A 57,671-nucleotide genomic window follows, 5' to 3' on the forward strand; every position below is an offset into this window, starting at 1 on the left:
CCGCCTGTGGCGCTCGCAATTGAGTTAGAGATGCTGCCTGCATCGACAATCGCATCTTCGTCTGCTGCAACAACGAGGTCTACACTACCTTGGGTTTGGCCTGCCGCAATGGTGATGGTTTGTTCGTTCGCCAATGTAATGGTCACATCGGTATCGGCTGCATTGGTTAAGGTTGCGGTATAGGTAATGGTGCCGCCGGTTTCTTCTAAGCTATCGGTTGCTGACAAACTTAATTCGGTTGTGTCCACTGTATCCGTAATACGCGTCACGGCTGGCGCATCATTAAATCCAAGGCTAACAAACCCACCACCAGTTGCATCCGTTATGTTTGCTGAGATTGTGCTTTCATCTATGTAAACATCATCGCTATTGGCAAATTCGACATTCACACTAGCTGAGGTTTCGCCTGCCAATATGGTAATGGTTTCACCATTGGATAAAGTAATGGTGACGTCACTTTCTGGAACCGCTGATAACTCAGCCGTATAAACTATTGCGCCGCCCGCCTCAGTAAGAGAATCCGTTGCAGCAAGCAAGGTTACGGCTTGTGCTATTTCAGTCACCGCTGGCGTTTCGTCTATGATTAAGTTCTCGTAATTACCACCAGAAACATCATTAATGCGTGCGCTAATTTCACTCACGCCATCTAAATCTGCAGCGTTAACGTCAACGGTGCCCGTTAAACTACCCGCAGCAATCACGATACTTTGGCCGTTACTTAAATTGACCGTCAGTGGCGCATCTGATAATTGGTTTACACTGGCTGTGTAAGTAATCGTGCCGCCTTCAATCGCTAGCGCACTGGTTGCATCTAGAGTGAGGTTAGTATCTGTTTGTGTATCGGTAATCGCGGTTGTAACCGTAGTTTGATCAACCACTAGATTCTCAAAGTTACCGCCTGTGGCGCTCGCAATTGAGTTAGTAATTGAAGTTGCATCTACAATCGCATCTTCATCTGCTGCAACAACCAGGTCTACACTGCCTTGGGTTTGACCCGCGGCAATGGTGATGGTTTGTTCGTTCGCAAGCGTGATGGTCACATCGGTATCGGCTGCATTAGTCAGCGTCGCCGTGTAGGTAATCGTGCCGCCTGCTTCCGTTAAGCTATCAATTGCTGACAAGCTTAAACCTGTTGCATCGACCGTATCGGTAATCGCGGTTGTAACCGTAGTTTGATCAACCACTAGATTCTCAAAGTTACCGCCTGTGGCGCTCGCAATTGAGTTGGTAATTGACGTTGCATCTACAATCGCATCTTCATCTGCTGCAACGTTAAATTCAACACTACCTTGGGTTTGACCCGCGGCAATGGTGATGGTTTGCTCGTTCGCCAATGTGATGGTCACATCGGTATCGGCTGCATTGGTTAAGGTTGCGGTATAGGTAATCGTGCCGCCGGCTTCTTCTAAGCTATCAGTTGCTGACAAGCTTAATTCGGTTGTATCTAGCGTGTCGGTTATTTGAGTAATAACAGGGGTTGAATCAACTACAACATTGACACTAGAGTCAGTTGTCGCTTGTGTAATACTAGTTGATAACTCTTGTGCATCTAAAATGGAATCTTCATTTGCATCAACAACAAAATCAACACTCGCAGTTAACTCTCCAGCATTAATCGTAATATTTTGTCCATTACTTAACTCAATTAATAAGTCCTGATCAATTGCTGTATTTAAAGTGGCGGTATAAGTAATATTGCCACCCGCTTCGGTCACCACATCATTTGATGAGATACCGACAACCGCAACATTTTCGCCTCTAACAACAAGACTAGAATCTGAAGCCTGTGCAGTTAATAAACCGTCAGATACTTCAACGTCAATCCCTAAATCAGAAATATTTAGATCTGTATCTTGAAGTGCATCTACTCCAAGTTGAGTTAAAACTACTTGGCCACCGACAATCTCAAAAAATCCATTATCATTGTTCAATAAACTAAAAGTGAGTTCATCGCCGTCAACATCAGAGGCAACGATATTAGCAATCGGGTCACCAACTTCAACATCGTCAGCATTAATATCCAACGCATTAACCTGAATAATCGGAGCTTCATTAATCGCAATCTCAATTGTTGAGTCCACTACATTTGAGTTGCCTGCTTGGTCAATAAATTGAACGGATATATCATGGACCTGCTCTGATAACGTATTTAAAATATTATCAGGAAGGATCCAAGTGCCATCTTCATTGTTAATAGCTTGCAGCGTTTGACCATTAATCGAAACAACGACTATTGCATCATTATCATCTACGGTTCCGGTTACAGCTGGGGTTTGATCTTCAGTGACTAAATTATCAATTGTTCCTTGCGGTGCAATTGAATCAACAACAACATTACTGTTAATCGTAACTTGCTCACCATTAGGGTAAATCACGATAATTTGAATTACATTATTACCTTCGACTAAGGTGTAGCCTGGGCTAATGGAGAAAGTGCCATCGCCATTGTTTATGACATCAAATTCATTACCGTTAATGATAGCGACAGCTGTAGCATTAGGGTCATCAATTACACCACCTAGATCTGGGGTCTGGGTGTTAGTAACTAAATCTTGAATTTCTGCGGTATTATCTTGCGAATCAACGATGGAATTAATGACAAGCTCTGAAACTGGCACCGGGATAGAAAAATTAGTAAAAAACTCAGCTTCAAAACGGGTTGTATTAGTGTCAAATCCTGCAGAAGCTCTAGTTTCACTATTATCAGCTTCCACTGTGACGATTTCGTCAGAACCTCCAGAACTTTCATTACCTGCAGCGGTTGAAGCAATCTCTTCCGTGTTGCCTTCTAAAACAGCTTCTTGGATTGCGGCGATCTCATCATCTGAAGGCAAATCACCAGTAACGGTAGAAGCATCCGCATCTGTCATTTCAACTTCTTCGCCGTCTAGTTTTCTTAAAACTAGCTTTGATCCACTTTCAATAGTAATTATTTGACCTGCAGCTAAAAACGCACCTATATTTAACGCAACAGGTTCACCGTTTTGTATTAACTGAACGACACCCAAGACATCTATAATTTGTCCTGAATCTTTTAAAGTAATTTGACTCGCCATGTAACAACCCCAGATAGCAATACAACAAGCAAAATGAATTTCGCCCAGTATAAAAATTAAAAGATTAACCAGTTAAGTCTAGTCGAATAAAAAGCGATTGAATAGGGTTCAGGGCCATAGAAAAACTAGATTTAAGCAGGTTTTGCACAAAAATGTTAACTATAGCCACTCAAACAGTTCCAAATCCAGCTCAATACAAAGTATCCAAGCTAATTAGACTTTGCTATAATGTCGCACTTTTTAATTATCTTACGGGTTCAAATAGCTAAATTTGGTTTAAAAACCGACCAAACCAGCTAAAAAAATACCTTTGCCGGTTATTCTGTTCTTGTATTTTATTAAATAATGAATATGCTGCTATGCAGCAAAATTGGGCGCGTTCCCAATAATTATTTCGAATTTTCTAAAGATTTAGGTTGAAGAGGGAGTCACAAACTCTATGTGTTCAATTTTTGGTATTCTTGATCTAAAAACAGATCGAGCAGAGCTAAGAGAAACAGCTAAAGAGCTGTCTAAACTACTACGCCACCGTGGTCCTGACTGGTCAGGTATTTACGCGAGTGATAACGCAATTCTAGCGCATGAGCGTTTAGCGATTGTTGACGTGAATTCTGGTGACCAACCTCTTTTCAATCCTAATCGTACTCACGCATTAGCAGTTAATGGCGAAATCTATAATCATAAAGAATTAGAAAAAGACCTAAGCATAGATTTTACGTTCCAAACTAAATCTGATTGCGAAGTTATCTTAGCTAAATACCAAGAAAAAGGTATTGAGTTCATTGATGAATTAAAAGGTATGTTTGCTTTTATTCTATATGATGAAACTAAAGATGAATATTTAATCGCACGTGACCATATGGGTATTATCCCACTTTATATGGGTTGGGACGAGCACGGTAACTTCTTTGTTGCTTCAGAAATGAAGGCATTAGTACCTGTTTGTACTAAAGTTCAAGAGTTCCCACCAGGGCACTACCTGCATAGCGCTGATGGCGAATTACGTCAGTACTATCAACGTGACTGGATGGAATACGACGCAGTTAAAGATAACTCAGCAAATCCAGAAGACATCAATAAAGCATTAGAGAAATCAGTTAAATCTCATTTAATGTCAGATGTACCTTACGGTGTATTGCTTTCAGGTGGTTTAGATTCATCTGTTATTTCATCTATAACTCAAAAATTTGCTGCTAAGCGAATTGAAGAAGATGATGCATCAGAAGCTTGGTGGCCAAAACTGCACTCTTTTGCAGTTGGTTTAGAAGGTGCACCAGACTTAAAAGCAGCGAAAAAAGTTGCTGATGCAATTGGTACTGTTCACCACGAAATGACTTACACAGTTCAAGATGGTATCGACGCAATTAAAGACGTTATTTACCATTTAGAAACTTACGATGTAACCACAATTCGTGCATCAACACCTATGTACTTAATGGCGCGTAAAATTAAAGCTATGGGTATCAAAATGGTACTTTCTGGAGAAGGTGCTGATGAGATCTTTGGTGGCTATTTATATTTCCATAAAGCACCAAATGCGAAAGAGTTCCATGAAGAGCTAAACCGTAAACTAAACAAACTACACATGTTTGATTGCCTTCGTGCAAACAAAGCAATGTCAGCTTGGGGCGTAGAATCTCGTGTACCTTTCTTAGACAAAGAGTTCATGGATGTTGCTATGCGAATCAATCCTGAAGCTAAAATGTGTAAAAATGGTAAGCCTGAGAAAAGTATTTTACGTGAAGCTTTCCAAGACGGTTACTTACCTGATGAAGTTTTATGGCGTCAAAAAGAACAGTTCAGCGACGGTGTTGGCTATAGCTGGATTGACAGCTTAAAAGAGCATTGTGCGGCTAATGTAACTGATGACCAATTAGCGAATGCAGAGAATGTATTCCCACACAATACGCCAGATACTAAAGAAGCATACTATTATCGTACTATCTTCCAGGAGCACTTCCCACTACCTTCATGTGCAGAGTGTATTCCAGGTGGTAAATCAGTTGCTTGTAGCACACCTGAAGCATTGGCTTGGGATGAGTCATTCCAAAATATGGCTGACCCTTCAGGTCGTGCAGTTGCTTCTGTTCACAATGATGGTTACGAAAAACTGTAATCAAATTGCTGGATAATCAATACGAAAAAGCCCTGAAGTTTCAGGGTTTTTTTATTTCTTAACTCGCCAAATTTATCCCCTAGCAAGCAATATAAATCTAGAATATAAGAAGCGTTTAACTGGACTCGAATATAACGGTAGCAAATGCATAGCTTTGCTCATCTGACAAACTTATGAGGGATTTAACGACTTTTCCCTGAGCCAAATCCGATAATATTTTTTCAGCCTGCCCCGAAACAAGTAAGACAGGCTTGCCACGCTCGTCATTGGTGATTTCAAAATTTTGAAAAGAAACACCACAGGCAATACCAGTTCCAACTGCTTTAGCTGCAGCTTCTTTTGCAGCCCAGCGCTTAGCTAAATAAGCAATAGCCTGTTTATGCTCTCCAAAAATATTAAGCTCATTAGGTGTTAAGACACGTTTAGCTAAAGCGAGTAAGTTGGCATTATCAAAACGTTTAATTTCGACAATGTCATTACCTAAACCTAAAATCATTAACTTCTAGCATCTAACATAAGTTGAAGCATATCTCGAGTTGCCTTCTCAAGCCCGTCAATTGCGGCTCTAGCAATAATGGCATGGCCAATATTTAACTCTATCATTTGAGGGATAGCAGCGATTGGTTTAACGTTATGATAATTTAAGCCATGGCCTGCGTTGACTTTAATGCCGATAGAGTCAGCATAAGCAGCACTTTCGCTAATTCGCTTTAATTCAGCCATTTGCTCTGCTTCAGTTTCAGCATCTGCGTAGCCACCAGTATGAATTTCTATATACGGTGCTCCAGTTAATTTCGCCGCATCTATTTGTTGCTTATCTGCATCAATAAATAACGAAGTTTGAGTTCCTATAGCGGTTAATCTAGCCACAGCAGCAGTCACTTTATCAATTTGACCCGCTACATCTAAACCACCTTCAGTTGTTAGTTCTTCTCGTTTCTCAGGAACTAAACAACAGAATTCAGGTTTAATTCTTTCGGCAATTTTAAGCATCTCTTCCGTCACAGCCATTTCAAGATTAAGTCGAGTCTGGACAGTTTGAGCAAGTATATCTACATCTCTATCTTGGATATGGCGTCTATCTTCGCGTAAATGAACTGTAATACCTGCAGCACCTGCATGTTCTGCAACCGCAGCAGAATGAACAGGATCAGGATAACTCGTCCCGCGTGCTTGTCGAATAGTGGCTATATGATCTATGTTAACGCCTAATAAAATCTCTTTATTCATCGATTCATTCTCTTAAATAATTCTCTACTTTTAATTGGCTTACCAGCTAATAAATGATCAAGCCAACGTCGGGTTAATAATTTTGCCGACTTTAAAATTTCAACTTCACTAAAATCTCTTTCGCCAATTTTAGTGATGATATCGCCGGGAAAAATAGGTAAATTGAGCCAAGGAGCGACTTTACTGCTCCAACCTTGCTCTGGATAAAATTGATATTGCATGTCAGCTTGAATTGGTTCAAAGGCATCAAAGCAGGTGTCAAAATCAACACTTACCCCAAGCTCATCGATTAAATCAAGTTCGAAGTTACGCAAAACGCTTTCGAGTTCAATATCAGAAAGCTTAAGCTGATAAATCACTTGTATATACCAAGATAAGATTAACTCAGAGTGTAATGTTTGCTGCAGTAATTTAACCAAGAGTTCATTGATGTACAAACCACTGTATAATAGCTTGCCGGTTAAAATAGCCAGCTGGCTATCTAACTCATATTTATCAACAAAAAATAAATCGGCTCTACCTTGGCTAAGTTTAATTGTATATAAATTGAAAGGCTCAAATTTTGCTGAGTTTCGGCCAACTCGAACAATCGCAGTTAACCGCCCATCAAACTCTGTTAGCAACTGGCATATATAAGAGCCTTCGCGGTAAGCGCGGCTGTGAAGCACAACCGCCTTCTGCATTAGATTAGAAGTTATCGTCTCCATACCCTAAACTTCTTAATGCGCGTTCATCATCAGCCCAGCCTGACTTCACTTTAACAAATAATTCTAAGTAAACTTTACAGTCCAGCATGCGCTCAATGTCATAACGAGCATCGCTACCGATTGTTTTGATTTTTTCGCCATTTTTACCAATAACAATACGCTTTTGAGCATCTCTAGTAACCAGTATCGCTGCATATACTTTTAACAAACCATTTGGCTGATACTCAAACTTTTCAATTTCAACAGCAATATCATAAGGTAGCTCTTCACCTGTATTACGCATTAATTTTTCACGAATAATTTCACTCGTCATAAATTTAGATGAACGATCCGTAAAGTAATCTTCAGGGAAGTAAAACTCACAAGGCTCAAGACTCTCTTTAACCACTTTTTCAACTACATCAACCTGAGCGCCTTTTTCTGCACTAATAGGGATAATTTGTTGAAAATCATGCTGTGAGCCAAGAAACTGTAGATGAGGCAACAAAGACTCTTTATCTTTAACGTTATCAACTTTATTAATCAATAACACACAAGGTACGCCTGCTTGCTTAATTCGCTTTAATACCATTTCATCGTCTGGCAACCAATGCGTACCTTCAACTAAAAAGAGTACCAAGCTAACGTCTGCAATAGAGCTATGAGCAGCTCTATTCATTAAACGGTTAATCGCACGCTTTTCATCAGAATGAAGACCTGGCGTGTCAATGTAAACCGTTTGATAATTGCCTTCTGTATGTATTCCCATAACACGATGACGCGTAGTTTGTGGCTTTTTAGAAGTAATACTAACCTTTTGGCCAACAATTCTATTAATGAGTGTTGATTTGCCGACATTAGGTCGACCAACAATGGCGACTAAACCACAATGAGTATTTGGGGTCATAAGAAAACCTATAAAGAAGAAATACGATTAAGCATAGCGCGCGCAGCTTCTTGTTCTGCTTTACGTCTACTTGAACCTTTGCCTTTTGTTGTCAGCTCTGGTTCATTTAAGTGACAAGTTACGGAAAAAACTTGATTGTGATCTTTACCCTTTATTTCATCAACTTGATAATCTGGTAAGTCTAACTGCCTAGATTGCTGATATTCTTGTAGCTGTGTTTTAGCGTCTTTTTGAGCTTGGCCAGGTTTCAACTGAGCGAGTCGAGATTCATACCAAGCTAGAATAAGTGCTTTAGCTGTATCCATTCCAGCTTCTAAATATACAGCACCTATTATAGATTCAACTGCATCTTCTAAAATAGAGTTGCGTCTATGGCCGCCACTTTTTAATTCGCCAGGGCCAAGAATTAAATAATCACTTAATTTAAATTCATGTGCCAATTCAACTAAAGTTTCACCTCTAACCAAAGTGGCACGCATTCGACTCAAGTCACCTTCATTACATTTAGGAAACTGCACATAAAGTTGCTCTGCAATGACAAAGCCAAGAATCGAATCGCCTAAGAACTCCAAGCGCTCATTGTGTTTACTCTTAGCGCTTCTGTGAGTTAAAGCTTGCTGTAATAAGTTACGATCTTCAAACTGGTAACCTATTGCTTTAGTTAATATATTAAGTGTATCTATCATTACTTTTTAATTTCACTTGCGCCTGGGATTTTGCCTAAGCGGTCAAAACGAACACCCGACGGGACCCAAGATGGAAGAAAATCATCTTCACCACGTTCAAATTCAAAACTCATCCAAATAAAGACAGCTTTACCGACTAAATGGTTTTCAGGTACAAAGCCCCAGAATCGGCTATCGGTTGAGTTATCTCTATTATCACCTAAAACAAAGTAATGGCTTTCAGGTACGATCCATTCATCATTTTGGCTGGTTGAAGCTTGTTTATGAAACATAGATGACATATCTGGTGCTCTAAAATTCAATAATACGTCATGTTTAACACCTGATAAATCTTCAACAAATCGATCAAGTGGATATGGCCCCATGCTGAACTCACCGCGACTGACTAGTTCTTTCTGCATTTCCTGATATTGAGTTTGACACTCTGCACCAGCTTGGCAATTAGGTAAAATATAAACCTTTTTATTACGATAAATAACTCTATCACCCGGCAAAGCAACAACACGTTTAATATAGTCCAACGCTGGATTTTCAGGGTATTTAAAAACAGCTACATCACCACGAAGTGGCTTATCTGTCTCTAATAAGATACTGTTCGCGACTGGATTACGGATACCATAACTGTACTTTTCAACTAAGATAAAATCGCCAACCAAAAGCGTTGGCATCATAGATCCTGAAGGGATTTGAAATGGTTCATATAAAAATGAGCGCAAAACAAAAACGAAAGCGATAACAGGAAAAATAGATTCCGCAAATTCAGCGACAGGATGTTGAGGTGCGATTCTATGCTTAACTTCATCATCTAAATCTAGCTGAGTTGCTGCGCCAGCTGCTTCTAACTTTTGTTTGCGTTTTGGTTTCCATAGCAAAACATCTAACAACCAGATTAAACCAGTTGAGATAGTTAACACAAACAACATAATCGAAAAATAGTTGGCCATAATTTTTCCTAAATTATTTACCCAGTTTAAGGACAGCTAAAAACGCATCTTGAGGTACTTCAACATTACCCAATTGCTTCATACGTTTTTTACCTTCTTTTTGTTTTTGGAGTAATTTCTTCTTACGAGAAACATCACCACCATAACATTTTGCAATTACGTTTTTGCGTAACTGTTTTACAGTTGTTCTAGCGATTACATGCGCACCAATCGTTGCTTGAATTGCAATATCAAACATTTGACGTGGAATCAAATCTTTCAGTTTATCAGCCATTTCTCGGCCACGATATTGTGAATTGTCTCTGTGCGTAATCAACGCAAGCGCGTCCACTCTTTCGCCATTAATTAGAATATCAACTCGCACCATGTCTGATTCATTAAATTTAGTGAAGTTATAATCTAATGATGCATAGCCACGGCTGGTAGACTTCAATCGGTCAAAGAAATCTAATACAACTTCTGCCATTGGAATCTCATAAATCACATTGACTTGATTTCCATGGTAACTCATCGCTTTTTGTACTCCACGCTTTTCAATACAAAGCGTGATTACATTTCCTAAATACTCTTGTGGCACTAAAATATGACACTCAGCAATCGGTTCAAATATCTTTTCAATTTCACCAACCGAAGGTAAGTTAGATGGATTATCTACCATTACCTCTTCGCCGTTTTTCTTCTCTACTTTATAAATTACAGTTGGTGCTGAAGTAATCAGGTCTAAATCGTATTCTCTCTCTAAACGCTCTTGGATGATCTCCATGTGCAGCATACCTAAGAAGCCACAGCGGAAACCAAATCCTAAAGCAGTAGAGCTTTCTGGTTCATAAAATAACGAAGCATCATTTAAGCTTAATTTACCTAAAGCCTCACGAAGCGCTTCAAAGTCATCAGATGAAATAGGGAAAATACCAGCATATACTTGGGGTTTAACTTTTTGGAAACCAGGTAAAGCCACTTCAGAAGGGTTTTTAACCATAGTGATGGTATCGCCCACAGGCGCACCTAAAATATCTTTAATGCCCGCAATAACGTAACCAACTTCACCCGCTTTTAACACGCCGGTTTTAGTCTGCTTAGGGGTAAAGATACCTACATTATCAATTACGTGATCGTGTCCTGTTGACATAACACGCATTTTTTCACCAGCGCGTATTTCACCATTTTTCACACGAACAAGAGATACAACACCTTGGTAATTATCGAACCAAGAGTCGATAATTAATGCTTGTAGTGGCGCATCCGGATCGCCTTCAGGACAAGGAATTTGCTTAACTATAGTTTCAAGTACATCTTCAATGCCTAAGCCAGTTTTTGCTGAACATCTAACAGCGTCTAATGCATCAATACCAACGATATCTTCTATTTCTTCGGCAACTCTGTCTGGATCAGCTTGAGGTAAATCGATTTTATTTAGGACAGGAACAACTTCGAGATCCATTTCAATTGCCGTATAGCAGTTAGCAAGAGTTTGAGCCTCTACGCCTTGACCAGCATCAACAACCAATAACGCACCATCACAAGCCGCTAATGAACGTGATACTTCATAAGTGAAATCAACATGTCCAGGGGTATCGATAAAGTTTAACTGATAAGTTTCACCATCTTTAGCTGTGTAATTTAAGGTAACACTTTGTGCTTTGATTGTGATGCCTCGTTCGCGTTCTAACTCCATAGAGTCTAAAACTTGCGCTTCCATTTCGCGTTCAGACAAGCCGCCGCAAGTTTGGATGAGTCGATCGGATAAGGTAGACTTGCCGTGATCTATATGGGCAATAATAGAAAAATTACGTATGTGTTTGAATTTATTCAATTTATAAACGCTCTAAAACAATTCTTTGATACTAAAGAGAAGCAAGCTATTCAATAATAATTCGAGCTTTAAAATCAACTCTTTAGTTGAGATGAGGTATTATACCCAAACCGTTTAAAGAAGCTAGTTTCAGGCTATTTAAGCGAAAAAATAACCAATAAAATTATTTAATCTTTGCTGCATTCAACTTTATCAAAATTAAATGTTTCAACAACTTTGGGCATAATGGATAAAGCTTTAATTTTTTTGCTAAAGAAGTTAGCTAAATAAAGGCCTGAAATGATTCCAGATAAAGCAAACACTAATCCTATTAATTCGTGAAATGAAAAAAGGTTAGCGATAACCAAACCAACAAACATTCCGACTAAGGGCAAGAGATAAAGCAAGATAGAAGACCAAACTAAGTTTTGCTCTGGTATCGCAACTGTCACGGTATCACCAAGCTCGACTTTGTAATCACATTTCACCATGACGCGATTCGTTTTGGTTGTCATTAGCTGAGCGATAATACCGGTACCACAATCTTTCTTTTGTTGGCACTGGCCACAACTCGTCTTCACTTGAGTTGTTATCCAAATTTTTTGTGGCCCTGCAAAGCCTTCTACCACGCCTTTTTCATGCAACATAAACATAGCTTCCCAAAATAACCTAACTTTAATAATAACATTTTTAGACTGGGGTTAGCTTGTTCAAGTGCAATTCACCTTCAATTAAAAATTGAAGGTGAATAAAGGTTTAGTTCCAATAAATAGATTTTAGTAATTGATTAGCGGTTTTAGGCGGTATTTTACCGATTAAAGTAACTTCATACTCACCGATTTGATGACTGGCATAATGATTCGCACCCGAGCTAAATTCACCTATAGTGATTTTATCACCCGTATTCAATCGTCTTACATAAACAGAAAACCACACAACACCATCAGTTAGCATCATATAATCCACTATTTCTTTCTGCCCAAGCAAATAGTGTTGATCTGATTTCACTTTAGCAAATCCCTCTGGCATCCAGCCAATACTCCAATCTAATACCAGATGAGATTGACTTGGCACTAAATTGTAAGGTTCTGGCAATTCCGCTTTAGCAACTTCCGCGATTAACTCATTAGGCTCGGATTGTATTTGTAAATTAGAAACTTGTAGCTGCTCTAAAACTTCACCTTGTTGATTAATCAAAGCTGATTTAAGTAAAAGTCCCGATTCTTCGTGCAACCAAAGCCAATAATTAAAACGATTATTATCCTTAGCAATCACTCTGATAAGTCTTGCTGGCAAGCCTGCGACCCTACTTTTACCGACTAGATGAAAATCATACCACTGAGATATTTTCGAAATATCACTGCGAATAATTTCAGGAATAGGTCCAGCGGGAACATTGCCTTGAATAGTGTAAGCAAGTTGTTCAGGCTGCAAATAAGTCACATTATCGCCCCGACGGACAATTTGCTGCCCTGGACCATTTAGAGATGTCAGGACCTCTATTTCTTGGCCATTAATTTGACCATGATACCAGCGCCAAGGATCAGCTTTATTACCATGAACAACCACAAAAGACATTTCAAATTGTTGTTCACTTAGAGCAGTTTTCATCTTAGACAACCAAGTGGTTGCATCGTCATTGGCTAAAGCGCTAAAGCTAAAAAAAAGAGTCGCCAGAAACCATTTTTTTAAACAGTTTCTGGTCGTGTAGAAGTGTTTATTGATCAAGCTCAGGTTCTGCTTGTTGCAATTTAACTTGTTCTGCAGATATAGCATTAGTCTGTCTCGATTTTAATTGCTGAGCATGATCCATAATGTAAGCGTTAATTCGCTGGCTCTGCTCTGCCGCACTATACTGTCGGCTGGTCGGTATTGATTCAACCTGCTGCATACTAACAGGATCTAAACTACCGCCAATAGGAAATGTTTGTAATACAGGTTGAGGGACATGTACATCTTGTTGGGTTTCTGTCTGAAATCCGATGACCAAAGCCGCAGCAAACGAAGCTGCAATACCATACTGAGCAGCAGGCTTAAACCAACTAATAACATTTGATTTTTTATTGTCCGCTACTTCTTCATTTTGAGCGGTTACTTTGGCGTTCGGGGCAAAAGAAACCGGCTCTTTTTCAATCGCAGCAGCAATATTAGCCGCTAAATCTAAATTTAAATTGTCTGGTAATTCATTACGCATCGCATCACCAATTAAGTGATAATTGGCAAAGCTTTCAGACAAGCTTGCATCATGTTTCAGCTTATCAATCGCTTTACTATTTTCATCTTGACCATCGACTAATGCTGACACACTTTCTTTAACAGATTTTGAATTCATATACACTTCACTTTTACTGATAATTTTTTAAACTTAACCAGAGATTCAAATTAGATTTTCGGATTAACTCTTTGCCAACATAGGCTTTAAATTAGTATCTATAGCTTCGCGCGCTCTAAATATTCTCGAACGAACCGTACCAACTGGGCACTCCATAATATCGGCGATCTCTTCATAGCTCATGCCATCAATTTCACGCAACGTGATAGCGGTTTTTAAATCATTCGGTAATTGATCTATAGTTGCAAAAATTACTTTTTTTACATCTTCAGAAATCAATAAATTCTCTGGTGAGCTATTTTCACGTAGGCCATCTGCCGAATCGAAAAACTCTGCATCTGATACTTCAATATCATTAACCGCAACCTTCCGCGCTTGAGAGGTTAAATAATTCTTAGCACTGTTCACAGCAATGCGGTACAACCAAGTATAAAAAGCACTTTCGCCTCTAAATCCAGGCATAGCTCGATAAGCTTTAATGAAAGCTTCTTGTGCTACATCTGCAACATCACCTGGGTGCTTAACATAACGAGCAACTAAATTTGTTACCTTATGCTGATACTTCAATACTAATAAATTAAACGCTTGCTTTTCGCCACGCTGAACACGCTCAACCAATTGTTGGTCTGTTACATCTAAGCTCATGTAGGCTATCGCTCCTGTGTATTTATCTCGATATATTCGAAATAAGTCCAAGTCATTTTAAAGCCGATTAAAAGGCTTAAAAAACATGGTATAGTTGTACAATTAAATACATAGACTTTTAGTTACAGAAAAAGTTCTAAAAAATTAATTAAAATGTAAAATTAAACTCAACGAAGAGTTTCTGAATCATTGTATCAGTATTAGAGCAAATATGAGTAATCATCAAACCGAGCATAAATGTGATATTTTAGTTATTGGAGCTGGCGCTGCTGGATTAACCCTAGCGTTACGATTAGCTTCATCAGCCAATGTTATAGTCTTAAGCAAATCACAATTAAAAGAAGGCTCAACCTATTACGCACAAGGCGGTATTGCTGCTGTTTTTGATGAACAAGACAGTGTTGAGTCTCATGTTCAAGATACCCTCATTGCTGGCGCTGGTTTATGTGAAGAAGCTGCCGTTCGAGTTACCGCAGAAAAAGCCCGAGAGAGTTTAGAGACCCTAATTAGCTATGGTGTTCCGTTTGATACGGTCAAAACGGATAATGGCGAAGAGAAATACCACCTGACCAGAGAAGGTGGGCATAGCCATAGAAGAATACTACATGCCGCAGATGCGACTGGTAAAGCAGTACAAAAAACCTTAATAAAAGCTGTAACCTCACATCCTAACATTCATATTTTTGAACGCTACAATGCGGTTGATCTCATTACTGATGAAAAAATAAGACAAGCAGGAAATAGATGCCATGGCGCCTATGTTTGGAATCGCGATTTAGAAAGAGTAGAAGTTGTAAAAGCCAGCTCAGTTGTACTAGCAACAGGCGGAGCAAGTAAAGTTTATCAATATACCTCCAACCCTGATATAGCAAGTGGTGATGGTGTCGCTATGGCTTGGCGTGCTGGCTGTAGAGTCGCTAATATGGAATTTAACCAATTTCACCCGACTTGCCTATTTCACCCCGACGCAAACAACTTCTTATTAACTGAAGCATTGCGAGGTGAAGGTGCGTATTTAAGACGGCCTGATGGTACTCGTTTTATGCCTGACTTTGATGAAAGAGCTGAATTAGCGCCAAGAGATATAGTCGCAAGAGCAATAGACTATGAAATGAAACGCCTTGGTGCTGATTGCATGTACCTAGATATTAGCCACAAACCAAAGGCCTTTATCAAACAGCATTTCCCCAATATTTATAAACGCTGTAAAGAGCTTGGTATTAAAATTAACAAACAACCTATGCCTGTGGTACCGGCTGCGCATTATACTTGCGGCGGCGTAATGACAGACTTGTCAGGCCAAACAGATATTGAAAATCTATTTGCCATTGGTGAAGTTGCCTACACAGGTTTACATGGTGCGAATAGAATGGCAAGTAACTCGTTACTTGAATGTCTTGTATTTGCTGAAGCAGCAGCTAAAAAAATACTGTCTCAACCATACACTCAAGTAGATTCAATTAAAATTCCTGAATGGGATGAAAGCCAAGTTTCGGATTCAGATGAAGAAGTCGTCATTCACCATAACTGGCATGAACTAAGACTCCTAATGTGGGATTATGTAGGTATCGTCAGAACCGATAAACGTTTAGAACGAGCATTAAGACGAATTGAGCTACTCCAACAAGAAGTCCATGAATACTACTCAAACTTTAAAGTAAGTAATAACTTACTTGAACTAAGAAATTTATTAGATGTCGCCGAGTTAATTGTTAGATGTGCAATGCAAAGAAAAGAAAGCCGAGGGTTACACTATAATCTAGATTACCCTGATTTAGCGGATAATCCAAAACCGAGTATTTTAACTCCAAGAGCTAATCCGCATATATAAACATAACTAAAGATGAAATAAAGCTTAAATCTAGCCTTTATCTTAGATACAAAAAAGCCGATGAAATTTCATCGGCTTTTTTGTATCGAGTCTGAGATTAGAATTTAGCGTTAAATTCAATCCAAGATTTAGTTACGTTAAGTGGACGCGCAACATCTCCTGAGAAATCAGCATATTTAAGCGTTAAGCTATAGTTTTTGCTAATACTATAACCGACAACTATATCAACCTCACTACCTGCATCAGCACCACCATGATCTTCAGAATATGAATGGTAAACAGCCATAGCTTTAAACTTACCTTGCTTATAAGCAACAGAAGCAAAAGTATCTTCTAAACCATTATCTGGTGTTCCCAAGAATAAATCTGCCCAGCCATTAAATGCGTGTTTAGTTGCTAATGGTGTTGTAAATCCACCGTTACCACCATCACTGCCTAATAATTCGTAGCCTGCACCAAATGTAACGCTACCAACTTTATATTTAGCATCTAATGCTAAATAATCAGCATCAAAACTTCCTTGGCTTTGAGTTGCATATGAAGCATGTAAGGCAACACCACTAAACTTACCTGAATAGTCAATACCATAAGTATCTAAAGCATCTGCTGCACCCGCAAGCTCGTAGTTATAGAAAAAACCACTAACTGATTGAGTTTCGCTTAATTTATAAGTTGCTAAGAAATTATGTGCATCCACATCATCATTCTTATCTCTAATAGTATTAACATTAGTTATATACGAATAATCGACAGACACATCACCGAAAGTTGCTTGAGCGCGCAAACCATCAAATGTTTGCTTATTTTGACGCCAGCCAACATGACCGATAAATCTTTGATTTAGGTTAGTAATGGTTTGACGACCATAAGTAATAGCGTAACCATCAGCAGCATACTTGATATTTGCTTCATTAATCTCTGTATACTCATCATCAGCTACAATGTGATAAGTAGGATCTGATGTAGTCAATGCATAATCGTCAATAAAAGCAGTATTATTATCTAATTGAACAAAAGCAGTGAAGCCTGAAAACTCGGCTGTTTTGTATGAAAGGCTTGATTTTAAAGTACCTGCTTTAGCGTATTTAGCTTTTCCAGGGTTCTCTACACCTTCGTATCTTAAACGAAACGCAGCGCTTGCCTTACCTTCAGTAAAAGCGTCGGCAATAGTGTCCGCAGCATAAGTAGGGGCAGAAACAGCAACAGTGCTGATAACAGAAGCTAATGTGATAGCTAGTTTAGATTTTTTAAGTTCCATAGGTCACTCCAAGTAACATTTAAAATTAATAAATAGTTTGTAGAGTGATGTCGGATGTCTTGACGCGAGTTAAATTTAAACCTAATTAACCTTTAGGGTCAAGCTTTTTATTTTATTTTTATATTTATTTTTCAATTGGTTATAGTAAATACAGGAAAGCAGAGACGGCAAAAACACCTTAACTTTTATAGCTAAGGTGTTAGGTGGAAGAAGGACTAATTCTTGTCGAATGGCCAAGTACTTGATCGGCTCTGCCAGATCGTTTTAGCTTGGGTTAACGCCTCTTCAGCATCAAGTTGTTTTAGCAGAATGAGTACAATCGCCATTGTCCCTATTACTGCTTGTTCTCCGTATGGATTGTCAATTTCATTAAGCCAAAACTGTTTTAATTCAGCTAAATTCAATTCCCTAGGTTTAATTTGCCAACCTTCTAATAAAGCGGGCATTTCAACTTCAGAGTTAACGCCACTACGCGAACTATGCACTAACACTTTGCGTTCGGGGTTAAATTCTACTTCACCACCTTCGCCACGAAAGCACACAACATGCTCATCATTGCACAACTGTGCGGCAGCAACATGTCTTAAATCAAAGTTTCTGTGATGTACACCATGCAAACTATGATTTGCTTTAAAAGGATTCAACATTCGTGCCAAAGTGTTTGCTGGGGAGCGTAAACCAAATAAAGCTCGTAACTGAATTAAGTCGTCTAGCTTGGGATGAATAGTAGCTAAGTCTAAATAACTAAAACCAAACTGGTTTAACTGCTGTTCAACTTGCTCTGCACTTTTAGCTGCAGTGAAGCCAAAGAATGCTAAAGCCTCTTTAATATATAAACGATTTGAATCAGGTTCTGAAGTGCCGTGTATCGTAATTTTAATACCAGACTGACCCAAAGCCATAATAGCCAACATAAACCAAGGTAAATGACGCCTTTTACCTGCGTAACAGCCGATATCGAGATCAGCTTGTATCTGGCTAAATTCAGGCTCAACATATTCGCGACAAGCCTGAGTAAAACCCGCTAACTCTTCAGCGGTTTCTTCACGCACTCTCAGCAACATTAAAAATGCACCTAATTGCTCAGGTAATACCTTACCTTGGAGTATTTGTGACATGGCATCATAGGCTTGCTGTTGTGAAAGCGTTTTTCCTGCACGTTGGCCACGGCCAACCATATTAATATAATCTTTAAAAGGCGTTGTCATCATGGATATTCTTAAAAGAAGCTAAAATTGAAATGCAAAGTTATTAATCAGTAATCTATTAAGCAATAACTAAAAAGCTTATCGGTTTGCTTAAGTTTAATTATGCTAAAAATACGTGAGTTAGTCGATTTAAGTTTTGCTAAAACGAAAAAAAGGGCTTGCGCCCTTTTTATATAAAAGTGTATTTATCGAATCATCAAACGATATTAAGCAACCGCTGCTGGACAATGTGATTTAATCAATCCAGATAAGTCAGTTTTACATGAACCACAATTAGTACCACACTGTAATCGCTCACCTAACTTTTCAACCGTGTCATCACCATAATCAACGATAGCTTCTATGATTTGCTTTTCGCCTACTTGGAAACAGCTACAAATTTGGCGGCCTTTAGCGACTTCAGGGGTTGGGATTCCTGCAACTAACGCTTTAATTTCAGCTCTATCAAAGGTTTCTAAGTTATACATTTCAGATAACCAAGTCATGTCTTCGGTAAACGGAGTTGCTTGAATATAACAAACAAACTCTAAACCAGATTCGCTATAACAAAATACTTTAAATGAATTATCTGAGTTATTTTCAACTCGAATCCACTCACCATTAGCGTTAGCTCTTTGTTGGCACCAATCTAACCAATCTGTCACTTCACCTGTACCAGCAAAGCTTAATTGATGTCCAGCACTATTTGGTGCCTTAACCCAGTATTCTGTATCAGCAAAAACAGCATGTTTACTATATGAAATAGCATAAAAATCAGCTTGATAAGCTTCTATTTTGACCGCAGCATGTTTTAATTCTGGCTGACCTGAAATCGGATCAACTGCTGGTGCATATAACACATTAATATTTGAACGAGATGCAAATTGTTTAGTCCAGTGCATAGGTGCAAACAACTCACCTTTACGCTGACCTGAATCAATTTTAACTTTTAATAAAGTGTCACCAAACGCTGAACTAATCTTAGCAATTTGGTTTTCTTGAAGCTGATACAAGTTCGCATCATCAGGGTGCATAGCAACAAAAGGTTCGCTAATATGCGCAGTTAATTTAGCCGCTTTACCTGTGCGAGTCATAGTATGCCACTGATCTCTAATTCGACCTGAATTGCATACTAATGGATATTCTGCCGAGGTTAACTGCTTAGGAGCCTGCGCTGTCACGCTAATAAATTGGGCTTTGCCTGATGGCGTGAAAAATTTACCATCATCGAACATACGTGCTCTACCTTGCGGATAAGCTGCATTGACTGGCCATTGAATTGGACGGAATTTATCGTATTCAGCTTCTGATAAACCAACTAAACCACTGATATCAAAATCACGCGTCCCATTGTTTTCAAATGCAGATAAACGTGCATGTTCGTCGAAGATTTGATAAGGGTGTTGATAATCAAAACCTTGCTCAAAGCCCATAGCTTTAGCGACTTCGCAAATAATTTGCCAATCATGCTTAGCTTGACCTGATGGCGGTAATAAACCACGTTGACGTGAAATACGACGCTCTGAATTCGTCACTGTACCATTTTTTTCAGACCAACCGGTTGCTGGTAAGCGTACATCAGCCCAAGCCGAAGTATCGGTATTTTCATTGCAGTCTGAAACCACAACGAGTGGGCAATTTTTTAATGCATCGGCAACTGAATTACCATTCGGTAAACTAACTGCTGGGTTAGTTGCCATAATCCAAACGGCCTTAATGTCACCATTTTGGATTTTTTCAAACATATCCACTGCTTTAGCGCCCATCTCTGTAGAGATAGTTGGCGACTGCCAAAAACGTTGCACCAAATCAGTGTGTTGTGGATTTTGAATATCCATATGTGCAGCTAGCATATTTGCTAAACCACCCACTTCACGACCACCCATAGCGTTTGGCTGGCCAGTAATAGAGAAAGGTCCCGATCCAACTTTACCTATCTTACCTGTCGCTAAGTGACAGTTAATAATAGCGTTACATTTATCAGTTCCTTGGCTGGATTGATTTACGCCCATGCAATAAAAAGTAATTGCAGAAGGACTATTTACAAATAAAGCGAAATAACGCGCCAAGTCATCAACATCGACATCACATATTGCTGCAGTTTGTTCTAAACTTGCTTGCTCAACACTTGCTAAACAAGCATCAAAACCTTCAGTAAACTGCGAGATGTAATCTGTATCTAGTGCTTGGTTATTCGCAATATAATGTAATAAACCATTAAACAACGCGACGTCAGTGCCGGGTTTAATGGCTAAATGAATATCAGCCAACTCTGTGGTTGCACTCTTACGAGGATCAACCACAACAACTTGTAAATTTGGGTTTAATTTTTTAGCTCGCTCCATACGCTGGAACAACACTGGATGTGTCCAAGCTGCATTAGAGCCAACTAATACTAATAAATCTGTATCTTCTAAATCTTCGTAATTACATGGCACAGTATCTGAACCAAATGCACGCTTATAGCCTGCTACTGCAGACGACATACATAACCGAGAGTTAGTATCTATATTGGCCGCACCGATGTAACCTTTCATCAGTTTATTGGCAACATAGTAGTCTTCTGTTAATAACTGGCCTGAAACATAAAACGCCACAGCTTGTGGGCCATGTTCATCAATAACCTGTTTAAAACCAGAAGCAACATGGCTAATAGCCTCATCCCAAGAAGCAGCCGAATCCCCTATCATAGGCTGCAGTAATCGCCCTGACACATCGTTTGTCTCTAATACAGATGAACCTTTAACGCATAGTCGACCGAAATTTGCGGGATGCTCAGAAGAACCATTGACTTGAGTTAGCGTCATAGAATCCATGTTTACATCGATTCCACATCCAACACCACAATAAGGACAAGTGGTTTGTTTTAATTTTACTGCTGTATTCTTCATTCAAATTCTTACCTAAATTTGGTTGAGTCTCCGCCATTGGAGCCATCAACTAAAAATGCTCAAGATGATTTCTTCTATTGCATCCCACCATCGGACGGAATATCAAAAGCAAAAAACACACCAAAAACAATAACCAGTTGAATATAAAGATAAAAATAACATAACTAAACAATTTCATTAGATACTCGGCTAAAACCTCTATTTATTTGCACCAAATTGGCGGTACAAAAAATATTCAGGTTTAATTCAGCATCAAACCAAAACAATAAAAAATGAAGGCTTGTTATAAAATGAGTTTCGTCGGAACTAACGAAAAATCTGTTAAATTTTTAATTGTCTACGCTATCACTTTACTTTTGTAAATTAATTGAATTAGCAAGGGTTAGAAGCATAAAAGACAAAAAACTTCATAATAAATAATAGCTTAAGAAATTATTTTTTATAATTCAATTTGCCAATTTTATATTCTAGCGCTAAAGTAATGCTCATATTTATCGTGTTTTACACAGGTTGTACGTTCAAATAAAAGCGAATAAAACTATTGATACTTAATTTGGACGATGTAATGCAAAGGACAATAAAATGGCTCAATCTTCTAATGATAAAAGATGCAACGATGACTGCCCTATCAAACATACTTTATCTATGTTTCAAGGAAAATATTCCGCTTTAATTTTACGAGAATTACTTTCAGGAACCAAGCGCTTCTCTGTATTGTTAAAGAAAATTCCAGGAATCTCTTCTAAAACGTTAAATGAAAAACTTAAGCAATACACTCAATATGGTGTAATTACACGCCATGCCTATCCAGAAATTCCACCTAAAGTTGAATATTGCATTACAGAAAAAGGTAAACAACTTGAACAGGTGATCATTGAGCTTCATAAATTTGGCTTAGACCAAGTTAATCAAAAAAGTACCCAAGCAAAATCTCGACGCCGCATGAGTGACTTTGATACCGAAGCCAAAGGGGCAAAACGATTTGGTCGTCGGGCTGTCGATATTAAAGCCAGAGCGGCCAAAAAAATTGGCCGTCGTAATTCAGATATAGATATCTCAAACTTGTACTCAAACGAGTAAGCTTGATTCCTTAGTTAGATTTAACTTTATAATACAATTACCTAATGCCTTTAAAAAAGCTGTGTTGTCCGCTTCACTGCCAATCGTGACACGGATATACTCAGGCATTTGGTAACCTGTTAAATCTGCAACTAATATATTCTGATTTTTGAGCTGCTGGGTCACTTTAGTTGCCAAGCCAACCTCAACACAGATGAAGTTTGTCTCTGATTCAATGTAATTGAGATCAAGCTCAGCTAAACCTAAGCTCAATTGCTGATACCCCAAATGATTCTTAGCTACCGTCTGTTTTAAAAACTCTCTTTCTCGCATTGCTTCACTTGCTGCAATTAAGCCTAATCGATTTAAATTAAAGGGTTGGCGAACTCGATTAAGTACCTCTGCAACTTCTGGATGCGAGACTGAATAACCAACTCTAAACCCAGCCAAACCATAAGCTTTAGAAAAAGTCCTAACCAAAATCAAATTAGGGTAACTATTTAATAATCTAACGCTATCAATTAGTTGAACCGTTTCACTATATTCAAAATAAGCTTCATCGAGTACAAGTATGATGTCCTTTGGTAAAAGGTCTAAAAATTGTAGTAAGTTACTTTTCCCGACGACAGTCCCAGTTGGATTATTTGGATTGGCGACAAAAATAAGCTTAGTTTTGTCGGTTATACTTTGGTACATGGCTTTTAAATCATGCTGCCAGCCGTTAGCTTTCACCATAACGGGCTTAGCACCCGAAATTTTAGCTAATAGCGGATAAGCGGCAAAAGCATACTGGGAAAACATAATCTCATCACCTTGTTGGCAAAAAGCTCGTGTAATCAAATCAAGCACATCATTTGAGCCGTTACCTAAAGTGATCTGAGCCTTATCGACCCAAAGCATATTTGATAAAGTTTTCTTAAAGTGATCTGCTGTTGCGTCAGGATATAAGTAGGCACTTTCTATTCCATTCGCAATAGCAGCTTTAACTTTTGGGCTAATACCAAAACGGCTCTCATTGGCATCTAATTTAATCATTTGCCTAATATAGCTAGATTCAGGCGAAGCTGGATAAGCTTTAACATTGACTAACCATGGGTTTATTACTTTTTCTATCATTGTCATTGTGTTACTCCGTTAACTTAAGCTAACTCTTTGTACGTTGGGTAAATCATTTAAATCAAAATCGATATCCACTTGGCAAATTAACCCCTGACTTCGCTGCATGATATTGCTACCTCTCAATGCTGGCATTATTTGACCATTTTGAGTTTTGCCTATTGCGCACCATAAAATTTCGACTCTGTCACTATCGCCATCAACCTGCTCTGGACATATCTTGATCTCATCAAACTGATCTCCCAGCTTTTGGAAAAACTGCTCTATATTTAAGATTCCCTTAATTTCAGATGTTGCGAAAGGATCATTAAAAACAGCGTCATCTCGAAACAACTTAAGTAAATCAGTCATTTTCTCGGCATTCAGTAATGAAAAATAATATTCAGCAAATTCAGCTGCTGACATCTGCTTAATTCGGTGCCATTTTTTTAATTTAACAACTAAATTAACCAGATTAAGTAAAAGTATGATTGCGCAACTTATACCAACAAGCTTAAGGGTTTGGCTCGCTTCAGGTTTTGTCACCATCAAAAAATAAACCAGTCCAATTAAAGCGATATTTGAATAACCAATTGCAGGTACTCGCCGCATTAAGCTCCTTTTTCCTTTACGCCCTACGACTAAAAAATAAAAAATTAGCCACGAGTTAATAAAGATGACCAGTGTGATAACTTCAGCCCAAAAGAGCCAGCTGGGATTCAACCAAGGTTGTAGAAGATAAAATTGATACTGGTTAGCGAGTAAAAGGCCAGTCGTGATCGTGGTTATTAAGCCGCCCATAATAAAGACACATTTTAAAACAAAGACTGTATCTATAATGCCAAGAACTGTATGCAGATGATCGGCTCGATTCGCTCGATTTCCCCAGAAAGGTAAGGTCGCAGCAGTACCTAACCACAATGCGGAGAAAAGTACGTGTATGTATAGCAACATTGTAAGTTTCCTAATTAAACACAAGTTTAGTGGACTTAGGCTGACCTAAATTCCACCCACTAATGTCGTCGCTATATTTAATAAATACGCCAATAACACTAAAGATGCAAAACCTTTTTACAAAAAAATTTATCTCCAGATATGAAGAAAATAAATTTAATTTTTTTTCTTCTAGCAAAGTATTAGCAGAGCAATTTCTTTACTTTTTTCCACTATCGACACTATTTGAAACCATATTGTCAGCTTAAAAATGGGCTCATATACTGGATTGAGTCGTCGCTGACCAACAAACAAAATTTATACATTGAGTTCAACATTTAGTTATTTATGGCTGTGTTTTATCAAGCTTTATTCACTAGCTTATGGACTCAAGTAATACAAAGAAATCGTATTTACAGAGAAATGAAAAATGGAAATTGACCAGTTTATCGATGCTGTAGGCCTTGCTTGTCCTATGCCCATATTAAAATTTAAGCAAAACACAAAAACGCTTGCGACTGGTTCTATCGTAAAAGTAACAACAAGCGATCCAGACTCGGTGAATGATTTTAATGCTTATAGCAAACATAAAGGCTACCGGATCATAGATAGATCGGTTGGCAGTAATTTATTTGAGTTCATCATTCAAATATAGCTAAGGATCAATCATGCAATCAGGTAAAGCTTTACTCAATCAAATCAGCCAAGCGTTTTATGGTGCAGATATAAAATACCAAACAATAACTGGCAAAAGCATAAAGCGGATTTATTTGGATTCGGCTGCTAGCTGCCTAATGTTAAAACCAGCGTTTTTAGCTAGCACTCAATATTTACCTCATTATGCCAATACCCATAGCGAAATACATAACTCTGCGATTGTTTCAAATCAAATGTACGATTGGGCAAAGCAGACAGTATTAGCTTTTGTTAAAGCCGATCCGAAGCAATATAGCTGTGTGTTTATTGGCAGTGGCGCAACAGGTGGGATCAATAGATGTGCCCAAATTATGGCTAATATACGCCCGAATAAAACAACAGCACTTGTCTCTTTAATGGAGCATCATTCTAACGATCTGCCTCATAGAAAATACAACAAAAAAGTAGAACATATTGAATGTGAAGATAGTGGCATAAACCTAGGTTCGGTTTGTATTAAAGACCTAGAACAAAAACTGATTAAGCACCAAGGCCAAGTTAACTATGTTGCCATTACAGGCGCAAGTAATGTCACAGGTATTTTAAACCCGATAAAAAAAATTAGCGAAATCAGCCACCAGCACAATGCTCTAGTGATAGTGGATGGCTCTCAAATGTTAGCTCACGCCCCTATATCACTGACACGATCGCAAAATGATCCGACCAGTGCGGATATTGACGCTTTAGTTTTTTCTGGACATAAAATGTACGCTCCGGGCTCACCTGGCGTGTTAATTATCAAAACAAAATTACTTGAGCAAAGCCAACCTAACCAAATGGGAGGCGGCATAGTTTCGCAGGTATCTAAAGGTCATTTCGATCTCATAGACGATTTACAAGCCAGAGAAGAAGCAGGCACGCCAAATATTTTTGGTGCTGTCAATTTAGCAATGTCACTAAATGTGTTGAATAGAATCACTATGACTGAAATCGCTCACCACGAGAGCGAATTATTAAAATATCTGTTTACTGAGCTAAGTAAAATCGATGGCCTTAGTATTTACGCCAACCAAGATTTAGCCAAATATCCAAGAACTGCTACTTTCTCTTTTAACTTAGCCGGTATAGATCATGCGTTGCTAGCCGCCATTTTAAATGACTATTTTAATATTGCGGTCAGGAACGAATGCTTCTGCGCTCACCCTTATGTCAGAGAGCTGATTATAGATCAACTTTGGGAACTCGATCCTGATTTACCAAGCGAACAAATCGAAGCTAAAAAAGGCATGGTTCGAGCAAGTTTCGGCTTAAATAACACTATTACAGATGCAATCGAGTTAGTTAATGCGCTCACTCAGATAGTTCAAAACCCAACAAAATATACAGCAGAGTACGAATTAACCCAGTCCCAAGGTTACCAACATAAAACTAAGCAAACCGACTGGCGAAGCTTATTTTGTCCAGATCAAATGCTAAACCAATTACTAAGTCAACAAACAGACCCACAACATTCTTAAAACAAGACACTCAGCAATCAACAGAGGATCATACAATGACAAGCCTAGCTACACCCGAAAAACACATTGAAGCTGTCGATCATAATGAGCTGATCAATGATTTATACCCTATCATAGATCACCCTCTCTATGGCACAGTCACTAGTTTTAAACAAACGCCTTACTTAATGCCAGCCCAACTCGCTGACTTTACCAACGATACTGATTTTTCTGCAGAAGCAACTAACTTAGAAATATGCCCTGCTTGCTTTTTCAATACTTCAGGTACAACCAACCGAAGTAAAAAAATACCTTTTTCTGATGCGGACTTAGAAAGACAAAAAATACACGAAAAAATTGCACTCAGTAAATTAGGCATGGGTAAAGGCGACGGCGTTATGTCATTAGGCGCACCATTACCAAGCATATCAGGCTGGGCTATTGTCAATGGCAGTGAAGCAACAGGCGCAAGAGCCATTAATTCATCACAGATTGACTATGATGAAATATTTGAAAAAGGCCAAGCGGATCAAGTTACCTTTGTCATAGGCACACCTTTAGTTGTGAAAGAAATAGGCAAAGCCATTGAAAGTGAATTTGGGCCACTAACAAAGGTGTTACCAAATTTAACTACAGCCATTATTTTTGGTGATGTATTACCCGATGCTTTAAGAGCTGAATTAAAAGAATTATGGGGCTTTAAAAACATCTACAGCTTATACGGCACAGTAGAAGCAGACGTAGTCGCGACAGAGTGTCCAAATAAACTGGGTGAAATGGAGCTCATGTCTGAGCGCCTATTATTTGAATTTTTACCTGAATTTGAACTCGCCAAAGAGCGCCAAAATAATTTATATACCGCACAAGCCAAGCCAATTGAACAAGTACAAAACGGTGAATTTGGTGAAATATTAATTAGCGATTTAAGCCGCGATACCTTGCCACTCATACGTTACCGAATTGGCGACATCATCAAGGTAAACAGAGCAACTGGCATACACAATGCCGAAAAGCCGAGTATTTCCGTTTTAGGCCGCAGTAAAAACACTGTGCTATTAGACGACATTGCGCTGTATGAAATGCAACTAGATAACGCAATTAAATCTTGGCTAGGAGATGAAATAGTTGAGTGGCAATTAGAGCAAACGTCAAATGCCAAACCACAGCAATATCAACTTAGAGTTCAATTAAAAAGCAAATCAATTGAAGCCAAACATCAACAAAGCTTTTATCCACTTTTAGCGAGGCAAAGACCTGAACTAGCCATGCTGAATTTAAAGCAACATATCAAAATAGAACAAGTAAAAGCTTTTAGCCAGATTGAAGTAAAAGGCGATACCAAAGCGCAACGCATCATACTGTTAACTAAATAAGAGATAAAAATCATGAATCAATTTACTCAACATAAGTATGTCATTTTAGGTGGTGGTCCTGGGGGATTACAACTAGCTTATTACCTAGAACAAGCTAACCAAGACTATATTGTGCTAGATAGTGCTGATATTGCAGGCAATACATTTGCTCACTTTCCACGTCACAGAACCTTAATATCTATCAATAAACGATTTACTGGTAGTACAGATCCTGAATTTAATATGCGTCATGATTGGAACTCATTACTATGTGACGATGACCAATTTCGTTTTAAAAATTACGACAAGCAATTCTTTCCTCATGCTGATAGCATGGTGGAATATATGGCTGATTTTGTGTCGCGCTTCCAACTAAAAATGCGATACAACACAAGTGTAAAATTGATCGATAAACAAAGTGATGAATATTTAATAACAACAGAAACTAACGAGCAAATTCGTTGTAAAGTACTCGTCGTTGCCACAGGCGTATCTAAACCAAACATCCCAAATATTGAAGGTATAGAACACAGTGAACAATACCAAGATATGAGCTTGGATTTAACGGACTACGAAGACAAACGCGTGCTAATAATCGGCAAAAAGAACTCAGCATTTGAAACCGCAGATCACCTAACATCAGCTGCCGCTATGATACATTTAGCCAGTCCTAATTCGATAAAAATGGCGTGGAAAACCCATTATGTCGGAGACTTACGAGCAATAAATAATAATGTATTAGATACCTACCAGCTCAAAACTCAAAATGCGGTATTAGATGCAGATATTGTCAGTATTAAGAAAAAATCTGGTCAACTTGAAGTTACTTTTAAATATCATCATGCTGAAGATGAAATCGAAACCATTATTTATGACAAAGTACTATGCTGTGCTGGGTTTAAATTTGATGCTTCTATCTATTCAGAGCAAGTTAAACCAGAATTAGCCCACATGGGAAAATACCCAGCGTTAAAGCCAAATTTCGAGTCAGTGAATAATCCAAATTTATATGTGGCTGGTACTTTAACCCACTCATTAGACTACCGAAAAGCAACATCTGGTTTTATTCATGGCTTTAGATATAACTCAAAAGCACTTGCTGAAATATTACTTGAAAAGTTCTCTAGCAAACCGATCCCGAACGTGAAAGTTTTAGCTCAAGCAGAAAGTATTACCGAACATATGCTAGACAGAGTTAATCACTCAGGTGGTTTATGGCAGCAACCTGGTTTTATCGCTGATGCAGCCGTGTTGGAAGATGGCTTTTTCAACTATAGCAAAGAGTTTCCATTAGATTATTTAGTCCAGCGCCATGCAGCTAAAAACGTCAACTTATTTACTTTAACTCTAGAGTACGGTGCCCCGATTATGGGAGACCCATTTGCAGTTGAGCGTATTCATCGAGAAAACACCGAAAAATCAGAAGCGAGTCAGTTTTTACACCCAGTTGTTCGTCACTATGTAAACGGAGAACTGCAAGCCAGACACGACATCATTGAAGATTTAGAAGCGAAATGGGTTGAACCAGAACATTACCAACCTTTAATAGCCTTCTTCAACCAGTGTTTAACGGCTAGTAAAAAAACCGAAAAACAGGCTGAAATGGCTTAGTTAACCTTAACTCTAGATAAGAAATTAGCTAGGAAAACCGCAAGATGAAACTTTCGTCTTGCGGTTCTAAAAACATGAAAATTTCACCCAATAAAAATCTGACATTCCGCCAATATTTGTATCCAAGTCTAATTTTAATACTCTATACATCTTGGCTGAGTTATATGTTTATAAGCCAAAGTTGGCACTACTTTAACGATTTTTGGCCTATGTCTCTGACTATGGCACTAGGCTCTTTTGTCGCTGGCTCAACCCCAACCGGAGGCGCAGCGGTTGCCTTTCCAGTATTCACCAAGGTATTAGACATATCCGCGGCAGATGCACGTACTTTCGGATTTATGATCCAGTCAATTGGTATGACCTCAGCTGCTCTATATATTTGGCACAGAAAACTGCCCGTACTAAAACCCGTTATATTGTTTGCAAGTTTAGGCGGAATTATAGGTAACCTAATTGCACAAAACGGCATTGAAATACCCGCAGGCATAGCCAAAATAACCTTTACCAGTTTACTCTGTATGTTTGCTCTTGCTTTGCTTTACTGCACTTGCTCGACAAAGCCAAAATCACAATATTTAAAATTGCATGTGACAAAAAAGTCGGCTCGGTTAGAATTCTTTATTGCAGGGGTTTTCGGCGGCTTTATCGCAGAAATGACAGGTTCCGGCGTCGATATTATCGTATTTATTTTGCTAACCCTAAGTTATCGAGTCTCAGAAAAAATCAGTATACCGACCACAGTGATCTGTATGGCGATCAACTCAATATACGGCTTTATAACCCATGCTTTTTATATCCAAGATACAGCACCTATGTTTGGTCCTTGGTTAGTTAGCATCCCCATAGTGGCTATTGGCGCACCAATTGGCGCTTGGCTTGTCACTCAAATATCCAACAAAAGTATCATCTGCTTAATTTGCTTTTTAGTTGCCTTAGACTTAATTAGTAGCCTAGCAATATTGAACTTTAACACCAGCATGTACCAAACAATTTGCTTGAGTTGCCTAGTATGTGGCAGCACATTTTATTGCTTAATAAAAAGAACAAAATAAATTTTGTCGATGCAGGCCAGAGCATCTAACAATGCTTTACTTTAAGAAACTAACTAACCATTTTTCGCCTTCTTGTGCACTGTTTTCAGCACTTTATAATCGAATCATCCCAAATTCGATTAAAGATATTTGATAAATAATATGGAGTCAGCAATGTTTTCAATAAAGCCTATTATCGTATTGTCATGTATAGCAAGCTTTAGTTTTAATCTACATGCTCATGCGCCAAGGCCTCACCCACATCATCAAAAACCTAGCGAAGAAATACCAGAAGTCACTTATAAAGTGGAAGATTCAACCGCTGAAGTACAAGTCACACCAAGTGGCGAAACCTTTATGCCAATTAGCAATGAAAGACATGCTCAGCACCAAGCTGCAGGACATGGTTACTATCCGATAATAAGTGGCTTAGTACCAAGCCTATTCACACCACCCGCTATGGATAATGTACAAGACTACATAATTAAAAAAGACGAAATGGTCGTCATTAATCCGGCTGAAAATGAATATATTCACATAATGGAAGGTAAACGCCACGGCTTCGAAAATTTAACTGTCGCGATAACCAATACCCATACAGGCAATGGCGCACCTTTACATAGCCATGTAGGTGAAGAAGCCCACCTGCTTTTAAAAGGTAAAATGCTTTATCACCTAGATGGTGAAGAAGTTGTAGTGGAAGTGCCATATATAGTTAACATACCTTCGATGGTGCCACATGCTTTCATTAATATAGATGATGAACCCGCAGAATTAATTGGCATTTTTCCATCAAATGAATGGGAATATGACATCTTAGACGGCCCAGTCTTCACTGAAGGTGTCGACGAATTAATCGAAGAAAACGCGGCCGAGCAAGACAAATGGAAAAACTGGCATAAGCCTAGTCACGCTAAAAAGCGATTAGACTACTATAAAAAGCATCACACGCATGGCGGTGAAGCACACCACCATTAGAAGCAAAAGGTGTGACAGTTTAAAAATCAACCAAAGCCACGAATGCTTCAATCAGCGGCTTTGGTTAAATATCCCCACCTCTGCAGACTGCCTCTCTCTATAAATTAAGCTCAGATAAACTTGGAAAATCATCTGGCCTAACCGCGCCTTGCCAAGTGAACAGGCGTTCAGACGCTTCAATTTCAACATCATTGATTGAAGCATGGCGTTTCGCCATTAAACCATTTTCATCGAATTCCCAATTCTCATTACCATAAGCCCTCAACCATTGACCCTGGCTATTCTGATACTCATAAGCAAAGCGCACCGCTATTTTATTATCCGTATAGGCCCAAAGCTCTTTGACTAATTTGTAATTCAGCTCGTTTTGCCATTTTTGAGTTAAAAATTGAACAATTTCGGCTCGGCCATTTATAAAGCTAGAACGGTTACGCCACTGGCTATCTTGGCTATAAGCGAACGATACTTTTTCAGGATCTTGATTGTTCCAACCGTTTTCTGCCATGCGAACTTTAGTTTTAGCACTTTCAAGATCAAAAGGCGGTAAAGGTGGGCGTGGTGTATCCATAATAAATAACTCCAAAATAGATTTTATAATTAGAAACTCAACCGAGCAAAGTAGACACATCTGTCTACCCGTTGTGTTAGAGTAGACAAGTTTGTATACTTTGACAATCCTTTTTTCATAACGAATTTCAACTAAGCATATGGATAAAAAAAGCTTACTAATAGAAACAAGCTTAAAGCTATTCTACCAAGACGGTATTCATGCTGTTGGCATTAATCATATTCTAGCGACATCAGGAGTTGCCAAAAAAACCCTATACAACCACTTCGAAACAAAGGAAGCCTTAATCCAAGCTTGTGTCATTGAAAGAGATAAACGCTTTATGAACTGGCTAAGCCAAGCTTGCCAGCATGCTCATTCAACAAGTCAATTTATCGAGTTTTTTTTCAATGCACTAGATGATTGGATAAACAATAGAGTACAAGCCTTAGGTGAGTTTAGAGGCTGCTTTTTTGTGAATACCAGCGCTGAATACAGTGATCTTGATAACCCAATTTTTCAACAATGCTTGCAGCATAAACTCAAGGTAAAAACTTATATAGAAAACAGTCTCAGTGCATTTACTAATGACATAGGTGAATGTCAGCAATTAACTGATCAACTCATTTTGTTAAAGGAAGGCGTGATCAACAGCGCTTTTATTATGCAAGATAAACAAGCTGCACTAAAAGCGATGAAAATACTAAAGCTCTCAGTATAATCGCAAAATTAGATGAACCCTGAATAGTGCATTATCGCTATAAATGCTTATCAATGGGCCGCTTATAGCAAGATCGTATAAAAATAATCTCAAATAAAACGTCCTGTTAACTATCCTTATACTGCTTTAAAAAACGAAGTGATAAATACCACTTAGTTGTAAATCAACTTCAATTCAAAATTAGGAATAATGAAAGACTAGATAGTTCTCGATTGAAGCTAAATTTACAAACAATTAATGCTCTCGTATAGGAGAATGGATATGAAACGTTTAATTCAACATACTAAATCTTTAAAACGCTCATTTTTACTCATACTAGTCATGGCTAGCACTCATCTGGTTTCTGGATGCTCTGATAGCGATGATAACAACTCAATGAGTAAACAAGCTGTTACTATATCTGGTAGCGCAATAAAAGGGACTTTAAATAGTGCCAAAGTCGAAGCCATTAGTGCGGCAGACATGTCTGTTTTGGGGACAACTCAAACTAATAATGAAGGCGAATATACGCTAGAATTTGAAAAGAACGCGGACCAAGATTCTGGCTTAATCTTAATTAAAGTATCAGCTGATGAAGATACTGAAATGATCTGTGACGCAGATAAGTGTGGCAGCGTAAATAACGGAGATACGGTAACGGCAAGTGATTTATCTGGCTTAGAATTAATGACGACTTTAACCCTAGATAAATCAACTAATAGCACAGTTGAAGTTACAGGTTTACCCGTTAATTCTTTAACCACAGCAGCAACTGAAGTTATTACAAATAGCTTAGGCGGCAGTGTTCTTTCAACTTTAACTGGCCCTGATCTAAGCAAATTACAACAGGATGCATCTGAAGTTGTTCTATCTTCTTTAGGCGTTAGCGATCGCAGTTTAGATATATTTTCATCAAAAATTCCGGATGCAACCAAAATTGAAGCAGGCCTATCAGCCAGTTTTAGCAACCAGCAAAAAAACACAGCAACCCAGCTATCAATACTTAATGCCGCTTTCGCTGGAACAGATGATGGTTTGGTCAACGAATTATCAGACTATCTAAATGCATTAAAAGGTGCTTTATCTAGCGGTGATTTTAATAGTAATTTTTCAACGACAATTCAAGATATTCAAGCGGCCTATACTGAAGCTTACGACATTTTAAATGGTGCAGGCGGAATACCGAGCTCAGTTACAATTGCTGACTTCACCTCAATTACTTGGCCTAGCAATATTAACTTTGAAAATGGTGGCATTGTCATTGATATTAAAGACCCAAATACGGGTGGTGATGGCACAGGTAGCTGGACATTAACAATAACAGGTAAAGCAACAGTTAATGGAATTCAAATAGATATTCCTGAAGTTAAAGTTCAAAATGTTGCTGCAGTTCCTTCATCAGCCAATACTGCCGACATTGAATCAGCCTTTAAACAACAAACCGAAGTAGGTGGTATTACAGTACAAAATGTGAGTTTTAATATAACAGAAGAAACCTCAACAAAAGTTGTGATTGAATATTCTGCAACGATTACAGCCTCTGGTATAACTCAAACACAAAATTTAATTTATACCTATACACGCTAATAACTTAAAAGCACTTGTCGCAATAACAGCGGCAAGTGCTTTTATAAAGAACTAGAGAATGAATTCCTTTCATCAAAAGCGATCGCTGGATTAATTCAACTACAGCGTCAACTTCATTTAATTCCCTGCTAACCTATACCCGAGTAACCAGCCCTACTTAGTGCTATTTACACTCTGATCGCATAACTAAGCCACATATTCAAGCCGGTTTATGCCATATTTTTTAATTTTAGAGGCAAGTGTCGTAGGCTTTAAACCGAGCAGTTCTGCTGCGCCATTTTCGCCATAAATTTTGCCTAAACTTTGTTTTAGCGCATTTTCTATATTGGCCTTTTCCATTAATTTTTGCTGCTGCGCGCTGATTAGTTCGCCATCATTTTTAGGTTTTAGTTTTACTTTGTTTAGCGAAGTTTCGCTTGCTAAAAAATCAAATGAGAGCTTACCGCCTTTGGCTAAAATAACCTGCCTTTCAATAATGTTTTCAAGTTCACGTATATTCCCCGGCCAGTTGTAATTTTGTAAGTGCTGCATTTGCGCTATGCTAATTTGCGGTTGTGGCTGGTTAAAACGTGTCGCAACTTTAGCAATAAAATGCTTCACCAAAAGCGGAATGTCATCTCGACGCTCACGCAGCGGTGGCGAATTTATCGGAAATACATTCAAGCGGAAATACAAATCCTCTCTAAATTTATTTTGCTCAACTAATTTAATTAAATCTTGGTTAGTCGCAGCTATCACTCGCACATCCACTTTACGGGTTTTAGATTCGCCAACGCGCTCAAATTGCTGCTCTTGCAATACGCGTAATAATTTACTCTGCAATTGCAGCGGAATTTCGCCTACTTCATCGAGAAAAATAGTCGCGCCATCTGCCAATTCAAACCGCCCTAACCTATCACTTATTGCGCCAGAGAAAGCACCTTTTACATGGCCAAAAAATTCGCTTTCGAATAATTCAGCCGGTATCGCTGCACAATTGACTCTAATCAAGGGCCTGGCTTTGCGCCGACTCGTTTCATGTAAAGCGCGAGCAATCAACTCTTTACCTGTACCTGATTCACCTATAATCAATACATTGGCGTCAGTTTCACCCACCAACTCAATTTGATTTATCATGCGCTGCACTACCGCACTTTGGCCAATAATTTGATGATGGTTAAAATCAGCGTTAATTTCTTCCAGCAGGTATGCGTTTTCCAACTCGAGCCGACTTTTTAGTGCATCTACTTCAGCTAGTGCAGTTAACAGCTTAGCTTGCGTTTTTTTACGTTCTGTCACATCTCTAAATATAACCACGGCACCAATCAGCATGCCGTTATCCGTCACAGGTGTACTGGTATACTCTACCGATATGGCTTTACCTTGCTTAGACCAAAACACCTCATTGTCGACAAAATGCACTGTACCGTCGTGAAAAGCTGCGTAAATTGGGCAATCTTGGCTATGATAATGGCGCCCATCTTGATGCGAATGATGAATCACATCATGAATTTTCTTGCCGGTTAATTCACTTCTTTTCCAACCAAGGATCGCTTCTGCGGCATCATTGACAAAAGTTGTCTTGCCTTGTGCATCAACGCCATAAATTCCATCTCCAACTGCAGATAATAAGAGTTGATTATGTCTTTCTATTTCTTCAAATATAGTTTCGTTTTTTTGCCAATGCGACAAACCAGATTGAAAACTCAGATCAACTGAGGATTGATAACGCTTAGCAAATACCACGCTCGCATCTTCACAGCTCAACAGTATATTTGGCGCTATGTACTTTGCAGTCACCTCCAAATGCAATGATTCTCCTTTCCGTTCGGTAAACAGCTCACTCGTCCATGCTTGCTGCTTCAGCATAACTTCTTGACTAAAGTTATAAAGTTGCCCTATGCAAGGCTGAAATAATTGACTAACCGCTAATTTTTTAAAAGCATGAGCGGTTAAACCAAACAAGTTTTCCGCTTGTTGATTAACCTCTAATACCTGATTGTTAATTGGGTCAATCAGTATTAAAGCAGTTGGCGCATACTGAAATAAATCCATCTCTATAAACCTATATTGCAAGTCGCATCTAAACAGATTGGTACAAAGCTCACACCAACCTGTTTCCAGTAAACATTTAGATATACAAAAGCTAGGCCAACAAAACGAAATTTCGTTACCAACTCAACGAAATATAGTTACCAACGATAAATCGTTCTACAGAAATAATAACAAAAAAAATAATGTCAATTAAAAACAACAACTTAAAATTATTTAATAGATTGGCACACATATCGCAATACTAGTGTTGAGATCATGATATCGGAATCATGAGATTAATTCTGATTGGATGACTAACAAGTTAACTAAGGATAGTGCGCACAAACGGTGCAAAAAATGTGTAAAGAAATGGCTAAGATTTAACTTTTTATTTGGAGAACCCAACTATGAATAGGCTAGATGTAACAGAAGCAATTTTTGCGATAAAAAAAGAAAAAGAATTGAGCTGGGAAGGGATTGCAGAAGCAATTGGCATGTCTACAGTTTGGACGACTTCTGCTTGTTTAGGTATGAATAGCTGCCCTTCTGGCGCTGCAACTAAACTAGTGGAGTTTTTGGGTCTACCTGAAGAAGCAACGCGGGTGTTAATGGAATATCCGACTAAAGAATGGGATAAATCAGTACCGCAAGATCCACTAATTTATCGTTTATATGAAGTCGTCGGTGTCTACGGCGATACTTTAAAAGAAGTGATACAAGAAAAATTTGGCGACGGGATTATGAGTGCTATCGACTTTTCAATGGAAGTTGATAAGGAAGAAAACCCAAAAGGTGACAGAGTTATATTAACCCTAAATGGTAAGTTTTTACCTTATAAGGCTTGGTGATTCTTTTTAGTGCACTTTCTGAGCAATAAAGCCCCAAGATAAAGAATTAACATTACATTTTATAAGGATTTAAACAGAGATAAATTAAAACACTTATAAAACAAATAGTTAAATCGGTGGCACCGAATTTGCTAGTCTTAACTTGCAAATTAGAAAAACAAGGCGAGTTAGTAAAACTAATTTTGGCGTTTAAAAATCAATTTTAAAACTACATAGAGAGCAACAATATGGCGTATATAGAACCAAGTGAGTTTGTCACAAAAATGGTTGATTCAGGCGAACAAAAAGTCTGGATGTCGACTAAAGATACTTTCATTCGCGCATTTATGGCGGGTGCAATCTTAGGCTTAGCAGCAGTGTTTGCTATTACAGTTGGGGTTAAATCAGGCAGTCCAATTTTAGGCGCATGTTTGTTCCCAGTTGGCTTTATCATGCTCTACCTAATGAAGTTTGATCTCTTAACTGGCGTATTTACTTTAGTACCATTAGCGCTTATTGATAAACGACCTGGCGTCACCTTTAAAGGTATGATGAGAAACTGGGGGTTAGTATTCTGCGGTAACTTTGCAGGTGCTCTCACAACCGCTTTTTTCATGTCGTTCATTTTAACTTACGGTTATAACATAGATGGTGGCGCAATCGCAGCGAAAGTAGCATCTATTGGTGAATCAAGAACATTAGGTTATCAAGAGCAAGGTATTGCCGGTTGGTTTACTATCTTTATTCGCGGCATGTTATGTAACTGGATGGTTTCTATGGGTGTTGTTGGCGCTATGATCTCTACATCTGCTGGTTCTAAAATGGCGGCTATGTGGATGCCTGTTATGTTGTTCTTCTTCATGGGTTTCGAACATTCAATCGTAAACATGTTCTTATTCCCATTTTCTATGATTATGGGTGGAGAGTTCACGGTTTATGATTACTTAATTTGGAATGAATTACCAACAGCTTTAGGTAACTTAGCGGGTGGCTTCTTGTTAGTCGGGCTACCACTTTACTTGACGCATGTAAGAACTTCAGCAGAGCGTAAACCTGCATAATAATAAAAATTCACATTAGATGAATTACTAACTAAAGCTCTGCATCCGCAGAGCTTTTTGCTTTTATAGACTTATAGAGATTGTAGCCTAGATGAAAAAATCACTTGACGTTAGTATAGGCCAAGCCACAGATAAAGGTGTTAAATCCGTTAACCAAGATTACTTGGGGTTTAGAATTCCGAAAGAGCCTATGCTTAGCAGCAAAGGTATTGTCTTAGCGATGGCTGATGGCATAAGTTCAAGTAAAGTGAGTCAAATCGCCAGTAAAACCGCGGTAAATGGATTTTTAGAAGATTATTATTGCACTTCTGACTCTTGGGCAGTTAAAACTTCAGTGCAAAAAGTGGTTAAATCAATTAATTCATGGCTCTTTGCCCAAACCAAAAACAGCCCGTATAGATATGAGAAAGACAAAGGCTACATATGCACCTTTAGTGCGTTGGTACTTAAATCGCATTCGGCGCATATATTTCACTCTGGCGATACCCGAGTTTATCGTCTAGATGGCAACCAACTTGAACAGCTGACTCAAGACCACAGACGGGTAGTCTCTGCCGATGTGAGTTATTTAACTAGAGCGCTGGGGATAGATCAAACGCTAGAAATTGATTATAAAAAACTCACAATAGAGCAAGGTGATATCTTTATATTAGCGACTGATGGCGTGTTTGAGTTTGTCGATAATCAAACGATTTGCCAATTTATCCAACAGGCAAAATCGTCCGAGCAAGATGAAAACCTTAAACAAAAATTAGATATTGCCGCTAAACAAATCCTAGATCATGCCTTATCAGCTGGCAGTAACGACAACCTTAGTGTGCAGATTGTGTGCATCGAGAGTTTGCCTAGTTATCAACTTGATGAAGTTCAGCAACATGTTGCCATGTTACCTATGCCACCCGCTTTATCTGCAAGAATGGAATTTGATGGCTACCAAATTATTCGAGAAATTTATATCAGCAGCCGTAGCCATGTGTATTTAGCGAAAGACATAAGCAGCCAACAAACTGTAGTCATTAAGGTACCATCCACTGAGTTACGAGGTGATACTAAATACTTAGAAAGTTTTATGCTAGAAGAGTGGATAGCCAAACGAGTTAACCATCCAAATGCGGTACGAGCAATAGAGCCAAATAGAAAACGAAATTACCTTTATCTAGTCACTGAATATATAGAAGGGATTTCACTGAATCAGTGGATGATAGACAATCCAAAACCTAAATTAGAACAAGTTAGAGAGATAATTGAGCAAGTTGCCAAAGGGTTACAGGCATTTCATCGCCAAGAGATGATTCATCAAGATATTCGCCCGCAAAATATCATGATAGATAATTCTAACACGGCTAAAATCATTGATTTTGGCTCTACCTATATTGCTGGCGTCACAGACACTAAGAGTGAAGAAGCCTTACGCGGCACAATGCGTTATTCAGCGCCAGAGTACTTTTTAGGCCAACACGGCACGCAAAAATCAGATATCTATGCGCTAGCGGTAATCGCTTATCAAATGTTGTCGGGGAAATTTCCTTATGGCGTTGAAATAGCTCAAGCAAAAAGCGTTTCAGCCCAAGGTAGATTAAAATATAAAAGCTTAATTAATGACGAGTCTGAATTACCCATTTGGGTCGATGATGCACTGCGTAAGGCTTTACAAATTGATCCATTTAAACGATATGATCAGTTATCTGAGTTCACCCACGATTTACGCTTTCCAAATAAAGCCTTCATCGCCAAAACGAGACCTCCATTGATAGAGCGCAATCCAGTGATGTTTTGGCAAACTGTTAGTTTTGTATTATTTTTAATTTTAGTGCTCACCGCTCTGCCAGTATAAGAACAACTTTACCTGAATAAGTTTTGCTTGCTCTAATTCAAGCACTTTAACTGAGTGAATCTTCTGGTACGTTACCATGAATGCACTCGATTAGTCGTCCAACATCTTTTTTACAGCAACCATTGCCATCTGTCGCATAAGTTTGACGGCGAACTTCCTCAACCGACATAGCACCGTCTGCAATCGCATCAATGATATCGATTTTAATCACCTCATTACAAACACAAAGGTTACTATCTAAATCTTTTTTAAGTATTTCTGGTAATTTATCTAATGGGTTTGTTATCACTTTAAAACTCTATTTTATCTACTGATATTTGTTGCAGCCTGTTAATGTTAACTAACCTGTTAAGCACAGATTTTCCGCTTATTTAGCTGTGTCGGCTTTAAGCTAGTTATAATCTATCGGTTAACGCTATGCCTAACCCAAACCTCTGCTGAGAATGATTATAATCAATTAAACTTTCTCCATAGCCAGTAAAAAACTGCATATAACCTCGCAGTCTACCCCAAATAGGATAGGTAAAACCAAGCTCCAAAGCGCCCTTTCCTGTCGCTAGATTCTGTCTGAGCATAAACTGACCTTGAATTTTATGATCAACCCGATAAGCCCCTGTTAACTCAAAATATCCCATGTATTTGGAAATATCAGGATTATCATCTCCATTCGGGTCATCTTCTGACTTTTTATCTGATTCTGGTAAGCGCCACCAAGGTCTTAAATTAATTAGCCAATCAGCATCTTCAACCAAAATTGACATATAAGCTCGATTCCAGCTACGCGATAGATGGGCTTCTCGGCCATTTGATTGATGCTCTAAACCAAAGGCCAAACTGGTTTCTGTATGCCAAATTTGCCATTTCACCGGTAAGTAATAAAACACCTCAGGCTGATAATTTGTTTCTCTAAAAGGTTTAGATATTTCATTGCCATAAACTTGCCACCAAGATTTAAGTGTCATACCAAAATATAATGCATCACCTTGGGTAAATAGAGATTCGGCATTTAATGGTACTTTAAAACTGATCTGAAATTTGGCTTCGAGATCCTGCTTTGGATCAACCAATTGAGATGCTTGATAAGCAGCTTCGTTATAGCTAGAGATGTAACTAACCGGCAGAATATAATTCATTCTGTGCGGCGTTATTGTATATGGATTAAATTTATTTTTGCGCTCCGCATTTAGCCGTTCAGTTAAGGCACCATCATCTTTATCAGCCGAGACTAACTGCTCACATAATTCAAGTAACGCACTAATTTGGGTGTTTTCTGCCGAGGACTTTATTTGCTCTAATAAACAAGTATTGAGTTTTTGCTGCTTTAAGTTTCTTTCTCTATTCGCGCTAGCCTGAAAAGAGCTTAGCAGTAAAATAGCGATCAAAATTTTGTTAAACACACTCACCTCAATATTATTGATAATGGTTAAAATAACCTATTATTCAAAAATGGCTCAAAGACTCACTGACTCTAGATTATAAAATAAAAGTATCTTGGGATTCAGCTTATTTAAAAGTTTCTGTCTAGGCTTATCTGGCAATTGATTAGGAATGGAATATTTGAGGGATTAGGCATGGGATTAACTAAAAAAGAGAAAGATTAGATACCTGATTAGTAACAGGTATCTAAATTTAAACTTACAGAGGCAATTAATTAAGCTTCAATCGCAAGTTTAGCTAGTTCAGAGTCGATAACATTTTGAACCATGCCAACACATGTACCACAGCTAGAGCTCGCTTTCGTTTTAGCTCTAACTAAATCAACAGTGTCACAACCTTGCTGGATAGCTTCTGCAATCGTTCCTTTAGTTACTAAGTTACACGTACAAATAAAGGTACTTTCTGGCATATCATCCGCTGGGTTTTTAATTGGCCCTTGTAATGCAGGTACAATTAAAGATTCAGCGGTATCAGTTAATGGCACGCGATTTAAGCATTGGAATAACAAGCTATCGTATTCTGTTGAATCACCAATCAGAACTGCACCAATTAAGAATTCACCCGTCTCATCCGTTACAACTTTTTTGTACACTTCTTTTTCTGGGTTTTCATAAGCGAAAGTTTTAGCATTTGGTGTCCGTGCATGTGCATCACCAATTGAAGCTACATCAACGCCCATCAATTTTAGTTTAGTGCTCATGTCAGCACCTTGGAAAGTAAAATCTCCACCTAAAATATGAGATACGGCCGCTCTAGCCATAGTGTAACCTGGCGATACTAAACCAAAAATACGACCCTGCCACAAAGCACATTCACCAATTGCATAAATGTTTTCATCTGAAGTTTGACAATTATCGTTTATGACTATGCCGCCACGCTCACCAATTTCGATATCAAATTCGCGCGCTAAGGTATCTTGCGGACGAATACCCGCTGAGAATAAAACTAAGTCTGTTTCTAATTCCGTATCGTCCGAAAACTCAAGCTTGTGCAGACATGTTTCGCCATCAATAATATGTTTAGTCGCTTTTTGGGTATGTACTGACACACCTAAGGCTTCTATCTTTTGTTTTAATTGACGACCGCCACCGATGTCAATTTGGGTCGGCATCAATTGAGGTGCAAATTCGATTACGTGCGTTTTTAAGCCTAACTGTTTTAGTGCATTGGCTGCTTCTAAACCGAGCAAACCACCACCAACAACTAAGCCAACTTTGCATTTTTCTGCTGCGGCTTTAATTGCGTCTAAATCTTCAATAGTACGGTAAACAAAACAGTTCTCTCTGTCTTTACCTGGCATAGGTGGCACAAAAGGATATGAGCCTGTCGCAAGTACTAATTTGTCGTAAGGAAAAACTTCACCCGCTTGAGTTGTTACGGTTTTCGCCGCTTTGTCTATACCTGTAACTCGGCTATTAATGAAATGAGATACGCCAAGCGTTTTGTAATAAGTATCTGATGTTAAAGATAAATCGTCAGCCGATTTACCGCCAAAATATTCAGATAAGTGAACACGGTCATAAGCAAGTCTTGGCTCTTCTGCCAACACAGTTATTTCCACTTGACCTTCTGCTTGAGCTGCAATTTGATCAACAAAATGATGTCCGACCATACCATTGCCTACTACTACTATGCGTTGCTTGCTCGACAAAACGCCCTCCTGAATAAATCTTTAAAAACACAAAAACCGGGCAATCCCGGTTTTTTATATCGACATTGATACTATCGATTCTAGCAGATATTGTGCCAGCTAATCGAGTAGCTTATATAAAATTTAAGCTACTTCGCTATTTTTAGCTTTTTCTGCAGGCTTTTTCTTAGCTGAAACAGGTTCTACTTTACGTTGTTTCTCGTATAAGAATTTTAATACTTCATGACGGTAATGGTTATATTCAGGTTGATCAGCAAGTACTAATCTATCTCTTGGACGAGGCAAATCAACATTTAAGATTTCACCAACAGTAGCTGAAGGGCCATTTGTCATCATAACAATACGATCAGAAAGTAATACGGCTTCATCAACATCGTGTGTGATCATTATCACTGTGTTACCTAAATCCGCATGAATTTCCATTAATGAATCTTGTAAATGTGCACGTGTTAACGCATCTAACGCCCCAAAAGGCTCATCCATTAATAAAACTTTAGGCTGCATTGCTAATGCACGAGCAATCCCGACACGCTGCTTCATACCACCTGATATTTCAGCTGGGCGTTTATGCGCCGCATGCGTCATATGTACTAGTTCTAGATTATGGTTAATCCAGTCATGCATTTCTGCTTTACTCATTTTGTTTTTGCTAGTTGAACCATCAAATACTTGTTTAACCGCTAATTCAACATTTTCGTAAGCTGTTAACCAAGGTAGTAATGAGTGGTTCTGAAAAACTACCGCACGCTCTGGCCCAGGTTGGTTTACTTCTTTATTATCTAGTAAAACCCCACCTTGTGTTGCTTGGTATAAACCAGCAACTATGTTTAGAACGGTTGACTTACCACAACCAGAGTGGCCGATTAATGAAACAAACTCACCTTTTGCTATTTTTAAGTCTACGTCTCTTAATGCGCAAAATGGACCTTTCGGCGTTGGGAATTCTATCCCAACTTTAGTAAGTTCTAAGTGTCTTTCGTCGTTAAACTTTTCCATCATTTTTTCCTCAAATTCTGTTCAATAATTGGTTGCTTGTATCTAGCTTTTAATTAGCTTGTCTTTATCTAAGTGCGATTGACTTGTCCCAGCTTGCATAGCGTTGGATTGCTAACATAAGTCTGTCTAACATAAAGCCGATAACACCTATCACTAAGACTGCAACCATGATGCGAGCGAGTGAATCTGAGCTACCATTTTGGAATTCGTCCCAAACAAATTTACCTAAGCCTGGGTTTTGCGCTAGCATTTCTGCTGCGATTAATACCATCCAGCCTATACCAAGTGACAATCGCAAACCTGTGAATATCATCGGAATTGAAGACGGTAATACTATTTTTGTAATGTGAGCGATTTTGCTTAAGCTCAATACTTTACTAACGTTCACTAGATCTTTATCAATACTAGAAACACCAACAGCTGTATTTATCAAAGTTGGCCATAAGCAACATAAGGCAACAGTAAAGGCAGAAGTTAAGAATGATTTAGAAAACATTGGGTCATCAGTTACATATAAAGCTGATACAACCATAGTCACAAGTGGCAACCAAGCAAGTGGAGAAACTGGTTTAAATACTTGAATTAAAGGATTAATTGCAGAATAAGCATTTTGGCTTAGACCACATAAAATGCCGAGTGGCACAGCAATAACAGAGGCAATTAAAAAGCCTATCATAACTGTATATAAACTAGTCCAAATTTGGTCTAAAAAGGTTGGTTTACCTGTATAAGATCTAATTTTTGGTTCATAGCTAGGGTCTTTTGCAATTCGGTCTGCGTTGCGTTTTTCTTGACGCTCGTAAAATTTCGTTGCTTTTTCTCTTTCGGCAAAATGTTCATCAACCAATACAGAGCTTTGCTCTAAAACATGTGTTGGACCAGGGAATTGGCCTAAAGAGGTATCTATATTTCTTGCGGCAACATTCCACAAAAATAGGAAAATTACTAAACCGATAAAAGGTAATAATGCAGCTGTCGCTATTTTTTTCGCATTATCGGTATTAACTGTGGTTTTAATATCCAAGGTAGTCACTTTTGATAAATTGGCTGATTTCAACATTTTTCTCTCCTAACAACTTTGTTTAAGCGGCGATGGCGGCTCTGCCATCGCCTATCTTTAAGTCTTCTCAGCGCTTAAAGTTTGGTTGATCCCTTCAACCCGATTTCGAATTTTTCTAAATAAGCATTTGGCTTAGAACCGTCATACACTATGTTGTCGATAAAGTGTTTTTGTGGTTTTTTGAAGCCTGACTCATTTGAAAACTCAGGGAACTCAGAAGCTTTTGCTTTTCCTTCAGCAATTAACTCTTTAGCTGCTTCTGCATAGATGTCAGGACGATATACTTTCTTCGCGATATCTTTGTACCAAGAATCAGGTTTTTCGTCTGAAATTTGTCCCCAACGACGCATTTGAGTTAAGTACCAAATCGCATCTGAGTAGTAAGGATAAGTTGCGTTATAACGGAAGAATACGTTGAAGTCAGGTACTGAACGCTTATCACCTTTTTCGTATTCAAAGGTACCTGTCATACTGTTTGCGATAACATCATAGTCAGCACCAACATATTGGCTCTTAGATAATATTTTCACAGCTTCAGGACGATTTGCATTGTTGTTTGCATCTAACCACATAGCCGCACGTATCATTGCTTTAACAACACGGATATGAGTGTTAGGGTATTTTTCAGCCCAAGATTTACTTACACCGAATACTTTTTCTGGGTTATTTTTCCAGATTTCATAATCGGTAACCACTGGCACACCAATACCTTTAAATACAGCTTGTTGGTTCCACGGCTCACCAACACAGTAACCATAAATTGTGCCGGCTTCCATAGTTGAAGGCATTTGCGGTGGTGGCGTTACAGATAAAAGCGCATCAGCTTTAAGTTGGCCAGAGATATCACCTTTATGCGGTGCGTAGTAACCTGGGTGAATACCACCAGCAGCTAACCAATAACGTAACTCATAGTTATGCGTTGATACTGGAAATACCATACCCATGTTGAATGGCTTACCTTTTTGGCGATAGCTATCAACTACAGGCTTTAATGAATCAGCTTTAATTGGATGAACAGGCTTACCATTTTCATGTGGTATGTGTTTCTTCATTTGTTTCCAAATGTCGTTTGATACTGTAATCGCATTACCATTTAAGTCCATGCTGAATGCAGTAATGATGTCGGCTTTAGTACCAAAACCGATTGTTGCACCTAATGGTTGACCAGCAAGCATGTGTGCACCATCTAATTGGCCATCAATAACTCTGTCCAATAACACTTTCCAGTTTGCTTGTGCTTCAAGCGTTACATATAAGCCTTCGTCTTCGAAATAACCTTTTTCATATGCAATTGCCAATGGCGCCATATCAGTTAATTTAATGAAACCAAACTTTAATTCTTCTTTTTCAGCGTAACCAACTTCAGCACTCACCTGAGCAGAAAACACTGTTGCAGCTAATGAAACAGAAGCGGCTAACGTTTTGATCGTCGTTTTAATTAACTTTGACTTAAACATCATTAATAAACTCTCCAACTAAATAATCTAAAAAAATCCCAAAAAAAAACCCACTCCGATTCACCACCTATAGAGGTGATGAACTGGAGTGGGCATCTTTGCCTTAACAGCACAACACTGTGCTATTAATAATAAATTGTTCGAACTAGATAATACATTAAGCGTGCCAATATTTTTTAAACCATTAAAAACAACAACTTAGACAAATAATCAGCTAGAATTAAAATCAAACCAAAAATCAGCTTCACTAATTAAGTGCAAATATTCCTGGTAGCCTAGTTTAATTTTGCACTTGCACTTCACTATTGAGCAGATACTTAGGTAAACTAGCTCGTAGATTCATTCAATTAAGTAAAGGGAACAAAATGAGTGCAACAATTTTAGTAACAGGTGGCGCTGGTTATATTGGTAGCCATACTGTTTTAGAACTTTTAAACCAAGACGATCAGGTAATTGTCTTTGATAATTTAAGTAATTCATCAGAAGAATCACTCAAGCGTGTTGAAAAAATTACAGGTAAACAGGCAACTTTTGTCAAAGGCGATATTTTAGATACGGCACAATTAGATGCTGTTTTTAAACAATATAAAATCGATTCTGTTATTCACTTTGCTGGTTTAAAAGCAGTTGGCGAAAGCACCCAAATTCCTCTGACTTACTATCAAAACAATGTCACTGGTACCATCAACTTGTGCCAAGTGATGGCTGACAACCAAGTTAAGTCTTTGGTATTTAGTTCATCTGCGACTGTTTATGGCGATCCAATTGCATTACCATTAATTGAAACCATGCCGACTGGGATACCAACTAACGCTTACGGCCATTCTAAATTAATGATTGAAGAGATTCTGCGCGATCTATCAGAATCTGACCCTGAATGGAAAATTGTTATCTTGCGTTACTTTAATCCAATTGGTGCACACGAATCAGGCTTAATAGGTGAAGATCCAAATGGTATTCCAAATAACTTGATGCCTTTTATCTCACAGGTTGCTGTCGGTCGCCGTGAGCAATTAAGTGTATTCGGTAATGATTACGATACTCACGACGGTACAGGCGTCAGAGATTATATTCACGTAGTCGATCTAGCTTTAGGTCATTTAAAGGCATTAAACAGAATTAAGACAGACACTGGCGTATTTACCTATAACCTAGGTACAGGAATTGGTTACTCAGTACTAGATATGGTGAAAGCTTTTGAAAAAGTCTCAGATAAAGCGGTCAAATACCAAATTGTCGATCGTAGACCTGGGGATGTTGCGGCCTGTTATGCCGATGCGACTGCAGCATTAAAAGAGCTCGAGTGGTCAGCACAATTTGATTTAGATAGAATGTGTCAGGACACTTGGCGTTGGCAAAGTACTAACCCAAATGGTTATGAAAGCTAATTCACAATAAACACCTTACACTGGAGTGATATGATTTACTCCAGTGTAAACAATCAACTAAAAGTGAAAATATTCAATATAATTTTTTAACCTAAGTTTAGAATTGAACTTTTAGGTAAAAAGATTAGAATAGTCGCGATTTTTGTCCGTTTTAACCGAGCTCTTTCATGACCAAATACCAATCTATATTCTTTTTTACTTCACTCTCCTTTGCTCAGTGTAGCTATGCAGCGAGTGATCACCAAGAATCAAGATTTGGTAAATTCGATGCTTCAGCAGAGTTGGGTTATGTTATGACAGCGAGCACATCTAAAAGTGATTCTAAGCGCCTCATCTTTAAAACCTCTATTAACAATCAAACTGAAAATTTTCGACATGACTTTAGGTTCTCTACTTTTTTTCGCCAAGATGAAGAAAAAGTTGATAAAAATGATCCTGATAGTGACACAATTCCTGTCACTAAAAGTGAAAAGTATTTTGCTTCGTTAGAATCAACCTATCTAGTCTCTAAAGACGGTGATGGTATCCCTTTATTCATGTCTTACGAAACTGATAGAATTAATAAAAACTATGCTTACCAAGCTTCAGTTGCAACAGGTTATAACTATAAGATCTTAGATTCTGAAGTCGATTATTTAGAGTTTTCTGTTGGTCCTGGTTATGCTTTCGATAAATTAAAAAAATCATTTAGAACTTATTTTGATGAGAATGATAACGAGGTTGAAGCTGGCGACCAAAATGTAGTTGATAGCAAAACAACAACGACATTTTATGAAGAAAGCCGAAAAGAGTTTATTCTACGTGCGGCAGCAACATATAAAAGAGAAATTGCTAAAAACGTGAACTTTAACGCTGGCTATTCAGTGGAACGAAGTGCAGAAAACATAAAAACCAAATTAGAGTCAGCAATTACAATGAAAGTAAATGGCTCTCTTGCTGTTAAAGCCTCGCTTGTCAGCAATCAAAATACCAATTCAGGTAATGACCAAGTTAACAAAGATAAAATTAACTCAGTCACTTTAGTTTATAAGTTTTAATCTATCCTAAGTGATAAATCGATTGCTTGGATATGCTTAGTTAGCGCACCACTAGAGATAAAATCAACGCCAGCCTGTGCATAATCAGCAATTGTCTCTAACGTAATGTTACCCGACATTTCTAATTTAGCTGGTTTATCTGCAGCTTTATTAATATCTGACGCCGCTGCTATTTCTGCCGGTGAATAATTATCTAACATAATAATATCTGCACCTGCTGCTAAGGCTAAATTAAGCTCGTCATTGTTTTCCACTTCGACTTCAACTGGTTTATTTGGTGCAATTTGACGCGCTTGTTTAACGGCGTTTTCAATTGAACCAGCTGCAATAATGTGATTTTCTTTTATTAAGAAGGCATCATACAAACCGATTCTATGGTTTTGACCGCCTCCGCAAGTCACTGCATACTTTTGTGCTAAACGTAAACCTGGAATAGTTTTTCGAGTATCTAATAATTTAGTTTGAGTATGAGCAATTTTGGCCACATATATAGAGGTTGCAGTCGCTGTAGCAGATAGCGTTTGAATAAAATTAAGCGCCGTTCTTTCGGCAGTTAAAATATCTCTAGCTGAACCTTTTAACTGACAAAGAGTTTGATTTGGTGACAGTTTATCGCCATCTTTAGCTAACCAAGTAATTTCAACTTCAGATTTAATTTGTCGAAAAGCCTCTTCCAACCAAGCTTGGCCACACAAAACACATGACTCTCTGGTAATAATCCTTGCTGACACTGTCTGCTCCGCAGGGATCAATAAAGCCGTAATATCATTATCTGGATTTAAACCGTTTAAATCTTCGTATAACGCAGCTTCAACTTGGGCTTGTATACTTGATAGCAATTCAGGAGTCATATTCTTAGGTAAACCATTCAATTTTTATAATTTGTTAATGTCAGTATTTTACACTAATCAGGTATTACCAAGCATAAAAAATTTATTTTATTTCAAATGTAAGATTGAGTGCTTTTACGCAACTAACATATTAAATCTAACAAAACTTAACTCAGGCTAATATGAAGGAATCGCTTGAAGAGCCGACTCAGAATAATTTAAAACGTATGCACTATAGCTAATGCAGTATTGTGGCCAGCAGGATAAAGAAAAATTTATTTCAAGAAGTCTTTGTTAATAACTCGCAGTATAAACAAATTGAAGAGTTATGGGATAAAGAAGAAGAGTGGCGGTGAGAGAGGGGTTCGAACCCTCGATACGCTATTAACGTATACACACTTTCCAGGCGTGCGCCTTCAGCCGCTCAGCCATCTCACCGTTTAAAATTGCTTGTTTAAAGCGGGCTGCATAATAGGGAATACAGCCCAATTTAGCAAGTTTTCAGCCCTAAAAACTGAAATAAAACTTAGTTTACGCGTTACCTTTTACTTTTTGCTTATGCTCAGCTGCAAAGTTAAGCATTCTGTCTAATGGCAATAAAGCTCTTTCGCGCAATGCTTCATCAACAAAAATTTCATGCTCAGACAAATCATCTGCGATTAAACAGTTTTCAATTGCAACTAAACCATTCATTGCCATCCAAGGACAATGAGCACAGCTACGACATGTTGCGCCTTGCCCGCCTGTTGGTGCTTCAATAAAGGTTTTTTCAGGCGTTAGCTGCTGCATCTTGTAAAAAATGCCTTTATCGGTCGCTACGATGAACATTTCGTTGTCCATCTCCTGACTTGCTTTTATGAGCTGGCTCGTCGAGCCAACAGCGTCGGCCAATTCAATAACCGAAGCTGGTGATTCAGGATGTACCAAAACGGCTGCTTGTGGGTACATAGACTTCATGTCAATTAAGTGCTTGGCTTTAAACTCATCATGAACGATACAAGCACCATTCCATTTGAGCATTTCGGCACCTGTTTGCTTTTCAATGTAAGCGCCTAAATGTTTATCTGGTCCCCAGATAATTTTATGCCCTTCACTATCTAAATGCTCAACAATTTCAAGTGCAATAGAAGAGGTAACAACCCAGTCTGCACGAGCTTTTACCGCTGCCGACGTGTTTGCATATACCACGACAGTATGGTCTGGATGTGCGTCACAAAATTCAGTGAATTCTTTTTCAGGACAACCCAAATCAAGTGAACAGGTTGCGTCTAAAGTTGGCATAAACACACGCTTTTCAGGGCTTAGTATTTTAGAGGTTTCACCCATAAACTTAACCCCAGCAACGATTAGATTCTTAGCTGGGTGGTCACGCCCAAAACGTGCCATTTCGAGAGAATCAGACACACATCCGCCAGTTTCTTCAGCGAGTGCTTGAATTTCTGGATCTGTGTAATAATGTGCGACTAAAACAGCATCTTTTTCAATCAACAATTGCTTGATTCTATCTTTGTACGCTTGTTTTTCGTCTTGATTCAAAGGAACGGGTTTAGCTGGGTATTCAAACTCAATACCAGCATTAAGTTGCATTTGCGCCATGAAGTGTCATTCATCTATTGCCAATAATTTCGCGAATTATACTGCAACTAGAGTGAAATATGTATTAATTAAGCATAAAAAAAGCGCATAACCTATGACTATGCGCTTTTATTAGTTTGTATATCTTTATTAGCCAGCCATTTCCTCTAGCTCTTTACCTTTGGTTTCTAATACATATTTAGCGACAAATACAGCTGAAATCGCAGCACATAAAGCATAGAAGCCATAAGCAACAGCTAAACCAACAGAAGCTAAAATAATTGGGAATGTCATGGTAATCGCAAAATTAGCGACCCATTGAAAGAATCCGGCAATAGATAAACCTAGGCCTCGAATACGATTCGGGAACATTTCACCCAACATAACCCACATGATAGGTCCCCATGACATGTTGAAGAAAATAACATACAAGTTAGCAGATACGAGTGCTACACCACCCATTTGCGAATTTAAACTCACTTCGCCATTAGCACCTACACTAGCAGTAGAGAATGCATATGCAGCAATAGCAAGTGTTACAGCCATACCCACAGAGCCAATCCAGAGTAGAGGTTTACGCCCAATTTTGTCGACTAAAGTAATAGCAACAATACATGCAGCAATACTCAAACTGCCTGATAAGACGTTAATAAACAAAGAATCGCTTTCAGAAAAACCAACCGACTGCCACAATACTGCGCCGTAGTAAAACACCACATTAATGCCGACAAATTGCTGGAATACCGCAAGGCCAATACCAACCCAGATGATAGGTCTAACTTTGCCTGTAACCCCATCTTTTAAATCTTTTAAAGATGGTTGGTCACTTGCTGAACTTGCAACCGTTGCGCTAATTTCATCAAACTTTTTCAGTGCTTCTTCTTTACCGTATAATTTAGTTAATACCGAAATAGCCTGCTCTTTTTTACCTTTAGCGACTAAAAACCTTGGACTTTCAGGAATAAAAAACAAGGCAAATAAGAAGATAAATGCTGGTGCTAATTCTACCCAGAACATCCAACGCCATGTTTCATAATCAAGCCACAAAATGTTTAACGCCGAACCAGAAATACTAGCAAGTAGGTAATTTCCTAAAAATGCAGCGGTTAAACCAGAAATAATCGCAATTTGCTGAACTGTCGTAAGACGGCCTCTATATCTAGCAGGTGCAACTTCACTAATATAAGCTGGTGTCATAACACTTGCCGCACCAACCGCGAAACCGCCAAGAACTCGATAAAAAATAAATTCAATCGAAGTGGCAGATATACCTGTTCCCCATGCGGAAATAATAAACAAAATGGCAGAGGTAATTAGCATTAACTTTCTACCATAAGTGTCAGCTAAGCGGCCTGCGATTGCAGCCCCAAAAGCACAACCAAGTAACATACTTGCAACATTAAACCCAGTTCCCGCAGAATCAGAATTAAATGCAACTTTTAAACCTTCTACAGTTCCATTTATCGAACCACTATCATACCCAAACAGAAAGCCACCAATAGTCGCGATACAGCTTATTAATAAAATAAACGCTGTATTTTCTTTATTACCTACATTCAGCTCAACACTCATATTGCTCTCCAGTAACCGTCAACATCTTAGTTAACATTTTTTTACACTTATTAACAATAGTAACAAGTTTGGATTTTAGTTGAAATTATAAAATAATGTTATTTAATTACAATTTTTAACAATCATTTCCCTTAACCAATCATATAAAATTTTGCTGTCATATTTGTGTCCTATTTTGTTCAATTATTCGTCACATTAAACGAATAGTATTTGAAATATTAGCCTAACGGATAAGTTCAAATATGAATAAAATAACGGCGAAAGATCAGCAACTTTTTGCTTGGCTTTTCACCTCAACTCAAAATAAAAACATGCAATGGGTCAAACTGATTTCCAAAACAGGTGATGGCCACTTTTATCTTGCATTAGCTTTAACTTTAGCCTTGCTTGAGAGAGAAGGCTTTTGGTTTTTAGCCGTAGGCTTAATTGCATTTATGTTTGAGTTGCCTTCTTATTTCATGCTGAAAAAAGCGTTTAAAAGAACGCGTCCCAGCGATTTATTAGTGGCGGCATACATTGAGCCAAGCGACAAATTTAGTTTGCCTTCGGGTCATACTGCAGCTGCATTTTTGATGGCCAGTTTAATTAGTTATTTTTATCCCAGTTTTAGCCTGCTTGCATACACTTGGGCTAGTTTAATCGGTTTATCTCGTGTCTTGTTGGGGGTTCATTTTCCCACAGATATTTTGGCTGGCGCGATCCTAGGTATTGCCAGCGCTTGGTTTAGTTTATTTTTGGTGCTTTGATTTTATGAAAATTTTATATGGTGTACAGGGAACAGGTAATGGTCATATTAGCCGAGCTAGAATCATGGCTAAGCGTTTTGCCGAGTTAAATATAGACGTGGACTATATCTTCTCCGGCCGAGAGCCTGATAAATTTTTTGATATGGAAGTATTTGGAGACTACCAAGTCAAAAAAGGTATGTCTTTTGTTAGTAATGATGGCGATGTTTCTATTTTTTCGACGTTAAAGCAAATTGAAGCCTCTCGTTTTTTGAAAGATGTAAACCGTTTAGATTTAAGCCAATATGACTTATTGTTAAATGACTTTGAACCGGTAACTGCTTGGGCAGCGAAAAGACAAGGATTGACCAGCATAGGTATATCTCATCAAGCTTCTTTTATGCAAAACATACCAACACAAGGCGCTAAGTGGACTGATAAGAAATTACTTAAATATTTTGCGCCTTGCCAATATAACTTAGGGGTTCATTGGTATCACTTCGGTGCATCGATTATTCCTCCTTTTATCGAACGTCAGCACGATATTAGCCAAACACCGAAAAAGATACTGGTTTACTTACCATTTGAATCTCTTGAGCAAATAAAGTCTCTATTGGCTGATTTTTGTGATTTCGACTTTTATTGTTATCACCCAGATATAGTTGAAAACCAAGACAACGAACACTTACACCTTAGAAAGCTCAGTAAAGATAAGTTTAAGCAAGACTTAGCCGAGTGCAGCGGTATTATTGCCAATGCAGGTTTTGAACTGTCGAGTGAAGCTTTATGTTTTGGTAAACGAATTTTGTTAAAACCGTTAAATGGTCAATTTGAACAAGCGAGTAATGCGCATACTCTCGAGCTACTAGGCCTTGCAACAGTTATGAATCAACTGAATTTTGAAACCGTTGAAACTTGGCTTGAAAATAATCAATCTGGTCAGGTTATTTTTCCTGATGACCCTCAGCCTTTGATTGACTGGATATTAAAAGGTCAATATCAAGATACTGCGGAGCTCAGAAAACAGCTGTGGCAACAAGTACAATTTCCAGCTGAAGTTATTCAATTACTTGAAGGCAATAAAGCGGCTTAAATGCTTGTATTCTTAGAGCAAAATACACTGTTCTAAGAATACACTCGCCAAAAATCATTTAATTGATATTTCTCAATTAAGTGATTTTTGGCTATAGTTGAACCACAGATCAATAAAATAAGCCTCCCAAATTTGCAAGCAAAAAAAGGTATTAGCTTTGTCAGGCGTACATATTTACCTAGAATTATAGGACTTTCACTCGGCGCATTTCCCGTGGCGTCTGTGTTATATGCGCAACAGCATAATTTGCTCACATGGCTTGCGCTATTTTTATGCAGTTTTGTATGGCCACATGTTGCCCATGTAGTCAGCTTAAAGGCTAATAAACCGCATAAACTGGCTTTTTTATGCTTATTAATCGATTCAGTGATCGTTGGCTTTTGGCTGCCTGTTATACATTTTAGTATCATACCTTGTATTTTATATATTACGGCTTCCACTCTAAATAACGTAGCTTCAGGCGGTTTACTATTTTATCTTAAAGGCTTGCTGGCAAATATAGTCGGTGTTGCTTTGGGGATTATTTGCTACGGCTTTAATTGGGATATAGAGACAAGCAAACTAACCATACTAATATGCTTACCTCTACTGCTGATTTATCCTCTTATGGTCGGCTCTGTGACCTACCACCTTTCAAAAAAACTCGGACAAAAAATCAAAAAAATCGAAAAGATAAACCAGCTGGACTATTTATCTCAATTATATAATCGGCGCTTTTGGGAAAGTTTGGCAGAGAAGAGTTACTTAGAGTTTAAACAAACGAATCAACCAACTTGTTTGCTGATGATCGACATTGATCATTTTAAAAAGATAAATGATCAATTTGGACATCTTGCCGGCGATCAAGTTATTCAACAATTTTCAACCAAATTAAGAAGCTTTTTTGCAGTCCAAACCAGTGCATTTGGTCGGTATGGTGGTGAAGAGTTTGGGGTGATCCTCCAAAACACTGATCAAGCAGCAGCATTAATGCTCGCGCAAGAATTTAGAGAAAAAATAGCAGCTGAAGCGATCGAATTTAAAGGGCAATTTTTCAATTATACAATAAGCATAGGGGTTGCTGAAATTAACAAAAACATGAATCAATATTGGCTCTGGGTAGATGCCGCAGATAAAGCTTTATATCAAGCAAAAACAAGTGGTCGTAATCAAGTTTGCGTATATACCCAAGCTAGCTAAATCAAAAGTTGGTTTACCAACCTAAATAAGTTAAATAACCATATATTTCTTTACCTAACCTGGCTTCTCTAGGTTCAAAGCCAGCCAGACCAAATAACTCTCTTTGTCGATAATGCATAGTTAAATGTCTTTTGCTCGCTTGCACTCTCTTGCTAACTGTCGATAAAGAAATATGACTATCTTGTTCAGACCAAACATCAAGAATTGGCATTGGCAAACGCGCTATTTTAGTCGCCAACCCATGATTTAATTTATGATCAGGTAAATAAGGTGCAATTAAAACAAGAGCATCAGGTTGTTTAATCTCTTTCTTTTCAAATGATTCGATTAGCCAACCTGCTGTGGCACCTTGTGCTACGAATAAAATTAATCCGGGATAGTTTTTTGCTTCCTGTTGCAAGGCACTGACAAATAACTTGATTTGCGCGCGATAGTTGGCTTGTAAGCTTTCTGGAAAATAATAAGTACTTGAATTAGGTCTATCACTATATTTTTTAAGTACCGCTTCATCTTGAGTTATCTCTTCCCCTTTAGATAAATCAGGTACGAGCCCAGCAAGCGTGATCCAACCATAATCATTGAGTTGATATCTTAAACGTAAAAATGCGGATGCTTGAGCAGGGCTAACAGTCATATCAGGCAGTAAAATAGCGACCCCTCTGACAGTTGCTTGCGTTTGTTCACTGAGTAAGGCCGTAAACTCAGTTTCTCCAGCCATTAAGAGTTTAATTTCATCTTCTGGGGCAAAGCGCTTGATATCAGAAACTAACAAGTCGACTTTAGAGGTTGGCAAAACATACTCTATAGAATGGGCTGTCGTAATTGTGAAAAGCAAAATAAAATAAGATAAGAGCTTCATATGCGGCGCCAATAATCCGAGATAATTTAATATCGGCTCAATCAGCCAAATATTTAACCTAATTCTTCTAAGGCTTTAATCATTTGCCAATAATCCTCTATCGCTTCAAATTCCTTTATCTCGCGAGAAGCTTGCTGGCTGTCTGGATTTTTAATTGCAACTAGGTGCTGAATACCAAATTCCTGAGCCTTATGTAAAATAGGTAAACTATCATCAACAAACAAGGTTCTTGCTTTATCAAACTTTAAATCAGCCTGAACCGCTTGCCATAATTCCAAAGACTCTTTGCTATAGCCGTATTCATGGGTTGAAATAAGCCGATCAAAATAATCATGTAACTGAGTTTTTTCGAATTTGAGTGTCATCCCATCAGGATGGGAATTTGTCAGTAATATGACCTGTTTTCCTGCTTTTCTTAGTGCAGTTAAGAATTCAGGCGTGCTTTGTCGAATCTGAATTAAGTGAGACACTTCACGTTTCAACTCAACTAT

The 57,671-nt window shown here is 38.4% G+C and carries 49 protein-coding genes and 1 tRNA gene (1 of these 50 running past the window's edge); 19 read left to right on the forward strand and 31 right to left on the reverse strand.

What is annotated here, in order from left to right:
* A partial coding sequence (locus XM47_RS18760) for an immunoglobulin-like domain-containing protein (RefSeq protein WP_342669147.1) occupies nt 1–3,056 on the reverse strand: 3,056 nt, incomplete at its 3' end.
* 439 nt (nt 3,057–3,495) lie between these two features.
* Here XM47_RS18760 and asnB point away from each other — a divergent pair.
* A complete protein-coding gene (asnB, locus tag XM47_RS14860) occupies nt 3,496–5,172 on the forward strand; it encodes an asparagine synthase B (protein WP_048694197.1) in 1,677 nt (558 codons plus the stop codon).
* Nucleotides 5,173–5,287: 115 nt separating this feature from the next.
* On the opposite strand, the gene acpS is transcribed toward asnB, so the two are convergent.
* From acpS to rpoE, 11 genes are all read right to left on the reverse strand, one after another.
* Nucleotides 5,288–5,668 carry a holo-ACP synthase gene (gene acpS / locus XM47_RS14865; RefSeq protein ID WP_048694200.1) on the reverse strand — a complete coding sequence of 127 codons (381 nt, stop codon included), beginning with the start codon at nt 5,666–5,668 and terminating at the stop codon, nt 5,288–5,290.
* The gene (pdxJ, locus tag XM47_RS14870) at nt 5,668–6,402 is read right to left on the reverse strand and encodes a pyridoxine 5'-phosphate synthase (protein WP_048694203.1); all 735 of its coding nucleotides are present in this window, start codon (nt 6,400–6,402) and stop codon (nt 5,668–5,670) included. Before pdxJ ends, acpS begins: the two co-directional genes overlap by 1 nt.
* Nucleotides 6,399–7,109 (reverse strand): DNA repair protein RecO, encoded by a 711-nt coding sequence (gene recO / locus XM47_RS14875; protein ID WP_078061925.1) that lies wholly within the window; start codon nt 7,107–7,109, stop codon nt 6,399–6,401. The genes pdxJ and recO overlap by 4 nt, the downstream gene beginning before the upstream one ends.
* The gene (gene era / locus XM47_RS14880) at nt 7,090–7,995 is read right to left on the reverse strand and encodes a GTPase Era (RefSeq protein ID WP_048694209.1); all 906 of its coding nucleotides are present in this window, start codon (nt 7,993–7,995) and stop codon (nt 7,090–7,092) included. The genes recO and era overlap by 20 nt, the downstream gene beginning before the upstream one ends.
* 8 nt (nt 7,996–8,003) lie before the next feature.
* Nucleotides 8,004–8,681 (reverse strand): ribonuclease III, encoded by a 678-nt coding sequence (gene rnc / locus XM47_RS14885; protein ID WP_048694213.1) that lies wholly within the window; start codon nt 8,679–8,681, stop codon nt 8,004–8,006.
* On the reverse strand, nt 8,681–9,625 hold the full coding sequence (gene lepB / locus XM47_RS14890; protein WP_048694215.1) for a signal peptidase I: 945 nt from the start codon (nt 9,623–9,625) through the stop codon (nt 8,681–8,683). The genes rnc and lepB overlap by 1 nt, the downstream gene beginning before the upstream one ends.
* 13 nt (nt 9,626–9,638) lie before the next feature.
* Nucleotides 9,639–11,438: a translation elongation factor 4 gene (gene lepA, locus XM47_RS14895; RefSeq protein WP_048694217.1), complete on the reverse strand. Its 1,800-nt coding sequence runs from the start codon at nt 11,436–11,438 to the stop codon at nt 9,639–9,641.
* A 167-nt stretch (nt 11,439–11,605) separates the two neighbouring features.
* Nucleotides 11,606–12,064 (reverse strand): SoxR reducing system RseC family protein, encoded by a 459-nt coding sequence (locus tag XM47_RS14900; RefSeq protein ID WP_172656546.1) that lies wholly within the window; start codon nt 12,062–12,064, stop codon nt 11,606–11,608.
* 109 nt (nt 12,065–12,173) lie between these two features.
* Complete coding sequence (locus XM47_RS14905) at nt 12,174–13,193, reverse strand: MucB/RseB C-terminal domain-containing protein (RefSeq protein WP_078061926.1); 1,020 nt, start codon at nt 13,191–13,193, stop codon at nt 12,174–12,176.
* Nucleotides 13,135–13,749, reverse strand: a complete 615-nt coding sequence (locus tag XM47_RS14910) for a sigma-E factor negative regulatory protein (RefSeq protein ID WP_048694222.1) — start codon at nt 13,747–13,749, stop codon at nt 13,135–13,137. The genes XM47_RS14905 and XM47_RS14910 overlap by 59 nt, the downstream gene beginning before the upstream one ends.
* 63 nt (nt 13,750–13,812) lie before the next feature.
* Complete coding sequence (gene rpoE / locus XM47_RS14915; RefSeq protein WP_048694224.1) at nt 13,813–14,394, reverse strand: RNA polymerase sigma factor RpoE; 582 nt, start codon at nt 14,392–14,394, stop codon at nt 13,813–13,815.
* Between the two features lie 211 nt (nt 14,395–14,605).
* Between rpoE and nadB the strand changes: the two genes are divergently transcribed.
* A complete protein-coding gene (gene nadB, locus XM47_RS14920; protein ID WP_048694227.1) occupies nt 14,606–16,225 on the forward strand; it encodes an L-aspartate oxidase in 1,620 nt (539 codons plus the stop codon).
* A 97-nt stretch (nt 16,226–16,322) separates the two neighbouring features.
* On the opposite strand, the gene XM47_RS14925 is transcribed toward nadB, so the two are convergent.
* The 3 genes from XM47_RS14925 to XM47_RS14935 all read right to left on the reverse strand — a co-directional run bounded on the left by XM47_RS14925 (nt 16,323) and on the right by XM47_RS14935 (nt 21,561).
* Nucleotides 16,323–17,483 (reverse strand): porin, encoded by a 1,161-nt coding sequence (locus tag XM47_RS14925; protein ID WP_048694229.1) that lies wholly within the window; start codon nt 17,481–17,483, stop codon nt 16,323–16,325.
* Between the two features lie 215 nt (nt 17,484–17,698).
* Entirely contained in the window at nt 17,699–18,694 is a 996-nt protein-coding gene (locus tag XM47_RS14930) for a glycosyl transferase family protein (protein ID WP_245623478.1), read from the reverse strand.
* A gap of 203 nt (nt 18,695–18,897) precedes the next feature.
* Nucleotides 18,898–21,561: a nitrate reductase gene (locus XM47_RS14935; RefSeq protein WP_048694231.1), complete on the reverse strand. Its 2,664-nt coding sequence runs from the start codon at nt 21,559–21,561 to the stop codon at nt 18,898–18,900.
* Between the two features lie 582 nt (nt 21,562–22,143).
* On the opposite strand from XM47_RS14935, the gene XM47_RS18900 reads away from it, so the two are divergent.
* Nucleotides 22,144–22,641 (forward strand): winged helix-turn-helix transcriptional regulator, encoded by a 498-nt coding sequence (locus tag XM47_RS18900; RefSeq protein WP_077066579.1) that lies wholly within the window; start codon nt 22,144–22,146, stop codon nt 22,639–22,641.
* On the opposite strand, the gene hisC is transcribed toward XM47_RS18900, so the two are convergent.
* Both hisC and XM47_RS14950 read right to left on the reverse strand, forming a co-directional pair.
* Nucleotides 22,630–23,742, reverse strand: coding sequence for a histidinol-phosphate transaminase (gene hisC / locus XM47_RS14945; RefSeq protein WP_048694234.1), 1,113 nt, complete (start codon nt 23,740–23,742; stop codon nt 22,630–22,632). The two genes, XM47_RS18900 and hisC, sit on opposite strands and share 12 nt — an antisense overlap.
* 12 nt (nt 23,743–23,754) lie before the next feature.
* Nucleotides 23,755–24,669, reverse strand: a complete 915-nt coding sequence (locus XM47_RS14950) for a nuclear transport factor 2 family protein (RefSeq protein WP_048694241.1) — start codon at nt 24,667–24,669, stop codon at nt 23,755–23,757.
* 409 nt (nt 24,670–25,078) lie between these two features.
* On the opposite strand from XM47_RS14950, the gene XM47_RS14955 reads away from it, so the two are divergent.
* The 6 genes from XM47_RS14955 to XM47_RS14980 all read left to right on the forward strand — a co-directional run bounded on the left by XM47_RS14955 (nt 25,079) and on the right by XM47_RS14980 (nt 31,752).
* Nucleotides 25,079–25,303, forward strand: a complete 225-nt coding sequence (locus XM47_RS14955) for a sulfurtransferase TusA family protein (RefSeq protein WP_048694243.1) — start codon at nt 25,079–25,081, stop codon at nt 25,301–25,303.
* Between the two features lie 13 nt (nt 25,304–25,316).
* On the forward strand, nt 25,317–26,801 hold the full coding sequence (locus XM47_RS14960; protein WP_048694246.1) for an aminotransferase class V-fold PLP-dependent enzyme: 1,485 nt from the start codon (nt 25,317–25,319) through the stop codon (nt 26,799–26,801).
* A gap of 35 nt (nt 26,802–26,836) precedes the next feature.
* Nucleotides 26,837–28,153: an AMP-binding protein gene (locus tag XM47_RS14965; RefSeq protein ID WP_048694247.1), complete on the forward strand. Its 1,317-nt coding sequence runs from the start codon at nt 26,837–26,839 to the stop codon at nt 28,151–28,153.
* Between the two features lie 12 nt (nt 28,154–28,165).
* Nucleotides 28,166–29,743: an NAD(P)-binding domain-containing protein gene (locus XM47_RS14970; protein WP_048694249.1), complete on the forward strand. Its 1,578-nt coding sequence runs from the start codon at nt 28,166–28,168 to the stop codon at nt 29,741–29,743.
* A gap of 164 nt (nt 29,744–29,907) precedes the next feature.
* Nucleotides 29,908–30,795, forward strand: a complete 888-nt coding sequence (locus XM47_RS14975) for a sulfite exporter TauE/SafE family protein (RefSeq protein WP_048694250.1) — start codon at nt 29,908–29,910, stop codon at nt 30,793–30,795.
* A gap of 153 nt (nt 30,796–30,948) precedes the next feature.
* On the forward strand, nt 30,949–31,752 hold the full coding sequence (locus XM47_RS14980) for a cupin domain-containing protein (protein WP_048694252.1): 804 nt from the start codon (nt 30,949–30,951) through the stop codon (nt 31,750–31,752).
* Between the two features lie 97 nt (nt 31,753–31,849).
* Here XM47_RS14980 and XM47_RS14985 read toward each other — a convergent pair whose 3' ends face one another.
* Nucleotides 31,850–32,320 carry a nuclear transport factor 2 family protein gene (locus XM47_RS14985; protein WP_048694254.1) on the reverse strand — a complete coding sequence of 157 codons (471 nt, stop codon included), beginning with the start codon at nt 32,318–32,320 and terminating at the stop codon, nt 31,850–31,852.
* 139 nt (nt 32,321–32,459) lie between these two features.
* Here XM47_RS14985 and XM47_RS14990 point away from each other — a divergent pair, with 139 nt between their 5' ends.
* Together XM47_RS14990 and XM47_RS14995 are read left to right on the forward strand one after the other, a co-directional pair.
* On the forward strand, nt 32,460–33,020 hold the full coding sequence (locus XM47_RS14990) for a TetR/AcrR family transcriptional regulator (RefSeq protein WP_048694256.1): 561 nt from the start codon (nt 32,460–32,462) through the stop codon (nt 33,018–33,020).
* Nucleotides 33,021–33,281: 261 nt separating this feature from the next.
* The gene (locus XM47_RS14995; protein WP_048694259.1) at nt 33,282–34,586 is read left to right on the forward strand and encodes a hypothetical protein; all 1,305 of its coding nucleotides are present in this window, start codon (nt 33,282–33,284) and stop codon (nt 34,584–34,586) included.
* Between the two features lie 186 nt (nt 34,587–34,772).
* Here XM47_RS14995 and XM47_RS15000 read toward each other — a convergent pair whose 3' ends face one another.
* The gene (locus tag XM47_RS15000; RefSeq protein ID WP_048694261.1) at nt 34,773–36,620 is read right to left on the reverse strand and encodes a sigma 54-interacting transcriptional regulator; all 1,848 of its coding nucleotides are present in this window, start codon (nt 36,618–36,620) and stop codon (nt 34,773–34,775) included.
* A gap of 386 nt (nt 36,621–37,006) precedes the next feature.
* Here XM47_RS15000 and cynS point away from each other — a divergent pair, with 386 nt between their 5' ends.
* From cynS to XM47_RS15015, 3 genes are all read left to right on the forward strand, one after another.
* A complete protein-coding gene (gene cynS / locus XM47_RS15005; RefSeq protein ID WP_048694263.1) occupies nt 37,007–37,447 on the forward strand; it encodes a cyanase in 441 nt (146 codons plus the stop codon).
* A 227-nt stretch (nt 37,448–37,674) separates the two neighbouring features.
* Nucleotides 37,675–38,487 carry a formate/nitrite transporter family protein gene (locus XM47_RS15010; RefSeq protein ID WP_048694266.1) on the forward strand — a complete coding sequence of 271 codons (813 nt, stop codon included), beginning with the start codon at nt 37,675–37,677 and terminating at the stop codon, nt 38,485–38,487.
* A 91-nt stretch (nt 38,488–38,578) separates the two neighbouring features.
* Complete coding sequence (locus XM47_RS15015) at nt 38,579–40,321, forward strand: bifunctional protein-serine/threonine kinase/phosphatase (RefSeq protein ID WP_048694269.1); 1,743 nt, start codon at nt 38,579–38,581, stop codon at nt 40,319–40,321.
* 46 nt (nt 40,322–40,367) lie between these two features.
* Here XM47_RS15015 and XM47_RS15020 read toward each other — a convergent pair whose 3' ends face one another.
* The 6 genes from XM47_RS15020 to XM47_RS15045 form a co-directional block, all read right to left on the reverse strand.
* A complete protein-coding gene (locus XM47_RS15020) occupies nt 40,368–40,610 on the reverse strand; it encodes a (2Fe-2S)-binding protein (RefSeq protein ID WP_048694271.1) in 243 nt (80 codons plus the stop codon).
* 106 nt (nt 40,611–40,716) lie between these two features.
* Entirely contained in the window at nt 40,717–41,718 is a 1,002-nt protein-coding gene (locus XM47_RS15025) for a phospholipase A (protein WP_245623479.1), read from the reverse strand.
* A 254-nt stretch (nt 41,719–41,972) separates the two neighbouring features.
* On the reverse strand, nt 41,973–43,409 hold the full coding sequence (locus XM47_RS15030; protein ID WP_149865529.1) for an FAD-dependent oxidoreductase: 1,437 nt from the start codon (nt 43,407–43,409) through the stop codon (nt 41,973–41,975).
* A 123-nt stretch (nt 43,410–43,532) separates the two neighbouring features.
* Nucleotides 43,533–44,405: an ABC transporter ATP-binding protein gene (locus XM47_RS15035; RefSeq protein ID WP_412731126.1), complete on the reverse strand. Its 873-nt coding sequence runs from the start codon at nt 44,403–44,405 to the stop codon at nt 43,533–43,535.
* Between the two features lie 64 nt (nt 44,406–44,469).
* Nucleotides 44,470–45,465, reverse strand: a complete 996-nt coding sequence (locus tag XM47_RS15040) for an ABC transporter permease (protein WP_048694277.1) — start codon at nt 45,463–45,465, stop codon at nt 44,470–44,472.
* Between the two features lie 74 nt (nt 45,466–45,539).
* Entirely contained in the window at nt 45,540–46,925 is a 1,386-nt protein-coding gene (locus XM47_RS15045) for a CmpA/NrtA family ABC transporter substrate-binding protein (protein WP_149865530.1), read from the reverse strand.
* A gap of 362 nt (nt 46,926–47,287) precedes the next feature.
* Between XM47_RS15045 and galE the strand changes: the two genes are divergently transcribed.
* Nucleotides 47,288–48,310 carry a UDP-glucose 4-epimerase GalE gene (gene galE / locus XM47_RS15050; RefSeq protein WP_048694283.1) on the forward strand — a complete coding sequence of 341 codons (1,023 nt, stop codon included), beginning with the start codon at nt 47,288–47,290 and terminating at the stop codon, nt 48,308–48,310.
* A 167-nt stretch (nt 48,311–48,477) separates the two neighbouring features.
* Nucleotides 48,478–49,347: a DUF481 domain-containing protein gene (locus tag XM47_RS15055; RefSeq protein WP_048694284.1), complete on the forward strand. Its 870-nt coding sequence runs from the start codon at nt 48,478–48,480 to the stop codon at nt 49,345–49,347.
* On the opposite strand, the gene nadC is transcribed toward XM47_RS15055, so the two are convergent.
* The 4 genes from nadC to XM47_RS15075 all read right to left on the reverse strand — a co-directional run bounded on the left by nadC (nt 49,344) and on the right by XM47_RS15075 (nt 53,324).
* Complete coding sequence (gene nadC, locus XM47_RS15060) at nt 49,344–50,198, reverse strand: carboxylating nicotinate-nucleotide diphosphorylase (protein WP_048694287.1); 855 nt, start codon at nt 50,196–50,198, stop codon at nt 49,344–49,346. The genes XM47_RS15055 and nadC overlap by 4 nt on opposite strands.
* A 326-nt stretch (nt 50,199–50,524) precedes the next feature.
* Nucleotides 50,525–50,615 (reverse strand) — tRNA-Ser (locus tag XM47_RS15065).
* A 93-nt stretch (nt 50,616–50,708) separates the two neighbouring features.
* Nucleotides 50,709–51,773 (reverse strand): quinolinate synthase NadA, encoded by a 1,065-nt coding sequence (gene nadA, locus XM47_RS15070; protein WP_048694289.1) that lies wholly within the window; start codon nt 51,771–51,773, stop codon nt 50,709–50,711.
* 129 nt (nt 51,774–51,902) lie between these two features.
* Nucleotides 51,903–53,324 (reverse strand): sugar porter family MFS transporter, encoded by a 1,422-nt coding sequence (locus XM47_RS15075; RefSeq protein WP_048694292.1) that lies wholly within the window; start codon nt 53,322–53,324, stop codon nt 51,903–51,905.
* Nucleotides 53,325–53,566: 242 nt separating this feature from the next.
* Here XM47_RS15075 and XM47_RS15080 point away from each other — a divergent pair, with 242 nt between their 5' ends.
* From XM47_RS15080 to XM47_RS15090, 3 genes are all read left to right on the forward strand, one after another.
* Nucleotides 53,567–54,070 carry a phosphatase PAP2 family protein gene (locus XM47_RS15080; protein ID WP_048694294.1) on the forward strand — a complete coding sequence of 168 codons (504 nt, stop codon included), beginning with the start codon at nt 53,567–53,569 and terminating at the stop codon, nt 54,068–54,070.
* Nucleotides 54,071–54,074: 4 nt separating this feature from the next.
* Nucleotides 54,075–55,142, forward strand: a complete 1,068-nt coding sequence (locus XM47_RS15085) for an MJ1255/VC2487 family glycosyltransferase (protein WP_048694296.1) — start codon at nt 54,075–54,077, stop codon at nt 55,140–55,142.
* Nucleotides 55,143–55,274: 132 nt separating this feature from the next.
* Nucleotides 55,275–56,321, forward strand: a complete 1,047-nt coding sequence (locus tag XM47_RS15090) for a sensor domain-containing diguanylate cyclase (RefSeq protein WP_077066582.1) — start codon at nt 55,275–55,277, stop codon at nt 56,319–56,321.
* A 13-nt stretch (nt 56,322–56,334) separates the two neighbouring features.
* Here XM47_RS15090 and XM47_RS15095 read toward each other — a convergent pair whose 3' ends face one another.
* Nucleotides 56,335–57,180 (reverse strand): DUF3530 family protein, encoded by an 846-nt coding sequence (locus XM47_RS15095; protein WP_048694299.1) that lies wholly within the window; start codon nt 57,178–57,180, stop codon nt 56,335–56,337.
* Between the two features lie 53 nt (nt 57,181–57,233).
* A protein-coding gene (yrfG, locus tag XM47_RS15100; protein ID WP_048694302.1) for a GMP/IMP nucleotidase crosses the window boundary here: on the reverse strand, nt 57,234–57,671 show its 3' portion. The gene runs 231 nt beyond the window's last position; 438 of the gene's 669 nt are visible here — the last part of the coding sequence; its start codon lies beyond the right edge, outside the window — the gene reads right to left on this strand; it ends in the stop codon at nt 57,234–57,236.

Source organism: Catenovulum maritimum, from assembly GCF_001050375.1.
Classification (GTDB): domain Bacteria; phylum Pseudomonadota; class Gammaproteobacteria; order Enterobacterales; family Alteromonadaceae; genus Catenovulum; species Catenovulum maritimum.

Coding starts and splice junctions, on each gene's coding strand:
- asnB (WP_048694197.1), top strand. CDS start 3,496: ATGTGTTCAATTTTTGGTATTCTTGATCTAAAAACAGATCGAGCAGAG.
- acpS (WP_048694200.1), bottom strand. CDS start 5,668: ATGATTTTAGGTTTAGGTAATGACATTGTCGAAATTAAACGTTTTGAT.
- pdxJ (WP_048694203.1), bottom strand. CDS start 6,402: ATGAATAAAGAGATTTTATTAGGCGTTAACATAGATCATATAGCCACT.
- recO (WP_078061925.1), bottom strand. CDS start 7,109: ATGGAGACGATAACTTCTAATCTAATGCAGAAGGCGGTTGTGCTTCAC.
- era (WP_048694209.1), bottom strand. CDS start 7,995: ATGACCCCAAATACTCATTGTGGTTTAGTCGCCATTGTTGGTCGACCT.
- rnc (WP_048694213.1), bottom strand. CDS start 8,681: ATGATAGATACACTTAATATATTAACTAAAGCAATAGGTTACCAGTTT.
- lepB (WP_048694215.1), bottom strand. CDS start 9,625: ATGGCCAACTATTTTTCGATTATGTTGTTTGTGTTAACTATCTCAACT.
- XM47_RS14900 (WP_172656546.1), bottom strand. CDS start 12,064: ATGTTGCATGAAAAAGGCGTGGTAGAAGGCTTTGCAGGGCCACAAAAA.
- XM47_RS14905 (WP_078061926.1), bottom strand. CDS start 13,193: ATGCTATATCTGCAGAACAAGTTAAATTGCAACAAGCAGAACCTGAGC.
- XM47_RS14910 (WP_048694222.1), bottom strand. CDS start 13,749: ATGAATTCAAAATCTGTTAAAGAAAGTGTGTCAGCATTAGTCGATGGT.
- rpoE (WP_048694224.1), bottom strand. CDS start 14,394: ATGAGCTTAGATGTAACAGACCAACAATTGGTTGAGCGTGTTCAGCGT.
- nadB (WP_048694227.1), top strand. CDS start 14,606: ATGAGTAATCATCAAACCGAGCATAAATGTGATATTTTAGTTATTGGA.
- XM47_RS14925 (WP_048694229.1), bottom strand. CDS start 17,483: ATGGAACTTAAAAAATCTAAACTAGCTATCACATTAGCTTCTGTTATC.
- XM47_RS14930 (WP_245623478.1), bottom strand. CDS start 18,694: ATGATGACAACGCCTTTTAAAGATTATATTAATATGGTTGGCCGTGGC.
- XM47_RS14935 (WP_048694231.1), bottom strand. CDS start 21,561: ATGAAGAATACAGCAGTAAAATTAAAACAAACCACTTGTCCTTATTGT.
- XM47_RS18900 (WP_077066579.1), top strand. CDS start 22,144: ATGGCTCAATCTTCTAATGATAAAAGATGCAACGATGACTGCCCTATC.
- hisC (WP_048694234.1), bottom strand. CDS start 23,742: ATGACAATGATAGAAAAAGTAATAAACCCATGGTTAGTCAATGTTAAA.
- XM47_RS14950 (WP_048694241.1), bottom strand. CDS start 24,669: ATGTTGCTATACATACACGTACTTTTCTCCGCATTGTGGTTAGGTACT.
- XM47_RS14955 (WP_048694243.1), top strand. CDS start 25,079: ATGGAAATTGACCAGTTTATCGATGCTGTAGGCCTTGCTTGTCCTATG.
- XM47_RS14960 (WP_048694246.1), top strand. CDS start 25,317: ATGCAATCAGGTAAAGCTTTACTCAATCAAATCAGCCAAGCGTTTTAT.
- XM47_RS14965 (WP_048694247.1), top strand. CDS start 26,837: ATGACAAGCCTAGCTACACCCGAAAAACACATTGAAGCTGTCGATCAT.
- XM47_RS14970 (WP_048694249.1), top strand. CDS start 28,166: ATGAATCAATTTACTCAACATAAGTATGTCATTTTAGGTGGTGGTCCT.
- XM47_RS14975 (WP_048694250.1), top strand. CDS start 29,908: ATGTTTATAAGCCAAAGTTGGCACTACTTTAACGATTTTTGGCCTATG.
- XM47_RS14980 (WP_048694252.1), top strand. CDS start 30,949: ATGTTTTCAATAAAGCCTATTATCGTATTGTCATGTATAGCAAGCTTT.
- XM47_RS14985 (WP_048694254.1), bottom strand. CDS start 32,320: ATGGATACACCACGCCCACCTTTACCGCCTTTTGATCTTGAAAGTGCT.
- XM47_RS14990 (WP_048694256.1), top strand. CDS start 32,460: ATGGATAAAAAAAGCTTACTAATAGAAACAAGCTTAAAGCTATTCTAC.
- XM47_RS14995 (WP_048694259.1), top strand. CDS start 33,282: ATGAAACGTTTAATTCAACATACTAAATCTTTAAAACGCTCATTTTTA.
- XM47_RS15000 (WP_048694261.1), bottom strand. CDS start 36,620: ATGGATTTATTTCAGTATGCGCCAACTGCTTTAATACTGATTGACCCA.
- cynS (WP_048694263.1), top strand. CDS start 37,007: ATGAATAGGCTAGATGTAACAGAAGCAATTTTTGCGATAAAAAAAGAA.
- XM47_RS15010 (WP_048694266.1), top strand. CDS start 37,675: ATGGCGTATATAGAACCAAGTGAGTTTGTCACAAAAATGGTTGATTCA.
- XM47_RS15015 (WP_048694269.1), top strand. CDS start 38,579: ATGAAAAAATCACTTGACGTTAGTATAGGCCAAGCCACAGATAAAGGT.
- XM47_RS15035 (WP_412731126.1), bottom strand. CDS start 44,405: ATGGAAAAGTTTAACGACGAAAGACACTTAGAACTTACTAAAGTTGGG.
- XM47_RS15040 (WP_048694277.1), bottom strand. CDS start 45,465: ATGTTGAAATCAGCCAATTTATCAAAAGTGACTACCTTGGATATTAAA.
- XM47_RS15045 (WP_149865530.1), bottom strand. CDS start 46,925: ATGATGTTTAAGTCAAAGTTAATTAAAACGACGATCAAAACGTTAGCC.
- galE (WP_048694283.1), top strand. CDS start 47,288: ATGAGTGCAACAATTTTAGTAACAGGTGGCGCTGGTTATATTGGTAGC.
- XM47_RS15055 (WP_048694284.1), top strand. CDS start 48,478: ATGACCAAATACCAATCTATATTCTTTTTTACTTCACTCTCCTTTGCT.
- nadC (WP_048694287.1), bottom strand. CDS start 50,198: ATGACTCCTGAATTGCTATCAAGTATACAAGCCCAAGTTGAAGCTGCG.
- nadA (WP_048694289.1), bottom strand. CDS start 51,773: ATGGCGCAAATGCAACTTAATGCTGGTATTGAGTTTGAATACCCAGCT.
- XM47_RS15075 (WP_048694292.1), bottom strand. CDS start 53,324: ATGAGTGTTGAGCTGAATGTAGGTAATAAAGAAAATACAGCGTTTATT.
- XM47_RS15080 (WP_048694294.1), top strand. CDS start 53,567: ATGAATAAAATAACGGCGAAAGATCAGCAACTTTTTGCTTGGCTTTTC.
- XM47_RS15085 (WP_048694296.1), top strand. CDS start 54,075: ATGAAAATTTTATATGGTGTACAGGGAACAGGTAATGGTCATATTAGC.
- XM47_RS15095 (WP_048694299.1), bottom strand. CDS start 57,180: ATGAAGCTCTTATCTTATTTTATTTTGCTTTTCACAATTACGACAGCC.